At 64.2% G+C, this 53581-nt stretch carries 63 protein-coding genes, 1 pseudogene and 2 riboswitches (2 of these 66 cut by a window edge); of the genes and pseudogenes, 46 read left to right on the top strand and 18 right to left on the bottom strand.

The genetic code is table 11. The annotated features are described in order from the left end of the window. The 23 genes from CHB99_RS05225 to CHB99_RS05120 form a co-directional block, all read left to right on the top strand. Positions 1 to 106 carry the final stretch of a hypothetical protein gene (locus CHB99_RS05225; RefSeq protein ID WP_042124987.1) on the top strand. The gene continues 167 nt to the left of window position 1, outside the view, so only the last 106 of its 273 coding nucleotides appear in the window; its start codon lies beyond the left edge, outside the window; it ends in the stop codon at positions 104 to 106. A gap of 329 nt (positions 107 to 435) precedes the next feature. Further along, positions 436 to 1284 carry a ParB/RepB/Spo0J family partition protein gene (locus CHB99_RS05220; RefSeq protein ID WP_042124985.1) on the top strand — a complete coding sequence of 283 codons (849 nt, stop codon included), beginning with the start codon at positions 436 to 438 and terminating at the stop codon, positions 1282 to 1284. Positions 1285 to 1796: 512 nt separating this feature from the next. Continuing rightward, positions 1797 to 2207 (top strand): hypothetical protein, encoded by a 411-nt coding sequence (locus tag CHB99_RS05215; protein ID WP_052419434.1) that lies wholly within the window; start codon positions 1797 to 1799, stop codon positions 2205 to 2207. A 2-nt stretch (positions 2208 to 2209) separates the two neighbouring features. Then, a complete protein-coding gene (locus tag CHB99_RS05210) occupies positions 2210 to 2401 on the top strand; it encodes a hypothetical protein (RefSeq protein WP_042124982.1) in 192 nt (63 codons plus the stop codon). After that, the gene (locus tag CHB99_RS05205) at positions 2398 to 2619 is read left to right on the top strand and encodes a hypothetical protein (protein WP_042124980.1); all 222 of its coding nucleotides are present in this window, start codon (positions 2398 to 2400) and stop codon (positions 2617 to 2619) included. Before CHB99_RS05210 ends, CHB99_RS05205 begins: the two co-directional genes overlap by 4 nt. Continuing rightward, positions 2616 to 2972 (top strand): hypothetical protein, encoded by a 357-nt coding sequence (locus tag CHB99_RS30045; protein WP_245655606.1) that lies wholly within the window; start codon positions 2616 to 2618, stop codon positions 2970 to 2972. The genes CHB99_RS05205 and CHB99_RS30045 overlap by 4 nt, the downstream gene beginning before the upstream one ends. Positions 2973 to 3268: 296 nt before the next feature. Next, positions 3269 to 4369, top strand: coding sequence for a coiled-coil domain-containing protein (locus CHB99_RS05195; RefSeq protein WP_042124978.1), 1101 nt, complete (start codon positions 3269 to 3271; stop codon positions 4367 to 4369). A 10-nt stretch (positions 4370 to 4379) separates the two neighbouring features. Further along, entirely contained in the window at positions 4380 to 5138 is a 759-nt protein-coding gene (locus tag CHB99_RS05190; RefSeq protein ID WP_042124976.1) for an ERF family protein, read from the top strand. Continuing rightward, positions 5135 to 5902, top strand: coding sequence for a lambda exonuclease family protein (locus tag CHB99_RS05185; protein WP_042124974.1), 768 nt, complete (start codon positions 5135 to 5137; stop codon positions 5900 to 5902). Before CHB99_RS05190 ends, CHB99_RS05185 begins: the two co-directional genes overlap by 4 nt. Continuing rightward, positions 5899 to 6129 (top strand): hypothetical protein, encoded by a 231-nt coding sequence (locus CHB99_RS05180; RefSeq protein WP_042124972.1) that lies wholly within the window; start codon positions 5899 to 5901, stop codon positions 6127 to 6129. Before CHB99_RS05185 ends, CHB99_RS05180 begins: the two co-directional genes overlap by 4 nt. Continuing rightward, a complete protein-coding gene (locus tag CHB99_RS05175) occupies positions 6126 to 6587 on the top strand; it encodes a hypothetical protein (protein ID WP_042124970.1) in 462 nt (153 codons plus the stop codon). The genes CHB99_RS05180 and CHB99_RS05175 overlap by 4 nt, the downstream gene beginning before the upstream one ends. 80 nt (positions 6588 to 6667) lie before the next feature. Continuing rightward, positions 6668 to 7144, top strand: coding sequence for a hypothetical protein (locus CHB99_RS05170; protein ID WP_042124968.1), 477 nt, complete (start codon positions 6668 to 6670; stop codon positions 7142 to 7144). Positions 7145 to 7265: 121 nt separating this feature from the next. Next, positions 7266 to 7853: a hypothetical protein gene (locus tag CHB99_RS05165; protein ID WP_042124966.1), complete on the top strand. Its 588-nt coding sequence runs from the start codon at positions 7266 to 7268 to the stop codon at positions 7851 to 7853. A 57-nt stretch (positions 7854 to 7910) separates the two neighbouring features. Further along, complete coding sequence (locus CHB99_RS05160) at positions 7911 to 8264, top strand: four helix bundle protein (protein WP_042125177.1); 354 nt, start codon at positions 7911 to 7913, stop codon at positions 8262 to 8264. 294 nt (positions 8265 to 8558) lie between these two features. Next, positions 8559 to 9620: an RNA-directed DNA polymerase gene (locus tag CHB99_RS05155; RefSeq protein ID WP_452620710.1), complete on the top strand. Its 1062-nt coding sequence runs from the start codon at positions 8559 to 8561 to the stop codon at positions 9618 to 9620. A 13-nt stretch (positions 9621 to 9633) separates the two neighbouring features. Continuing rightward, positions 9634 to 10557 carry a DNA cytosine methyltransferase gene (locus tag CHB99_RS05150; RefSeq protein WP_042124963.1) on the top strand — a complete coding sequence of 308 codons (924 nt, stop codon included), beginning with the start codon at positions 9634 to 9636 and terminating at the stop codon, positions 10555 to 10557. A 162-nt stretch (positions 10558 to 10719) separates the two neighbouring features. Next, a complete protein-coding gene (locus tag CHB99_RS05145) occupies positions 10720 to 11619 on the top strand; it encodes a hypothetical protein (RefSeq protein ID WP_089266434.1) in 900 nt (299 codons plus the stop codon). A gap of 81 nt (positions 11620 to 11700) precedes the next feature. After that, on the top strand, positions 11701 to 12015 hold the full coding sequence (locus tag CHB99_RS05140; protein WP_042124961.1) for a hypothetical protein: 315 nt from the start codon (positions 11701 to 11703) through the stop codon (positions 12013 to 12015). A 3-nt stretch (positions 12016 to 12018) separates the two neighbouring features. After that, positions 12019 to 12312, top strand: a complete 294-nt coding sequence (locus CHB99_RS05135; RefSeq protein WP_089266432.1) for a hypothetical protein — start codon at positions 12019 to 12021, stop codon at positions 12310 to 12312. Continuing rightward, positions 12309 to 12668 (top strand): hypothetical protein, encoded by a 360-nt coding sequence (locus CHB99_RS05130; RefSeq protein ID WP_042124959.1) that lies wholly within the window; start codon positions 12309 to 12311, stop codon positions 12666 to 12668. Before CHB99_RS05135 ends, CHB99_RS05130 begins: the two co-directional genes overlap by 4 nt. Further along, positions 12665 to 12805 carry a hypothetical protein gene (locus CHB99_RS29740; protein WP_156994711.1) on the top strand — a complete coding sequence of 47 codons (141 nt, stop codon included), beginning with the start codon at positions 12665 to 12667 and terminating at the stop codon, positions 12803 to 12805. The genes CHB99_RS05130 and CHB99_RS29740 overlap by 4 nt, the downstream gene beginning before the upstream one ends. Then, on the top strand, positions 12802 to 13173 hold the full coding sequence (locus CHB99_RS05125) for a hypothetical protein (protein WP_141137242.1): 372 nt from the start codon (positions 12802 to 12804) through the stop codon (positions 13171 to 13173). Before CHB99_RS29740 ends, CHB99_RS05125 begins: the two co-directional genes overlap by 4 nt. Before the next feature lie 46 nt (positions 13174 to 13219). Then, complete coding sequence (locus CHB99_RS05120; RefSeq protein ID WP_042124955.1) at positions 13220 to 14014, top strand: DNA-methyltransferase; 795 nt, start codon at positions 13220 to 13222, stop codon at positions 14012 to 14014. 16 nt (positions 14015 to 14030) lie between these two features. On the opposite strand, the gene CHB99_RS05115 is transcribed toward CHB99_RS05120, so the two are convergent. Next, entirely contained in the window at positions 14031 to 14216 is a 186-nt protein-coding gene (locus CHB99_RS05115; RefSeq protein WP_042124954.1) for a hypothetical protein, read from the bottom strand. A gap of 61 nt (positions 14217 to 14277) precedes the next feature. Beyond that, positions 14278 to 14781 carry a hypothetical protein gene (locus CHB99_RS05110; protein ID WP_052419432.1) on the bottom strand — a complete coding sequence of 168 codons (504 nt, stop codon included), beginning with the start codon at positions 14779 to 14781 and terminating at the stop codon, positions 14278 to 14280. 271 nt (positions 14782 to 15052) lie between these two features. On the opposite strand from CHB99_RS05110, the gene CHB99_RS05100 reads away from it, so the two are divergent. The 3 genes from CHB99_RS05100 to CHB99_RS05090 all read left to right on the top strand — a co-directional run bounded on the left by CHB99_RS05100 (position 15053) and on the right by CHB99_RS05090 (position 19180). Beyond that, positions 15053 to 16246, top strand: a complete 1194-nt coding sequence (locus CHB99_RS05100) for a tyrosine-type recombinase/integrase (protein WP_042124950.1) — start codon at positions 15053 to 15055, stop codon at positions 16244 to 16246. Between the two features lie 20 nt (positions 16247 to 16266). Continuing rightward, positions 16267 to 17853, top strand: a complete 1587-nt coding sequence (locus tag CHB99_RS05095) for an ABC-F family ATPase (RefSeq protein ID WP_042124948.1) — start codon at positions 16267 to 16269, stop codon at positions 17851 to 17853. Between the two features lie 136 nt (positions 17854 to 17989). Next, entirely contained in the window at positions 17990 to 19180 is a 1191-nt protein-coding gene (locus CHB99_RS05090) for an MFS transporter (protein ID WP_042124946.1), read from the top strand. Here the strand turns inward: CHB99_RS05090 and CHB99_RS05085 are convergent. Both CHB99_RS05085 and CHB99_RS05080 read right to left on the bottom strand, forming a co-directional pair. Then, a complete protein-coding gene (locus CHB99_RS05085) occupies positions 19174 to 20205 on the bottom strand; it encodes an alpha/beta hydrolase family protein (RefSeq protein ID WP_042124944.1) in 1032 nt (343 codons plus the stop codon). The genes CHB99_RS05090 and CHB99_RS05085 overlap by 7 nt on opposite strands. A gap of 103 nt (positions 20206 to 20308) precedes the next feature. Next, positions 20309 to 20920, bottom strand: a complete 612-nt coding sequence (locus CHB99_RS05080; RefSeq protein WP_042124941.1) for an FMN-dependent NADH-azoreductase — start codon at positions 20918 to 20920, stop codon at positions 20309 to 20311. A gap of 121 nt (positions 20921 to 21041) precedes the next feature. Between CHB99_RS05080 and CHB99_RS05075 the strand changes: the two genes are divergently transcribed. After that, entirely contained in the window at positions 21042 to 21950 is a 909-nt protein-coding gene (locus tag CHB99_RS05075) for a LysR substrate-binding domain-containing protein (protein WP_042124939.1), read from the top strand. Beyond that, a complete protein-coding gene (locus tag CHB99_RS05070; RefSeq protein WP_042124937.1) occupies positions 21943 to 22305 on the top strand; it encodes an MmcQ/YjbR family DNA-binding protein in 363 nt (120 codons plus the stop codon). Before CHB99_RS05075 ends, CHB99_RS05070 begins: the two co-directional genes overlap by 8 nt. Positions 22306 to 22409: 104 nt before the next feature. On the opposite strand, the gene CHB99_RS05065 is transcribed toward CHB99_RS05070, so the two are convergent. Together CHB99_RS05065 and CHB99_RS05060 are read right to left on the bottom strand one after the other, a co-directional pair. Further along, positions 22410 to 22784, bottom strand: a complete 375-nt coding sequence (locus tag CHB99_RS05065; protein ID WP_042124935.1) for a DUF1294 domain-containing protein — start codon at positions 22782 to 22784, stop codon at positions 22410 to 22412. Further along, positions 22784 to 23614, bottom strand: coding sequence for an undecaprenyl-diphosphate phosphatase (locus tag CHB99_RS05060; RefSeq protein ID WP_042124933.1), 831 nt, complete (start codon positions 23612 to 23614; stop codon positions 22784 to 22786). The genes CHB99_RS05065 and CHB99_RS05060 overlap by 1 nt, the downstream gene beginning before the upstream one ends. 278 nt (positions 23615 to 23892) lie before the next feature. Between CHB99_RS05060 and CHB99_RS30505 the strand changes: the two are divergent. Continuing rightward, positions 23893 to 24672: pseudogene (locus CHB99_RS30505) on the top strand (cache domain-containing protein); the annotation flags it as partial. A 120-nt stretch (positions 24673 to 24792) separates the two neighbouring features. After that, on the top strand, positions 24793 to 25527 hold the full coding sequence (locus CHB99_RS30500) for a methyl-accepting chemotaxis protein (protein ID WP_377697375.1): 735 nt from the start codon (positions 24793 to 24795) through the stop codon (positions 25525 to 25527). Positions 25528 to 25581: 54 nt separating this feature from the next. Here CHB99_RS30500 and CHB99_RS05050 read toward each other — a convergent pair whose 3' ends face one another. Together CHB99_RS05050 and CHB99_RS30040 are read right to left on the bottom strand one after the other, a co-directional pair. Then, entirely contained in the window at positions 25582 to 27339 is a 1758-nt protein-coding gene (locus CHB99_RS05050) for a DUF2599 domain-containing protein (RefSeq protein WP_084702715.1), read from the bottom strand. 224 nt (positions 27340 to 27563) lie between these two features. Continuing rightward, the gene (locus CHB99_RS30040) at positions 27564 to 29237 is read right to left on the bottom strand and encodes a DUF2599 domain-containing protein (protein ID WP_052419431.1); all 1674 of its coding nucleotides are present in this window, start codon (positions 29235 to 29237) and stop codon (positions 27564 to 27566) included. A 270-nt stretch (positions 29238 to 29507) separates the two neighbouring features. On the opposite strand from CHB99_RS30040, the gene pnuC reads away from it, so the two are divergent. From pnuC to CHB99_RS05005, 8 genes are all read left to right on the top strand, one after another. Then, positions 29508 to 30074, top strand: coding sequence for a nicotinamide riboside transporter PnuC (gene pnuC / locus CHB99_RS05040; RefSeq protein WP_042124927.1), 567 nt, complete (start codon positions 29508 to 29510; stop codon positions 30072 to 30074). Then, positions 30071 to 30622 (top strand): AAA family ATPase, encoded by a 552-nt coding sequence (locus tag CHB99_RS05035; protein WP_042124926.1) that lies wholly within the window; start codon positions 30071 to 30073, stop codon positions 30620 to 30622. The genes pnuC and CHB99_RS05035 overlap by 4 nt, the downstream gene beginning before the upstream one ends. A gap of 297 nt (positions 30623 to 30919) precedes the next feature. Continuing rightward, complete coding sequence (locus tag CHB99_RS05030; RefSeq protein ID WP_089266430.1) at positions 30920 to 31390, top strand: hypothetical protein; 471 nt, start codon at positions 30920 to 30922, stop codon at positions 31388 to 31390. A 1-nt stretch (position 31391) separates the two neighbouring features. Further along, entirely contained in the window at positions 31392 to 31961 is a 570-nt protein-coding gene (locus CHB99_RS05025; protein WP_042124921.1) for a hypothetical protein, read from the top strand. Between the two features lie 53 nt (positions 31962 to 32014). Continuing rightward, entirely contained in the window at positions 32015 to 33019 is a 1005-nt protein-coding gene (locus tag CHB99_RS05020) for a hypothetical protein (RefSeq protein WP_042124918.1), read from the top strand. Positions 33020 to 33079: 60 nt separating this feature from the next. Next, entirely contained in the window at positions 33080 to 33769 is a 690-nt protein-coding gene (locus CHB99_RS05015; protein ID WP_042124916.1) for a C39 family peptidase, read from the top strand. A gap of 40 nt (positions 33770 to 33809) precedes the next feature. Next, the gene (locus CHB99_RS05010; protein ID WP_042124913.1) at positions 33810 to 34550 is read left to right on the top strand and encodes a hypothetical protein; all 741 of its coding nucleotides are present in this window, start codon (positions 33810 to 33812) and stop codon (positions 34548 to 34550) included. Between the two features lie 49 nt (positions 34551 to 34599). Next, positions 34600 to 35898 carry a coiled-coil domain-containing protein gene (locus CHB99_RS05005; RefSeq protein ID WP_042124911.1) on the top strand — a complete coding sequence of 433 codons (1299 nt, stop codon included), beginning with the start codon at positions 34600 to 34602 and terminating at the stop codon, positions 35896 to 35898. Positions 35899 to 36480: 582 nt separating this feature from the next. Here CHB99_RS05005 and CHB99_RS05000 read toward each other — a convergent pair. Further along, a complete protein-coding gene (locus CHB99_RS05000) occupies positions 36481 to 37806 on the bottom strand; it encodes a sigma-54 dependent transcriptional regulator (RefSeq protein WP_042130010.1) in 1326 nt (441 codons plus the stop codon). 324 nt (positions 37807 to 38130) lie between these two features. Here CHB99_RS05000 and CHB99_RS04995 point away from each other — a divergent pair, with 324 nt between their 5' ends. After that, positions 38131 to 38397 (top strand): hypothetical protein, encoded by a 267-nt coding sequence (locus tag CHB99_RS04995; RefSeq protein ID WP_042130007.1) that lies wholly within the window; start codon positions 38131 to 38133, stop codon positions 38395 to 38397. 100 nt (positions 38398 to 38497) lie between these two features. Here CHB99_RS04995 and CHB99_RS04990 read toward each other — a convergent pair whose 3' ends face one another. Genes CHB99_RS04990 through cobW form a run of 4 tightly spaced genes read right to left on the bottom strand, consistent with a single transcriptional unit; the run spans position 38498 to position 45001 of the window. Further along, on the bottom strand, positions 38498 to 39232 hold the full coding sequence (locus CHB99_RS04990; RefSeq protein ID WP_084703002.1) for a vWA domain-containing protein: 735 nt from the start codon (positions 39230 to 39232) through the stop codon (positions 38498 to 38500). Next, positions 39157 to 40164 carry a magnesium chelatase ATPase subunit I gene (locus tag CHB99_RS04985; RefSeq protein ID WP_042130006.1) on the bottom strand — a complete coding sequence of 336 codons (1008 nt, stop codon included), beginning with the start codon at positions 40162 to 40164 and terminating at the stop codon, positions 39157 to 39159. Before CHB99_RS04985 ends, CHB99_RS04990 begins: the two co-directional genes overlap by 76 nt. Position 40165: 1 nt before the next feature. Then, on the bottom strand, positions 40166 to 43927 hold the full coding sequence (gene cobN, locus CHB99_RS04980) for a cobaltochelatase subunit CobN (RefSeq protein ID WP_042130004.1): 3762 nt from the start codon (positions 43925 to 43927) through the stop codon (positions 40166 to 40168). A gap of 3 nt (positions 43928 to 43930) precedes the next feature. Then, complete coding sequence (gene cobW, locus CHB99_RS04975; protein ID WP_042130002.1) at positions 43931 to 45001, bottom strand: cobalamin biosynthesis protein CobW; 1071 nt, start codon at positions 44999 to 45001, stop codon at positions 43931 to 43933. A gap of 95 nt (positions 45002 to 45096) precedes the next feature. Beyond that, positions 45097 to 45321, bottom strand: a riboswitch (cobalamin riboswitch). Between the two features lie 56 nt (positions 45322 to 45377). Continuing rightward, positions 45378 to 45605, top strand: a riboswitch (cobalamin riboswitch). A 97-nt stretch (positions 45606 to 45702) separates the two neighbouring features. Here cobW and CHB99_RS04970 point away from each other — a divergent pair. From CHB99_RS04970 to CHB99_RS04950, 5 genes are all read left to right on the top strand, one after another. Next, positions 45703 to 45891, top strand: coding sequence for a CbtB domain-containing protein (locus tag CHB99_RS04970; RefSeq protein WP_042130000.1), 189 nt, complete (start codon positions 45703 to 45705; stop codon positions 45889 to 45891). An 11-nt stretch (positions 45892 to 45902) separates the two neighbouring features. Then, positions 45903 to 46601 carry a CbtA family protein gene (locus CHB99_RS04965; RefSeq protein ID WP_042129999.1) on the top strand — a complete coding sequence of 233 codons (699 nt, stop codon included), beginning with the start codon at positions 45903 to 45905 and terminating at the stop codon, positions 46599 to 46601. Further along, positions 46601 to 47026 carry a cobalamin biosynthesis protein gene (locus tag CHB99_RS04960; protein WP_042129996.1) on the top strand — a complete coding sequence of 142 codons (426 nt, stop codon included), beginning with the start codon at positions 46601 to 46603 and terminating at the stop codon, positions 47024 to 47026. Before CHB99_RS04965 ends, CHB99_RS04960 begins: the two co-directional genes overlap by 1 nt. Positions 47027 to 47055: 29 nt before the next feature. Next, positions 47056 to 47802, top strand: a complete 747-nt coding sequence (gene cobM / locus CHB99_RS04955) for a precorrin-4 C(11)-methyltransferase (protein WP_042129994.1) — start codon at positions 47056 to 47058, stop codon at positions 47800 to 47802. Positions 47803 to 47871: 69 nt separating this feature from the next. After that, entirely contained in the window at positions 47872 to 48117 is a 246-nt protein-coding gene (locus CHB99_RS04950; RefSeq protein WP_042129992.1) for a DUF1272 domain-containing protein, read from the top strand. 41 nt (positions 48118 to 48158) lie between these two features. Here the strand turns inward: CHB99_RS04950 and CHB99_RS04945 are convergent, their stop codons facing one another. Together CHB99_RS04945 and hpaR are read right to left on the bottom strand one after the other, a co-directional pair. Continuing rightward, positions 48159 to 48455, bottom strand: a complete 297-nt coding sequence (locus CHB99_RS04945; RefSeq protein ID WP_042129988.1) for a hypothetical protein — start codon at positions 48453 to 48455, stop codon at positions 48159 to 48161. Between the two features lie 171 nt (positions 48456 to 48626). Continuing rightward, entirely contained in the window at positions 48627 to 49049 is a 423-nt protein-coding gene (gene hpaR / locus CHB99_RS04940; protein WP_042129985.1) for a homoprotocatechuate degradation operon regulator HpaR, read from the bottom strand. Positions 49050 to 49413: 364 nt separating this feature from the next. On the opposite strand from hpaR, the gene CHB99_RS04935 reads away from it, so the two are divergent. Next, positions 49414 to 50226 carry a gamma-glutamyl-gamma-aminobutyrate hydrolase family protein gene (locus CHB99_RS04935; RefSeq protein WP_042129984.1) on the top strand — a complete coding sequence of 271 codons (813 nt, stop codon included), beginning with the start codon at positions 49414 to 49416 and terminating at the stop codon, positions 50224 to 50226. A 159-nt stretch (positions 50227 to 50385) separates the two neighbouring features. On the opposite strand, the gene CHB99_RS04930 is transcribed toward CHB99_RS04935, so the two are convergent. Together CHB99_RS04930 and thpR are read right to left on the bottom strand one after the other, a co-directional pair. After that, entirely contained in the window at positions 50386 to 51393 is a 1008-nt protein-coding gene (locus CHB99_RS04930; protein ID WP_377697318.1) for a hypothetical protein, read from the bottom strand. A gap of 94 nt (positions 51394 to 51487) precedes the next feature. Then, entirely contained in the window at positions 51488 to 52042 is a 555-nt protein-coding gene (gene thpR / locus CHB99_RS04925; RefSeq protein ID WP_042129980.1) for an RNA 2',3'-cyclic phosphodiesterase, read from the bottom strand. A 118-nt stretch (positions 52043 to 52160) separates the two neighbouring features. Between thpR and CHB99_RS04920 the strand changes: the two genes are divergently transcribed. Then, a complete protein-coding gene (locus CHB99_RS04920; protein WP_042129979.1) occupies positions 52161 to 52601 on the top strand; it encodes a GNAT family N-acetyltransferase in 441 nt (146 codons plus the stop codon). Positions 52602 to 52930: 329 nt separating this feature from the next. On the opposite strand, the gene CHB99_RS04915 is transcribed toward CHB99_RS04920, so the two are convergent. Continuing rightward, positions 52931 to 53581, bottom strand: partial view of a methyl-accepting chemotaxis protein gene (locus CHB99_RS04915; protein WP_377697372.1) — the 3' portion only. The gene runs 408 nt beyond the window's last position; 651 of the gene's 1059 nt are visible here — the last part of the coding sequence; its start codon lies beyond the right edge, outside the window; its stop codon occupies positions 52931 to 52933.

The following is a 53581-nucleotide window of genomic DNA, read 5'->3' as shown; positions in this document are numbered from 1 at the left end:
CTATCTGATCCTGAACATCGACCTGGAAACGGGGCAGATCAAAAACTGGAAAAAACCGAACCCGGCAGACATCGAGAAGATGCTAGTCCAGGAAAAGGACGACTGAACAACCAGCGCCGCGACAGCCTGTCGTTAACTGCCGGCGAAGCATGGCCAGCTTGCAGAAATTGGCCCGCGTCGTGATTTGCCAAACCGTCCAGTTCGACCGTGGCGCAAGCCCCATAGAGCGCTGGAGCCGGACAGCGTAACCGGCGCCTATCCCTTGACTGCCAGGAACAGACTGGCCCGATCTCCTGGCTCCTATCGCCAGGCTGCATCGGTGTGTGACCCAGTCAGGCCGCTTGATCAGCGGCGAGGGCTACACCGGTTGACGCGGTTCGACTCCGCGAACTGGGTCACACAACCAATGCAGCCACTTCAACGGAAAACAATTGCATGGCCAAATCGTTCAAGCAAATGATCAAGGATGGCGAGGTCCGGCGCGCGGACGCCATGAAAGTCCAGCTCGAAGACCTTCATGAAGAGCCGGGCTTCAACCTGCGCACCGAAGGTCCCGCACTCAAGCAGAGCATCGCGTTGCTGGCTGAGTTCATCGCCGGCGGCGGCCAGATTCCCCCGCTGGAGGTTCGCCCGCGGGCGGAGGGCGGCGTATGGGTAGTCGACGGTCACCGCCGGCGCCGCGCACTGATCAAGCTGGACAAGGCCGGTCGCCTCCCGCGCACGCCGAACAAGGACAACCCAGACATCCTGGAGGCCTGGATTCCGGTTGTCGCATTCGAAGGCAGCGATGCCGATCGAGTGGCCCGGATCATCTCCAGCCAGGAGAACGAAAAGCTCTCCCCGCTTGAACTGGCCGAGGGCTACAAGCGCCTCAAAGCCTTCGGCTGGACTGTCGACCAGATCGCCAAGAAAGTCGGCAAGACCCGACAGCACGTCGAGCAGGTGGTCACCGTCGGTAATGCGAACACCGACGTGCAGAGCTTGGTCGCAGCAGGGCAGGTCTCCGCGACGACAGCTGCCCAGGTTGTGCGCGCTCACGGTGAAGACGCCGGCAAGGTGCTCGGCGCCGAACTGGAGAGGGCCCAAGCCAAAGGCAAGACGAAGGTCACCGCCGGCACGATGCGCGGGCCGTCAATCTCGCGACCCAAACTGGAAGCTGTGCATACAGCGGCGAGCGCCCTGCTTGACGCGATTCCGCATGAGCTCGTTGGCGAGCTCCCCGCCAGCCAGTTGCAGGCCCTCAGGGATGCGATCGCTGCAGCTGGATCGCAACCTCGCAATTGAATTGCACCTTACTCCGTCACGCAGGCGAATCCGGAGCCCATAAGGGCTAGGCCAGATACATCCCGGGTGGTGCCGGGCGCCTGCAACTTTGACACTCGGGCCCAAGGTTTTCGGGCCTTCTGTTACGGGGATATCACCGGGCCAATTTCGATGCTCCGGCTCCCGCATTTGCAGATCGGGACATGGGCTTGGGATCGGCCGCGATGATACTCGTAGTCATTGGCGGGCACGGTGTCAAAGCCATCCCATCTGTCTTCGGATCTTCCCCAATCGTCCGAGCGGGCGATCTGGACTCCCTGATGCCCGCATTGAGCGCAAGTTGCTTTGCGCCTGCTCTCATCCCAGCTCATTTGGATCTCCTTATCGATGATCGACTCACTGGAATATAGCAGCGGGCATTCCCCCCCTTCACTCGACCGCATTGGCAGGCGCCAGGCCACCTTTCACGGTGGGTTTGGTCACCCGCGCCTGGCTCCTGACCAATGCGGCCACTCAACCAACTGGAGGACGCCATGAGCGCACTTCAAGCAGCACAATGGCGCTACGACAACGCCGAGCCGGATGATGATTCTGCCCACGGCAACGCTGTTCAGGCGTGGATCGAGCATGCCTCCGACCGACTGCTGGCGGGTGGCGATGTCACGGTCAAGCGCAGCGGCAAGCCTGCAAGGCAGGTCACTTTCGAGCAGTTTGCCGAGCAGCTCGATGAGCTTGCGATGAGTTGCCTTGAGGGTTTCGGGGCATCGCCCTCAGCTCTGGGCCAGCTTGTATGGTCCGCCCTCTGCAGTCCGCGCGACGGGAGAGAAGTTGCCGAGAACCTCCTCGGGCGCCCTTCTGCTATCGAAGCTCTGCGCGAGATTGCAGACCGTCTCGTTGAGCCTCTGGCAGAGGATGGGGTGATCGCTGACTCGGAGGATATCTGATCATGAGTGCTCATATCCTGATCGACCAACAGCTCGAAGCGCTCAGCCATCCCCAGACGCCGCCTGAGTTCGAAGCCACCATCCAGCGCCAACTGGTGGAAATGATGAAGGACGGGCGGATCACAATCGACGAATTCGACCACCACTGCGGGCGCCTCAACAAGACCGTCAGCGCCCGCCAGGAGGCAGCATGACTACACCAGTTGTGAAGTCGCTCATCGACGAGCAAGTAGCAGAATTGTCCGAAGCGCATGCCATGCCCGCAGGTCGCGCTCTGCTGCTGTTCAAGGGAGCAACTTTCGCCGCCGCGATTCAGCAGGCCGAACTGGCCAGCATCGAGAACCCGCAAGCCTGGAAATGCCGAGCCTGCATCTGCGGCGAGTGGACAGTCGGGTATGAGGTGAGGGCATGAGCTTCTTCGAGGACAGCATCGCCGACGGCAGCCACTGCGCCATGTGCTGCGAGTACATAGGCGAGGATGTTGGCTACACCAGGACCTGCCGCACCTGCGGTGGCGGTGATTCGGTCGACAAGAAGGCCCGCAAGCTGGAGAACATGGCCCGGTTCGAAACTTGGCTGAGCAATACCGGTGTTCAGCACTCGAAGCACAATGACGGCTACCACGTTGTGCTGAAGCTTCCCGGCAACAAGGTCATCGATTGCTGGCCAAGCACTCGAAAATGGCAGTTGCGCGGCCAACGCATAAGTCGTGACGGCAAGGCTTTGCACGAGCTTGTGCGCAAGCATCTGAGGCCCTCGCCATGACCAACCGCCAGCGTGCCCGCCGATTCGCCACCTGGCGCGGCTCATTCATCGCTCTGACCTTCTGCACCGGCTGGCTACTCCTGAGCGCCCTGGCCGGCAACATCACTTCCTGAATACACACCCGAGCACGGCGGGCGCTTCGGCGATAACCGTACCCTGAGTGGAGCGTAGGCCGGCAAGAGCGCGCAAATATCACCGGCAGCCAGGGCTGCCCGCCTGACTTCACGGGCGTGACTTGGCATTCCCCAATCCCCACTTCCCCAACTGAAGGCGCCGCCCTGGCGCGAGGCACTCCAATGTCTGCACAAACCCAACTCGTCGAGGTGCCGCCGAAAGAAACGGCCCTCCAGGTATTCCAGGCTGCCAATGGCCTGGACCCGTTCCTTCAAAAGATTCGCGCCGAACTCGACGCCTTCGTGCCAGACGTCAGCACCCGCAAGGGGCGCGAGGCCATCGCCTCGATCGCTTACAGCGTGGCTCGTTCCAAGACGGCGCTGGACAACGTCGGCAAGGAACTGGTCGCCGACCTCAAGGAAATCCCGAAGAAGATCGACGCCGAACGCAAGCGGATGCGCGATACGCTGGATGCCTGGCAAGAAGAGGTACGCCGGCCGCTGAACGAGTGGCAGGCCGCTGAGGACGCCAGGATCGACAAGCACAACGAGCGCCTGACCTGGTTGAAGTCACTGGCGGACGACCTCAGTGAACTGGGCTCCCTGCACATCAAAGGGCTGATCGCAGAAGCAGAAGGTATGGAGATCGGCGAGCACTGGGAGGAATTCGAGTCGGAGGCAGCGCGCGAGAAGGACAAGGTCCTGACCGCCCTCCGCTCAGCTCTGGCCAAGCGTGAGCAGTACGAAGCCGAGCAGGCAGAACTGGCCCGCCTGCGCGCCGAGGCTGAAGCCCGCGAGAAGAAAGACCGCGAAGAGCGTATTGCTCGCGAGGCCGCAGAAAAAGCTCGCCTTGAGGCTGAGCAGAAAGCCCAGGCCGAACGGGAGGCCGTTCAGCGCCGGGAACAGGAAGCGAAGGCCGCCGCTGACCGCCGCGAGCTGGAACTGAAACTGCAGGCTGAGCAAGCGGAGCGCGCCGCGGCACAGGCGGAAATCGACCGTCAAGCCGCCCTCCGTCAAGCCGAGGAAGAACGTGTAGCTGCCGCCCGGCGAGCTGAGCAGGCCGCCGAACAGGCCCGCCAGGACGAACGGCGTCGTGCTGATGCCGCTGCCGCAGTGATCCTGAGCCAGCAAGAAGCCCGTGAGCGCGATGAAGAGCACCGCCGCGCCATCAATCGCACCGCCCTGGAAGCCTTCATCGAGGGCGGCATGCCAGAGGCCTGCGCGAAGCAAGCGGTCACCCTGATCGCTCAGCGCAAAATCCCCAACGTCACCATCCAGTATTGAGGCCGTCACCATGACCAGCCCCATCATCCTGCCGGAACAACGCCGGCCAGCGGTCGCTCCGCCACCAGCTGACACCAGCATCCTGGCTGTCATCAGCCGCGCGGCAGCCGACCCAACCTGCGACATCGAGAAAATGGAGCGCCTGCTGGCGATGCACGAGCGGATGCAGGCCAAGGCCGCAGAGGCCGCGTTCAACGCCGCCATGGCGGAAATGCAGTGCGAAATCCCTACGGTGGGGCATGGCGCGCTGAACGAGCACACCGAAAAGACTTACGCCACGCTCGACGACATCAACACCACGCTCAAGCCGATCATGCAAACCCACGGGTTCGCGATCAGTTTCAAGGTCGAGCACACGGGCGCTGGGGTCAGCATCACCGGAATCCTCATGCACCGTGACGGACACCGCGAACAGACAACGATGCTGCTGCCCGTCGATATCGGCAAAGGCCGCAATGCAGTCCAGGCGGTTGGATCATCCACGACCTACGGCAAACGGTACGTGATGTGCGCCTTGCTCAACATCACCACCAGCGAGATGCGGGATGACGACGGCCAAGGCGCCGGGGAGATCAACACCGACGCCGCCCAGCAGCTACTGGTTCCCGACATCCTCGACCGCGTTGCCAGCGCCCCGAACCCGGAGGCCCTGACGGAAGTCTGGAAAGTAGCGGTTGTCGAGCTGCGCAGCGCCAACGACAAGCAGGGTTACGAACAGGTCAAGGCCGCTGTGGTGGCCAAAGGAAAACAACTGGAGGCAGCCGCATGATCGTCATCAACTGTGTACAAGGGTCTCAGGAATGGCTTGAGGGCCGCGCCGGGACCATCACCGCGAGCATGTTCAGTACCGCACGCTCCAAAGTGAACGGCCTGACCACCCAGCAGCGGACCTATGTCGAAGCCCTCCTCGCCGGCCGCACTGAAGCCAGGGCGCGTGAACTGGCCGGCTACAAAGCCGCCCCGAAAGCCGAGGTTGTCCAGCGCGCCCTGGATGGCGAGAAGGTTGGCGAGCCATCCAACGCCGCCCTCACCTACGCCTTCGAGCTGGCGGTAGAGCGGATCGGTGGCAAGCCTTTGGATGGAGGCTTCGAAACCTGGCAGATGCGCCGCGGCCATGAGCTCGAACCGGAAGCCAGGATGGAGCACGAAATCCAGACAGGCCTGGTCGTGACGCAGGTCGGACTGGTGAAGACCGATGACGGGGCGTTCGGTGCCAGCGCTGACGGCTTCATCAACGACGATGGCGGCAGCGAGTACAAATGCTTCCTCGCCCCGGACAAACTCCGGGCCTTCCACATCGACAACGATGCCAGCGACGTGATCGACCAGGTCCAGGGCTGCATGTGGATCACCGGCAGGAAGTGGTGGCACATCGGGATGTATTGCCCGCTTCTCAAGCCTGTGGGCCGCCAGCTCTGGCTTCGCGAGTTCAAGCGTGACGATGACTACATCGAGGCGCTGGAACAGGACCTATGGGAATTCAAACTGCTCGTCGACGACTACGAGGCGAAGCTGAGGAGCAAGGCAGCATGACCAACAACTACATCCTCGCCGGCGCTGAGCGTCAGGCACAACTGGAGGCAGCGAAAGCTGCCTTCTTCGCATCTGGCCGGCAGATGATCCAGCTGGGTGACTGCCCTGCTCTCCCGCTCCCGGTGCGGAGCGACAAGATCGACCCGGAGACGGTCCTGGTCCGCAAGCGTCAACGTCCTACCGCCGCCGAGCGGGCGAGGCTGCGGAAAATGGCGGACGACTTATGAGCAAGCGCAAGCCTCACAACTTCCGTGCTCGCATCGAACGTGCCTGCCGTGCCCTCCTCTCCAGCAACCACGTCGCCGTCGTCAACATCGACCCCAGCGGCAAGCAGGGCCTGGTCAACTGGAGGAACTGCAAGAACGTCAGCAGCCGCCGGATCGTCGACGCTATGTGCGAAATCCCGCACCGCTGGACGATCTACATCGCCGGCCTGTGCATCGGCCAGGATGGCGAGGAGTACACGAAGTCGCTGGAGTTCAGTCCCGAAGGCGTCCACCTGGCCGAGAAGCTCACCGACCTCATCCAGCACTTCTACAAACAGGTCAGCGACGAGTGCAATCCGAACCATCGGATCGGCATGGCCTGGCTGGCGATTCCCAGCATCGTGACCGTGGACGAGGCTCAGGCCGCTGCGGTCTTCGAGGCTGTCGGCGCATGGCACCAGGAGAAAGCTGCGGCATGAGGCGGATCCACAAAATAACGCAGTGCCGTCGCAGGCAGCTGCATGCCTACCTGCCGCCAAGCGGCATCAAGGAGCACCACATGACCCAAGCAAATCAGCAAGTCATCGCCGCATCCGACCTCCCCGCCCTGGGCCAGCCACTGCTTGGCGGCGTCTTCGCTGCGCGCTACTGGCTCAATGGCCAGGAGCGCGCCCTGATCCTTCCCACCGACGAATTCGAGGGTGTCTGGGGTGAGTATGGCGTCGAGATCCCCGGCGCCAGCAGCTACAGCGACGGCTACGCGAATAGCGTCGCAATGGCCGAGGGCGGCAGCGAGATCGCCAAGAAAGCGCTGGAGCTGGATGCCTACATCCCTTCTTGCCTGGAAGGGCAGCTGCTGATGGCGGCCAAGGCCGAAGGGCTGGTGACCCTGCGCGAGGATCGTTGGCACTACCTGAGTACGCAGTACTCAGCCAACGGCGCCTACTACATGGGCTTTGAGTATGGCTGGCTCTTCAGCTTCGGCAAGGACGTCGAGCGTCTCGTGCGCCCCGTCCGCAGCCGCATTATCCAGTAATTCACCCCTTCATTTCTTTCTCTCGCAGGCGATTCCGGGTTCGTCAGGATGGCGATCAGACCAGAAGCACGCCGGGAAGCGCCGGCCGCCTGCACCCTTATCTCGCTCACAGGAGCTCTCCATGCAAGCGAATCAACTGACCACCTACACCAGTGGCGACTTGACGATCAGCAGTCCGGACAAGGGTGTAGTGCTGAAGCTGGCAACCCTAGCCATCGCCGCGGCGCCAGCCATCGAGGCAAACAGCGTTCCCGCCGTTGGCGAGCCATGGCCCGGTGAGGGTGGCGTGAATGGCGGGCTGTTCCAAGGCGGCGACAGGCCGTACTACCTGATCATCCCAACCGGCGCCGACGCCGAGGCGAGGCTGGAGTTCGGCAGCTACGGCGAAGAGTTTACTGGCGCAATGAGCCCGCACGACGGCATGACGAACACTGCCGACCTGGTCGAAACAGACAACACCTACCCGGCCGCCCAGTTCTGCGCAAAGTTCGAGCGGGATGGGCACAAGGACTTCTACCTGATGGCGCGGCGCGAGGCGTCGTTCCTGGAAGGCACAGTTCCGGAGACTTTCTCCAAGGGCATCCACTGGACCAGTTCGCAGTACTCAGCCGGCACCGCCTACTACTTGGGCTTTGAGGATGGCTGGCTCCTCAGCAGCGGCAAGCTCTACGAGCGTCTCGTGCGCCCCGTCCGCAGAAAATACTTCTGATACTTCACTTCTTCATTCATGGGCGCAGAGGCGCCCTCGCTTTTCGAGGATGCCAGGATGGCGCTGCACACGGATTTGGAAATCCACAAGGTTGCTGAAGAACTGCTCGGGCTTGCACTTGACCTGGTACGAAACATCCCGAGAGACCTGAAGCAGGTCGTTGGCTCGAAGATTCGTGACGAATGCCTTCAGGTGCTCGTGCTGATCGGTCGGGCAAACATGAGCCGGGATCGTCTCGCCCACCTCAACCAACTGCTCGAAAGCGTGTGGATGCTGAACTACCTGCTGCGCGCCCTCACAACCCGGGGGTTCATCAGCAAGGGGCAGCACGCCACTGCAATGAAGCTCACGGCCTCCGTCGGCCGCCAGGCGAACGCCTGGAAGAAATCCGCAACCGCGCCCGCTGCTTGAGGGTTACGGCCCTCCCGCCTGAGCGCTGAATCTGGTCGTGCCGCTGTCCTGTGGACACCGCCATGCGCACCGCAGAAACCGCCGACGTATGCCGGTAGGTCTGGCGCAGTTCCCGGGCTGAGCAATCGTCCCGGCGACGTAGATAGCACGACAGGTCGCAGTACTCAGCCAACAACGCCTACAACATGGACTTTGAGAATGGCTGGCTCAACAACAACGACAAGAACAACGAGCGTCTCGTGCGCCCCGTCCGCAGATTCACCCGTTGCGAGCTTCACATTCGAGGAGCTGGTCATTGCCTACTACGACTGCCGGCGACACAAACGGAACACTGCGAGTGCCCGCCGCTTCGAAGTCGACATGGAGGCCAATCTCCTCGACCTATTCGACGAGCTCCAGGCCGGGACCTATCGACCTGGTCGCTCGATCTGTTTCGTGGTCACGAGGCCAAAGGCCAGAGAGGTGTGGGCCGCCGACTTCCGCGACCGCATCGTTCACCACCTGCTCTACAACCGCATTGGCCCCGCGATCGAGCGCAGCTTCATAGCGGACAGCTGCGCTTGTATCCCCGGACGAGGCACGCTGTATGCCGCCACGCGGCTTGAGTCGAAAATTCGAAGCCAGACCCAGAACTGGTCGCGACCGGGCTTCTACCTCAAGTGCGACCTCGCGAACTTCTTCGTGTCGATCGACAAGCGCGTGCTCGCCGCCCAGTTGCAGAAGCGGATCGCCGAACCATGGTGGCTGCAGCTCGCCCTGCAGGTGCTGTGGCACGACCCACGCGAAGACTACGAGATACGCAGCCCGCGCCATCTATTCAATCGCGTGCCGCAGCACAAGCAGCTCACGACGCAGCCTGCGCACCTGGGGTTACCGATCGGCAATCTGTCCTCGCAGTTCTTCGCGAACGTCTACCTCGACGCCCTGGATCAGTTCTGCAAGCACGAGTTGAAGGTCAGGCACTACATCCGCTACGTCGACGACTTCGTCCTGCTGCATGAGTCGCCGCAGCAGTTGAACGAGTGGCTCTGGCGGATCGAGCAGTTCCTGCCGGGCCTGGGAGTCAGGCTCAACCCGTCGAAGACGATCCTGCAGCCGATTGATCGCGGCGTCGACTTCGTCGGGCACGTGATCAAGCCGTGGCGAAGAACGACGCGGAAGCGATCAGCTGCTCAGGCGCTGAAGCGAACGGCAGCGGTGCCGGCGGACAACCTGCGCGAGACGGCCAACAGCTACTTTGGCCTCCTAAGCCAAGCCAGCCACAGCCGGAAGGACCGCGCCGCACTGGCAAACCTCATCCTGCGCCGCGGACATGTCGTCAACGGCGACTTCACCAAGACCTATCCGAAACGCTGACTCGGAGCACCCAATGACCACAGCAATCGACCTGTTCGCCGGCCTCGGCGGATGGAGCACCGGCGCGCGCGATGCCGGTGTCAAAGTCCTCTGGGCAGCAAACCACTGGCCAGAGGCCGTGAAGTGGCATGCAGCCAATCACCCTGACACACATCACGTATGCCAGGACCTACACCAAGCGCGCTGGGAAGAGGTTCCAGCCCACGACTTACTGCTGGCCTCACCGTGCTGCCAGGGCCATTCGAGAGCGCGCGGCAAGGCATCTGGCAACCCGCGGCACGACGCATCGCGCTCGACGGCCTGGGCGGTGGTATCAGCCCTTGAATTCCACCGCCCCGAAGCGGGGCTAGTCGAGAACGTCGAAGAGTTCATTGCCTGGGCGCTCTACCCGGCCTGGCTTGCTGCCGTACAGGCACTGGGGTATCAGGTCGCCCCGCATGTCGTTGACTGCGCCGACCTCGGGATTCCGCAACACCGCGTTCGACTGGTCCTTGTCATCACGCGCAGTCGGGCACCGCTAATGCTGCAGTTCCAGCGTGAGCAGCACGTTCCGGCCAGCAGCTTCCTCGACTTCGAGGCGGGGCGCTGGTCAGAAATCGAGAAGCCTGGTCGCGCCCAGGCCACCCTCGACAGGGTTCGCAATGGCCGCCAGCGGTTCGGCGATCGATTCATTATGCCGTACTACGGCAAGGGGTCCGGGCTCACTGGGCGTGACATCAATCGCCCGATCGGAACGATTACAACCCTCGACCGGTGGGCTCTGGTAAACGGCGGCCGCATGCGCATGCTCAGCGCCGATGAGGCGCTGGCTGCCCAGACATTCCCGACGGACACAAAGCGCCCAGCAAGCCATCGCCTGACCATGCACATGACCGGAAACGCTGTGCCTCCGAAGCTGGGCCAGCGGTTTGTCGAGGCTCTCAAGGCAGCGGCCTGAAGTGGTCGAACAGGCGGATGAGTTCGTTCGCCAGCCTGGCGACAAGAAGGAAGATTTTGAGGATTTGGAGGAAGTACATGGTTACTCACCGAGGGGCTTGTGGTGAGTCCATGGTACTGAGCCATATTTTTTCAGCATTTGCAATGACCGCGAGATATCCCCATGCCCACAGAAAACCGATCCACAACTTCCAGCATCCCGCCCGTGATCGGCGAGACGCCCCTGGGCGGCAGCTACTATGCCGTCGAATGCACTCGCTGCGGCTGGGTCGGTAGCTCGGAAGAGCTCACCGATGATTGCCAGTGCACACAGCCGGACGGCGAACACGTCTGCCTTGGCCATACCGACGAGATCGGCCCCGAGCGGCTGCTGGGCATCGTGCAGGCCATGGCTAAACAAGCCGGGCAGAACCAGGGATATGCAGTCGCCTGGCTCGTTGGCTCGGCGATCTGGTGGGACAGGGCTCAGGCCGAGCAAGACGCACAGCTTATCGGCGAGTCGGTTGTGGCTCTCGGCCCCATGGCTCCCCCTGGTGAGGCCGGGGAACTGCGTGCCGAAGTGAAACGCTTGGACCTCATGGTCGCTGAGGGCGACTACGCTTCCGACAGCCTGAGCGCTCGACTGGCCGAACAAGGTGCGCTCCTGCGCAAGTTGGGCGATGAATTCCGAAAAGCGTCCGACTGGATCTGCCGCGAGGTTGCGGTTGGCACCAAGTCCGCGACTTACTGGGCAGCCCGCCTCGGGCGTAATGCCACTGAAGCAACCGCCCAGCTGACCGACAGCGCAGAGCCGAACGCGCCAGTCGGCTATCCGGATCGCCTGTGCCATATCGACTACACCGCCCACCCATACCGGTGCGGTTGCCTGAAGAGTGACGAAGAATCGCAAAGGATCTACGACGAGCATCGCCGTAATGCCAGCGCAGAACCAGCCGCGCCGGACGACCCACATGGTTGCAACGCCTGCACTCACCCCTGCTGCGCCAAATACCAAGGGCCGACGAAAGTCGAATGTCGGGTGATGGCCGAGAACGCCTGCGCCCGTCCAGGCGCCGAACACTGACAGGAGTACATCCGTACTCTTTCTACTGTAACCCCTCTCCCCTCTATTCAACTGCCGCGAGTGAGCGGCCAAGGAATCGTCATGCCTGAAGAAATCACACCTCCGCCATTTGAGCTCGATGGTAGCCAGCCAGTTCGGCCAGCCCTCGCTTGCTATCAGGTTGGCGACTGCGACTGGGTGGCGGCAACCAGCGAAGACGAGGCTCGCCGCATCCTCGCTGAAATGAATGGCGATGACCCGTCCGAGTACGCCGACTGGGACGTTGAGCTCACGAGCGAAAGCATGCTTGATCGCCAATGGGTGGATGAGGTTCCCCCGCATGCGGAATGCGGCTGTCTTCGCCAATGGCTGGCAGAAACCACTGAGCCGTCCTATCTGGCGGGAACGGAGGGCTGACCGGTGACCACAAATCAATATCCGCTCGATGTGCGTAGCGTTGGTGAAGACACCTATATCGTCATGAGTAAGGGTCATCACGACTTGGAGCAGTTCATGGCCGCGGCGATCGAGCAGCATCCCGGCTGGGCGCTTGGCGGCCCCGAGCATGTATGGGTCAAGACAACCCCAGGGCATGGCACCTATGACCGCATGTACAACCTGGTTCCCGAGGGCACGCGGGGATGCTGGCCGGCGACCTACTGCTGGGAGTATGGCGAGGGATACGAGCGTTACAACGCTGAGGTGCAGTCATGAAGGCGCGCATCGAGAAGAAGAGCAGCAAGCGCCTGCTGGAAATAGCACCGTCGCAGTTCCACGGCGCATGGATCGACAAGGGCGAACCGACCGAACTGGCTTACGAGCAAGGCACGCGGGTCAGCAATATCTGGAGCGTGGGAGGTGGAGTGAATTACTGGGGTGAAGGCTGCGATGCCTACACCGTTTGGGAAGACTGGAAAATGAACTGGTGCTGGCACGGTCCGTTTGAACCCTATCCGGCCGGCCATCGCTTTGAGGGTTACCCAAACACCGATGGGTTCAGCCCCACCACGATCAACCTGATGAAGCTCGCCGCGGACTGCGAGCGTTCCAATGGGGAGCATAGCCGATGACCCGCCTCGCCCTCTGCCTCCTCCTGCTGGCCACCGGCTCCAGCGCAGAACCACAGCCCCAGGCGAACGTCATCGACGTGCAGCACGACAGCCGCCGCGGTGTGACGTGCTGGAATGAAGAGAGGTATTCGCTGTGAGCAATGTTCATTGGAATGGCGAAGGGCTGCCACCGCCCGGAACCGAATGCATGGTGACGCCACACAACACGATCTGGGGCTTCGACAATCTCGACACCCGCCGCGTCAAGGTTATTGCCCGCAAGGCCGAGCACGAATGGCTGATGGAGTTGCATAGCGACGGATCCGAATCGCTTTCGTTCATCACCACGCGTACGGACAAGGTGGACTACACGCCATGCCGCACGCCCGAGCAAATTGCGACGGATGAAAGAGCTGCTGCGATCGAGGAGATGTGGGCGACCTACTGGAGGCCTGGCGTGCAGACTGCTTTCGAGGGGCTTGGGCTGCTCTACGACGCAGGCTACCGCAAGCAGGTGGCGCCATGATCCTGCCCCTGATGTACATGGCCTACCTGATCTACAGGGGGCCGCGATGAACGAAGTCAGCCTCTACCGCGGCGACTGCCTAGAGGTGATGAGGTCGCTCCCCAGCGCCAGCGTCGATCTGGTGCTGGCTGACTTGCCCTACGGCACGACGAAGTGCGCCTGGGACGTGGTGATCCCCTTCGAGCCACTGTGGGAGCAGTACCTGCGCATTACCAAGCCGAATGCAGCAATCGTGCTCTGCGCGGCCCAACCGTTCAGCTCGCTGGTGGTGGCCAGCAACCCGCGTGACTATCGCTACGAGTGGATCTGGGAGAAAGGTAACGCCACGGGCTTCCTCAATGCCAAAAAGCAGCCGCTTCGGGCACACGAATCAGCCCAGGTCTTCTACCGGCGCCAGCCGGTTTACAACCCGCAGATGACCGATGGCCACCAGCGCCGCACGGCGAAGCGGAAAACGGTCAACTCTGAGTGCTACGGCAAGGCGTTGTCTCTCACCGAGTACGACTCGACCGAGCGGTACCCGCGGTCGGTGCAGTTCTTCTCGAGCGACAAGCAGACGGCAAACTTCCATCCAACCCAGAAGCCTGTGGCGTGGATGCGATTCCTGATCGCAACCTACACCAACCCCGGCCAGGTTGTGCTCGACAACACTATGGGCAGCGGAACAACCGGTGTTGCTTGCATTCAACTGGGCCGACGTTTCATCGGCATCGAGAAAGACACCGACGAACGTGGCAACCCGCTTGGGTACATCGACATTGCGCAGCAGCGCATCGCCGAGGCAATCAGCATCCGCGACACCCAGGCCGCGCAGATCGAATTATTCGAAGCTCGCGCCTAACCCCTCCCCCTACAACTCAAGCCCGCCGACGTCCCGCCCAGAAATGCGTGGCGGCCAGCAACACACCCGGTATGGCCATGCCAAGGCCGTTGTAGATGAAGGCCGGCTGGTCTGTCATCAGCCCACTGAAAGCGAACCCGATGCCAGTTGGCATCAGGGTGACTGCTGCATAGCCCCACGGCTTTCTAGTTTCCTTGGCCATATCGATCCTCCTATCAATCCCCGATTAAACCATACGAGCCCGCCGACATGCGCGGGCAAGATCAAGGCCTGGCCGAGGCTTTCAGGTAAATCAGGGCATCACTGAATCGCTGCGCCCGCTCCAGGCTGCCGGTCCGAATTGACCCAAGCTCTCGGCCATCCGCTCCGCGAATGACCACAGTGAAACGACTAGATCTGCCACGCTTTTGATAAATGGAGATGTCGTCAATAGAGCTCAAATAGATGCGCCTGCTGGCGTCCTTAGTCACGCTCCTGCTGCTGCCAGCAGCAATGGCGCCAGCGCCAATAGGGACTGCAGAGGCAAACCCTGTGGCCTCAGAAATAACTCCGTCGGACAAGATGATGACCTTGTCGGTGATCAACACTGACTGCGGCCGGAATTTCTTTCCATAGTCCTCAAAGAACGACTGCTCGACAAAATCAGCAGCCTGCTGACGATCACTGAAATGCGCAGCAGACGGTGCATAGCTCAAGCGTTGGCTAGCGCAGCCGGCCATTAGAAGGCTCAGCAGGAAAAGTGCCCCCCACTTGATTCCATTCGACATGCGAACCCCTGGCTCTGGAAAAAGAAAGCCGGAGATTACCCGCGGGATTATGAATTATCCATAACCCTAACCGCCGCCGACGGCATGGAGACCATCCCATGGAAACAGAAACCACCGGTGACATCGACAAAGTCACCGAACAGCGAATGGCCGACCTGCTCGGCTGCACCAAGCGCGCCCTGGAAGGCCGGCGTCTCCGCGGGGCAATCCCCGAAGGCGTCTGGATGAAACACGGCGGTCGGATCATTTACAGCAAACGGAGATACGACGAATGGCTGGAAAGCCAATGGATTTACCCCCTGGCATCGACGTCCACTATGGCTCGCTCCGGCTCAGGTTCATGTGGGAAGGTACTCGCCGAAGTGAGACCCTTCCCTACCCCCCGACACAAAAAGGGATCAAGGCTGCATCCCAGCTTCGCGATAAAGTAAACGGCCTCATCAAGCTGGGCCTGCTTGACCATGACAAGTACGCGGAGTTGTTCCCAGGCTCCGCAGGCGTGGTAGGCGGTATCCCGGCTTTTGGGGAATACGCTCAGTTGTGGCTTGATAGCCGGGAGATCGCGGAAGGCACCAGGCTGAACTACAAGAGCACGCTGAACATATATTGGATGCCACACCTCGCCCTGGTGCGCATTGACTTAATCACCTCCACCCTGCTCCGGCGAATCATCGCATCGATCGATTGGACCTCCCCTTCCGTAAAGCGCAACGCAATGGTCAAGCTGTCGACCATTCTGCGCTCCGCCGTGTTGGACGGGCTTATCACAAGGAATCCAGCGGAGGCTATCCAACTGCCGGCACGCTCCAGGAAAGAGGTCGACCCTTTCACCCTGGAAGAGGCCAACGCCATCATCTCCGAGCTCTACAAACATAAGCACTGGCCGAGCCACATCTATGCTGCCTTCTTCGAGTTCATGTTCTTCACGGGCCTGCGGCTGTCCGAAGGACTGGCGCTGCGCTGGGATACGGTCGACTTGACCAGGAAGACCGTTCACGTTCGGCGAACGATCGCATTAGGCGTGGTTGAGGAAAGGACGAAGACCGGGAGGGATAGATTCGTGCTGCTCAACGACAGAGCGCTTCACGCTTTGGAGTTCGCTAAGCAGTATGCGGAGCGCCGCAGGCAGGGCAAAGGGCAATTCAAGGAGTCGCCGTTTGTTTTCCCGCCAGGGAAGAATGGGGAACACGTCAAGCAGACCTCGGACCTGCACCACCAGTGGCGCCCGATCCTCAAAGGTTTGGGGATCAGGTATCGCCCCCCATACAACTGCCGCCACACCTATGCGACAATATGCTTAATGTCTGGTCTCAACCCCGCATTTATCGCCCAACAGCTCGGGCATAGCGTGCAGATGCTCTTATCGACTTATGCGCGCTGGATTAACTCGTCCAACGACTGGCAGGAGCTGGAAAAGCTCCAGATTGGTCCGAAATTGGTCCGCAGCTGCGAAGAAGTCACGTAAGTTATTGATAGGTAAACTCCTTGATCTCCACCGCTAACATCACCATGCAGTTTGGTGCCAAACCGCTGTTCGAGAACGTCTCGGTCAAGTTCAACAACGGCAACCGCTACGGCCTGATCGGCGCCAACGGCTGCGGCAAGTCCACGTTCATGAAGATCCTCGGCGGCGATCTGGAGCCGAGCGCCGGCCAGGTCATGCTCGAGCCCAACACCCGTCTCGGCAAGCTGCGCCAGGACCAGTTCGCCTACGAGCAATTCACCGTGATCGACACGGTGATCATGGGCCACGAGGAGCTGTGGAAGGTCAAGGCCGAGCGCGATCGCATCTACTCGCTGCCGGAAATGACCGAGGACGACGGCATGGCCGTCGCCGAGCTGGAAACCGAGTTCGCCGAGATGGACGGCTACACCGCCGAATCCCGCGCCGGCGAGCTGCTGCTCGGCCTTGGTATCCCGCTGGAACAGCACTTCGGCCCGATGAGCGAAGTGGCACCCGGCTGGAAACTCCGCGTGCTGCTGGCCCAGGCGCTGTTCTCCGATCCTGAAGTGCTGCTCCTCGACGAGCCGACCAACCACCTGGACATCAACACCATCCGCTGGCTGGAAAACATTCTCACGGCGCGTAACAGCACCATGATCATCATTTCCCACGACCGGCACTTCCTGAACTCGGTGTGCACGCACATGGCCGACCTGGACTACGGCGAGCTGCGCCTGTTCCCAGGCAACTACGACGAGTACATGACCGCGGCGACCCAGTCCCGCGAGCAACTGCTGGCCGACAACGCCAAGAAGAAGGCACAGATCGCCGAGCTGCAGACCTTCGTCAGCCGTTTCTCGGCCAACGCCTCGAAAGCCAAGCAGGCCACCTCCCGTGCCAAGCAGATCGACAAGATCCAGCTGGCCGAGGTCAAGCCGTCGAGCCGGGTCAGCCCGTTCATCCGCTTCGAGCAGACCAAGAAGCTGCACCGCCAGGCGGTGACCGTGGAGAAAGTCTCCAAGGGCTTCGAAGACAAGCAGCTGTTCAAGAACTTCAGCTTCACCGTCGAAGCCGGCGAGCGTGTCGCGGTGATCGGCCCCAACGGTATCGGCAAGACCACCCTGCTGCGCCTGCTGGTCGGCGAGATGGCGGTGGACGCTGGCAGCGTGAAGTGGACCGAGAGCGCGGAAGTGGGCTACTACGCCCAGGACCACGCCCACGATTTCGAGGACGATGTCAGCCTGTTCGACTGGATGGGCCAGTGGACCCAGGGCGAGCAGGTGATCCGTGGCACCCTCGGCCGCATGCTGTTCTCCAACGACGAGATCCTCAAGTCGGTCAAGGTGATTTCCGGTGGTGAACAGGGCCGCATGCTGTTCGGCAAGCTGATCCTGCAGAAGCCCAACGTGCTGGTGATGGACGAACCGACCAACCACCTGGACATGGAATCCATCGAGGCCCTCAACCTGGCGCTGGAGAACTACCCGGGCACGCTGATCTTCGTCAGCCACGACCGCGAGTTCGTCTCGTCCCTGGCTACCCGCATCATCGAGCTGAGCCCGGATGGCGTGGTGGACTTCAGCGGCACCTACGACGATTACCTGCGCAGCCAGGGCGTAGTGGTCTGATCCCCTGCGTACGGGCCGTCCCACGGAGTGGGCACGGTCCGTGCGCTGTTCCGAATAATTCGTTAGCCTGCTTTCTTTTCTCCCCGCGCGCAGCCATGATGTGAGCCGTCAACCGCTTGCCTGCGAACGAAACCCCATGTCTGCCGCACCCTCCGCCCCCCCTTCATCGTTCTCCGTCACCCTGCGGATCCTGTCGATCGTCTTCTATACCTTCATCGCCTTCCTCTGCATCGGCCTGCCGATCGCGGTACTGCCCAGCCATGTCCACGACATGCTCGGCTACAGCGCGGTGGTGGCCGGTCTGGTGATCGGTATCCAGTACCTTGCCACCCTGCTCAGCCGGCCCATGGCCGGGCGCCTGGCGGACAGCCTCGGCACGCGCCGCAGCATCGCCTACGGCCTGGTCGGCATCGCTGTCGCCGGGGTGCTGACCTGGGCCTCGGCGCTGGTCGTCGATATGCCGCTGCCGAGCCTGCTGCTGTTGCTCGCCGGACGGATATTGCTGGGCATCGCCCAGGGCCTGATCGGCGTCGGCACCCTGAGCTGGGGCATCGGCCAGGTAGGCGCCGAGCACACCGCGCGGGTGATCAGCTGGAACGGTATCGCGTCCTACGGCGCCATCGCCATCGGCGCGCCACTGGGGGTGATCCTGGCTGGCGAGAGCGGCTTCTGGAGCATCGGCCCGGCCCTGACCGCGCTGGCCGTGCTCGCCCTGCTGGTGATCCGCAGCCAGCCCTCGCTGCCGGTGGTACGCGGCGAACGCCTGCCGTTCTGGGCCGCCTTCGCTCGCGTGGCGCCCTGCGGCCTGGCGCTGACCCTGGGGTCGATCGGCTACGGCACCCTGACCACCTTCGTCACCCTCTTCTATCTGGAACGCGGCTGGACCGGCGCGGCCTGGTGCCTCAGCGCTTTCGGGATCTGCTTCATCGTCTCGCGCCTGCTGTTCGTCAACGCGGTCAACCAGTGGGGCGGCTATCGCGTGGCCATCGCCTGCATGGCCGTGGAAACCCTGGGCCTGGCCCTGCTCTGGCTGGCACCCTCGCCGGTACTGGCACTGGTCGGCGCCGGGCTGACCGGTTTCGGTCTGTCGCTGGTCTATCCGGCGCTGGGGGTGGAGGCGATCAAGCAGGTACCGCCCACCAGCCGCGGCGCGGGTCTGGGGGCCTATGCGGTGTTCTTCGATCTGGCCCTGGCGATCGCCGGGCCGGTGATGGGGTTCGTCGCCGCCCAGCTCGGCTATGCCTGGATCTTCTGTGCCGCCGCCCTGCTCTCGTTGCTCGGCGTCGGTCTGGTACTGACCCTGCTGCGCCGTTCCAGCGCTCACTGATCGGCGGTGTGCAGGCCCGCGCGGCTGGAAACGCCCAGGGCCCGATTGAAGAAGCGCGTGGCCTCGGACTGCAACGACAGATGAATGCCGACCCGGTCGACGCCATCGGGATCGTTGCACAGCGCCGGCATCCGCGCGCGCTGGTTGTTGTCGCAGGGCGACATGAAGACGAAATGTCCCGCGCCTTCCAGGCGCCGGTAATTGGGGGTCACCGGCAGTTTGCGCGCCAGGGCCTCGGCATTCTTGTCCACCGCCAGCAACTGGTCGTGGTCGCCGCTGTAGATCAATGACGGCACCCGCACCTGCGCCAGCGCCTGGCGCCCGAAACTCAGGCTCAGGGGCGCCATCAGCAGCATGGCGCGTACCCGCGGGTCGGCCTCGGGCAAGAGGTCATCGCGGTCGGCGATCAGCTCGCCATGACGGGTGCAGGCATCGGCATCCAGTGGCCGTTCCGCGCAGTAACGCCGCAGGCGCTGCAGGTCGGGGCGCGCGCCAGACAGGATCAACGCGGTTTCCGCCCCCGCCGAGTAGCCGATCATGCCCACCTGGTCACCACTGACGTAAGGCGCCAGCAACGGATCGCCGAGGGCGGCGCTGATCGCCGCGCTGATCTGCAGCGGGCGGCCGTAGAGGTTGCTCAGGGTGCCAAGGCGGCTGTGGTCCTTGTTGTTGTCGCCGGGGTGCACCGCGGCGACCACCACGAAACCACGCCGGGCCAGGGCGCTGGCCAGGTCGTGCAGAGCCATTGGCGTGCCGGTGTTACCGTGGGACAGCGCCAGCAGCGGGAAACGCCCCATCACCACGGGAGCTTCGGCGGCGACATAGAGACGGTAGCCGTCGATCCGACGGACATGGGGCTGGCCGCTGGAGGGGTAGAAGGCCAGCACCTGCATCGGCTGGCCGTCCAGCGGGTCGGGAATGCTCATGCGGTGCAGACCGACGTTCCAGTGCTGCGCCGGTTCCGCCTGCACCAGCAGGCTGCAGCCCAGCGCGCACAGCAACAGAAACGCTCGTACATGAGACATTTTGTTTCAACCTCACCCAAACGGCGATGACCCGCCCCATGCCAAGCATAGAGCGGGCCAGATCGGCACGTATGAAAGCTGGATGAAACTGCTGACAGCGGGATCAGGCGGCGGCGAACAGCTCGTTGGCGATCTGCGCCTGGGCCGCCTGCAAGGCGTTGCTGCGGGGTTCTTCGCCATAGGCCAGGCCATGGGCACGGACGAATTCGACGTCGGTGATACCGATGAAGCCAAGGAACACCTTGAGGAAGTCTTCATGACCGACACCGGTCGGCTGGCCGACGTGCAGGCCACCGGCGGTGGACACCACGATCACCTTCTTGTCGCCGCACAGGCCTTCAGGACCGGCTTCGGTGTAGCGGAAGGTCTTGCCGGCCACCGCGATACGGTCGATCCAGGCCTTGAGCTGGCTGGCGATGCTGAAGTTGTACATCGGTGCGCCGATGACCACCGCGTCGGCGTCGAGGAACTCCTGCAGGGTTTGCGCGCTGAGGCTGGCTTCGTGGGCCAGAGCGGCGTCGCGCAGTTCCTGCGGGGTGCCGGCGGCCAGCAGGGTCGCCGAGGAGAAGTGGCTGATGGCGTCGGCGGCCAGGTCACGGTAAACCACCTCGACCGACGAATCGGCGGCCTTCCAGGCCTGGACCACACTCTGGCTCAGCTGGCGCGAGGCCGAGTTGTCGCCGAGGATGCTGGAATCGATGTGCAACAGTTTCATGGGTGCTCTCCTTGAATGAGGACCGCTGGTCGGCGATCACGATGGGGAGAATCCTAACGGCATCACCAATAGCTGATAAGATCGCAAAATTGCGTTAGTTCGTCCTACTGATGGAACAATCATGCAAGACCTCAATGACCTGTTCTACTTCGCCCGCGTCGTCGAGGCCGGCGGGTTCGCCGCCGCCGGGCGCCAGCTGGGCATTCCCAAGTCGCGCCTGTCGCGGCGTGTCGCCGAACTGGAAGAACGCCTCGGCACTCGCCTGTTGCAGCGCACCACCCGGCAACTGAAGCTGACGGCCGTGGGTGAGCGCTACCTGCGCCACTGCCAGGCCATGTTGCTGGAGGCGGAGATGGCCGACGAGGCGGTGGCCAGCATGACCAGCGAACCGCGCGGACGCCTGCGCGTCTCCAGTCCGGTGGGGCTGGCCCATGCCTTTCTGCCGCTGGTGATCACGCGCTTTCTGGAGCTGTACCCGCAGGTGCAACTGGAGATGGTCCTGGTCAATCGGCGGGTCGACCTGATCACCGAGGGCATCGACGTCGCCCTGCGCGTGCGCGATCTCGGCGACGAGGATCCGGCCATGGTCACCCGTCGTCTCAACCCCGCGCAGATGCAACTGGTGGCGTCACCCGACTTCGCTCGCCAGCACCCGCTGCAGCACCCATCCGGGCTGGCCGGGTTACCGGTACTGGGCGCGGTGGAAGCGGACCGCCTGGTGCATCTGCGCCTGTCCAATGCCGCGGGCGAACGCGAGGACATCGCCCTGGAGGCGCGCCTGGGCATCGACGATTTCGTCGTGCGCAAGGCCGCCGCCCTCGCCGGCCTGGGCTTCACCGCCCTGCCCCTGCTGCACTGCGAGGCGGAACTGGCCAGCGGCGAACTGGTGCGCCTGCTGCCGGAGTGGTCGATGCCCAGCGGCTTTCTGCAAGCGGTCTACCCGCACCGACGCGGCGTACTGCCGGCGGTACGGGCGTGGATCGATCATCTGGTGGCTTCGTTCGAGCAATGTGGAGAGCGGTATGTCTGAGAAAGGTTTGTCTGAAGAACAGGTCGCAGCCTTCTGCCTGGGCCTGCCGGGCGCGCGGGAAGACTACAAGTGGGGTGGCGTGCGGGTGTTTTCCGTGGCTGGCAACAAGATGTTCGCGGTGATGGACCTGGCCGGGGCGGGCTTGTCGTTCAAGGTCGACAAGGAGCTGTTTCTGGGCTACGTGGACATCCCGGGCGTGCGGCCGGCGCCGTATCTGGCGCGGGCGCATTGGGTCAGCGTGGCGAGGCCGTATGCGTTGGGTCGCGAGGCACTGGAAGATCTGCTGAAGCGGTCGCATCAGCTGGTGGTAGGGAAATTGCCCAAGCGGGTGCAGGTGGGATTGCTGCTCGACTGAAGGCCTCATCGCGGGCAACGCCCGCTCCTACAGGTTTCGCGGTGCACGCGATCCTTGTGGGAGCGGGCGTTGCCCGCGATAAGGCCCGAAAGAACCCAGCAGCATCAGAAGATATGCCGCCATTGCCCCAGGAACAGCCAGTCCAGCCACACCACCTGGTGCACCAGGACGATCAGCCAGAACAGCAACTGATAGGACAGCTTGCGTGTCTTGTGACGCCACAGTTGCTGCGCCAGCAACGCGCCCGGCCAGCCGCCGAGCAGCTCGGCGAGGTGCAGCAGGCGTTCCGGGATGCGGCGCCCGACCTGCACGGCCTGACGCTTGTCGTGCCGGTAGAGCCCGGCACAGACCAGGCTCATCACCGCGTAGGCCAGCGCCGGCAGCCAGAACTGCGCGGCGAGCCCGGCGTTCAGTGCCCCACCCAGCGGCAGCAGGCAGAGCGCCCCGAACGCCAGCAGCTTGAGGCGCGGGTAACGCATCAGCCGTGCGCCACCGACCAGTCGACCGCACCGGACAGCCAGGTAGCGAGGATGATCAGGCCGAAGCCGATGCGGTACCAGGCGAACACCGCATAGCTGTGGCTGGCGATGAACTTGAGCAGGCCACGCACGGCGATCATGGCGAAGATGAACGACACCACGAAGCCGATGGCGAAGACCATGAAGTCTTCAGGCTGGAACAGGTCGCGGTACTTGTAGCCCGAGTACACCGCGGCACCGACCATGGTCGGCATGGCCAGGAAGAACGAGAACTCGGTGGCCGCCTTGCGCGACAGGCCGAACAGCAGGCCGCCGATGATGGTCGAACCGGAGCGCGAGGTCCCCGGAATCATCGCCAGGCACTGGGCGAGGCCGATCTTCAGGGCATCGCTCCAGCGCATGTCGTCCACTTCCTCGACGCGGATCACGTGCTCGCGGCGCTCGGCCCAGAGCATGATCACCCCGCCCACCACCAGGGCCGCGGCCACGGTGATCGGGTTGAACAGGTATTCGTGGATCAGATCGGCGAACGCCACACCCAGCACCACGGCGGGGAAGAAGGCGATCATCAGGTTGACCGTGAAGCGCTGTGCCTGACGCTGGCGAGGCAGCCCCAGCACCACGTCGAAGATCTTGCGCCGAAACTCCCACACCACCGCCAGGATCGCGCCCAGCTGGATGATGATGTTGAAGGCCATGGCCCGCTCACCGCCGAAGTTGATCAGGTCGGCCACGACGATCTGGTGGCCGGTACTGGAAATCGGCAAAAACTCTGTCAAACCCTCGACAATGCCGAGAATCACTGCCTGCATGGCGGTCCAAAAGTCCATCATTCCCCCGTGAAGCGATGCGCGTGGCATGCCCCGTTGTAGTTTTCATTACGTGATTGCAAAGCCCAGGCAAGTTGCGCGCAAACGAGAAAAAAACCGACGCGCCCTTCAGGTTTGGCCCGGGAAGGCCGAAATCCTATCAGACCCGTCAGTAAAACGCTGCCCGGTCGCGCGCAACGGACTTGCCGAATCAACGACTTAGCCATTGGTCGAGTAGGTTGGCGCGGCGAAGCATGCTTGGATGCTCGTGACAATAACAAGAACTCGAGAAGACCTTCATGAAGACTTTACGCAGTATGTCGATCAGCCGGCGCCTGTGGCTCATCCTGGTGCTGGCGGTAGCGATGCTGGTGACCCTCGGGTTGCTCATGCTCAATCAGGTCCACAACGATCTGTACAAGGCCAAGGCCGAGAAAACCCGCCATGTGGTCGAAACCGCCGCCGGCGTGCTGGCGTACTACCAGGGCCTGGAAGCCGCCGGCAGCCTGAGCCGCGAAGCCGCCCAGCAGCAGGCCATCGCCGCGGTGCGCGGCCTGCGCTACGCCAGCAACGATTACTTCTGGATCAACGACCTGGGTCCGAAGATGATCATGCACCCGGTCAACGCCAAGCTCGAAGGCCAGGACCTCTCGGCGATCCGCGATCCCGATGGCTTCGCCCTGTTCAACGAAATGGTCGCGCTGGCCAAGGCCAAGGGGGCCGGCAGCATCGACTACCGCTGGCCCAAGCCCGGCGCCAGCGAGCCGGTGGAAAAAACCTCGTATATCCAGCTGTTCCAGCCCTGGGGCTGGATCATCGGCTCGGGCATCTACATCGATGACATGCAGGCCGAGTTCTACCGCCAACTGCGCGATGCTTCGCTGATCGGCACCGCCATCGCCGTGATCCTCGCCCTGCTGGTGATCATGATCGCGCGCAGCATCCTCCTGCCGCTGCGCGAAGCGGAGGAAGCCATGGCCACCATCGCCAGTGGCGAAGCCGACCTGACCCGGCGCCTGGACACCCACGGCAACGACGAGATCACCCGCCTCGGCCAGCACTTCAACCGCTTCACCGGGCAGTTGCAGGAGGTGATCCTGCGCCTGCGCGATGCCGCCCGCGAACTGGACGGCTCCGCCGCCAGCGTCGGCAGCAGCGCCGAGCAGGCACAGCAGCGCAGCGAGCAGCAGTCGCTGCAGATGGAACAGGTGGCCACGGCGATCAACGAGGTGTCCTACGCCGTGCAGGACGTGGCGAAGAACGCCGAACAGGCCTCCAGCGAAATGAGCGAAGCCCAGGGCTGTGCCCGTCAGGGCCAGCAGAGCATCCATGGCAGCCTGCGCAAGATCGGTGAGCTGTCGACCACCATCGACGAGGCGGTCCAGGTGATCCAGGCCCTGGCCAGCCAGAGCACACGGATCGGCAGCGTCCTCGAAGTGATCCGCTCGATCGCCGAACAGACCAACCTGCTCGCCCTCAATGCCGCCATCGAGGCGGCCCGGGCCGGGGAACAGGGACGCGGTTTCGCCGTGGTCGCCGACGAGGTGCGCCTGCTGGCGCAACGTACCCAGCAGTCCACCGCCGAGATCCAGGCGATGATCGAGCACCTGCAGGGCCAGTCGGAAGCCGCGGTCAAGGCCATCGACGCCAGCAGCCAGGCATCCCGCGAGACCGTCGAGCAGGCCAGCGAAGCCGGGGCCAGCCTGGATGCCATCAGCCAGGTACTGCACAACCTGACCTCGCTCAATGCCTCCATCGCCAGCGCGACGTTGCAACAGTCCCATGTGGTCGAGGAAATCAACCGCAACGTCACCGACACCGCCGACCTGTCGCGCCAGACCGCCCTCGCCGCCCAGCATTCGAGCGAATCGGGGCGTGCCCTGAATCGCCTGAGCGCGCACCTGGAGCAGGTGCTGAAGCAGTTCCACGCCTGAAAGAAAAACTGCCGATATCCGCGCGGATATCGGCAGTTCAAGGGCTTCAGCCAATCACTTGAAGTTGCACTGCGCCGCCTCGGCCTGCGCGGCGCTGACGCCGTTCGAGCGGATCGACTCGAGGTTCCATTCCGGCTTGTCCCGGTGCAGCTTCATCAGGCAGACCGTCTGCCGACGCATCGAATCATCCTTGGCCCCCCAGTACTCCGCCCCTCGCGGATCCGCCGCCAGCGCCTTGCGCTTGATCTCGGCCATCATCTTCTCGGTCTGGTCCGGACCGATATTGCGACCGCACTCGGTGGGGATCACTTCGAGCGACATGATGGTCTGGTTGCCGTACTCGGCGAACTTGCGCGGCACCCAGCGAACCGAACTGACGTACTGCGTGCATTGCGCGGAACCATTGGCGCCCCAACCGCCCACGGTCTGGTCGTCGGTCAGTGGCGTATTGCACTTGTCCTCGAGGGATTGCTCGTGGGACACGTACTTCCTGATCGGCTCCAGGTTGAACTCTTCCTTGTACTTGACCGGCAGCGGATTGCCATTGGCGTCCTTCTCCACCAGGACCAGGTGGCAGACGAACTGGCGACGCAGCGTGGCATCCCTTTCGTTCCATTTCAGTACCCCGCCCGGCAAGGCCCTGGCCTTGGCCTTCATCTCGGCGAACGCGGCATCGGTCTGATCCGCGCCGATTTCCCGACCGCACGCCGACGGCCGTGCCGAAACCGAGTCGACATGACGTTGCAGGTAGTGGTCCCAGCGGGTCAGCCAGACGACCGAGTCGAAGTAGCGCGAGCACTGCTTCGGATCGCTTCCCGTGCCCCAACCGCCCGCGGCCAGGTCGGCGGCGCTGGTATCGGGAACAGGTTCGGGGACCGGCTCCGGAGCCGGGGTCGCGTCGCAGGAGAAAGTCGCGACGCCGTCCTTGTCCTTCGGATAGGTGATCTTGACGACCGGCACTTGCTTGCCTGTGTCCGTCAGGTATTCGGCCTGGTTCTTCAGCGCATCCTCCCGACCTTCGTCGTCCGTGTGGAAGAACGCCAGGATCGGTGGCTGGTTGTTGGGCGTATTGGTGTAGCGCACCTCGGTGTAGGAGTTGAACGCGACGTCCTGATTCGGCAGGTCCTGGAACGCCTTGCGGGCATCGAGGAAGCCCTTGAAGGCGGCCGTGCTCTTGGCGGCATCCAGGGTGCGCATATCGTAGGTGCAGGAATTGCCGCCTATCATCTCCGTGTCCTTGTACAGGTTCGGCACGGCGTACTGGTTCGCCCAGTCAGCCCCCGTGACACCAAGCTCCAGGCAGGATTTCTCGACCGCGGCGGTCTTGCGGTTGTCACCGCAGCCCTGGTCGTCGCGCTCGTCCGCCCAGAGGTCCACCGGGGCCGCGCAGGCCAGGTAAGCCGCCGGCTCGCCTGCGGGAACGAGCTCTGGTGGCGTGACCAGGAAGCCGTTGTTGTAGTTGCGCCAGCCATCCTTGTAGACCTTGACGTCCCTGTACTTGATGTCGCTGCGCAGGTAAGTGGCAGCGACCGTCCCTGCCGCCTGCGCGCTGGGGCTCGCCTGCCACACCCGATAGTCGCCGGCCTGGCCGCCCCCGCGCTCGGGGCGCTGCGTGCCGCGGGCAATCAGCCCGGAACAGTCCACGGCAGGAACTGCCTGGCCTTCCGGCCCCGTGCAGCTGTCCACGGTGTTGTTGTACAACCGCTCGATCACCGGCAGCGTTTCCTCGCAGGTCGCTGCACCCGCGAGCGTCGCCTGTGTCACCAATGGCAAGGCCATCAGCAGTGACCATTTATCGATACGTCTGCTCATCGTTTATCTCCCGCAATCGCCGAGATAGTTTCTGGTTCGACGTGACACCGACTGGACAGCCACTACTCGACGTCGCAGCAACAATCTGCGCGTAAACCGCACACGACGAAACTGACAAAAATGACAGTTCCGACACTTTATCCGACTGGAGGTAACCTCCATTTCGCCTGACGCCAGGCAGCCGAAAACCTGCCGGCGGCAACGCCGCCGGCAGGCCATTGCCTTCACTTGCGCGCGGGTGGGTTGCACGCGGACGGCAGGCTCAGCGAGGTGTTGTGGTCGACGTACTGGCGTACCGGCTCCAGGTTCCACTCCGGCTTGTCCCTGACCAGGGCCAGGTGGCAGACCAGTTGCCGGCGCATCGAACCGTAGTTCTTCGCGTACTCGGTCCATTGCGGGTCCTTGCCGAACTTGTTGTAGAGCTCGGCATACATCTGGTCGGTCTGGTCCGGACCGATCCGCCGGCCGCAGGCCGTCGGCACGACCGACAGCGACCAGGTCGGGCCGATGCCAGGCTCATCACGCTGTATCCACTTGGCACTTTCGACGTACCGGCTGCATTGACCTGCCGAGGCCTGTGCCGCCTGAGCCGCAGCAGCGGCCTGGGCGGCCTGGCCCTGGGCCAGTTGCGCAGCCTGCGCCGCCTGGGCGGCCTGAGCCCCTTGCCCGGACTGGGCCGCTGCCTGCGCCGCCTGAGCCGCCTGGGCAGCGCTTGCCGCGGCGGCCTGTGCAGCCTGCGCGGCCTGGGCCGCCTGGGCGATCTGCGCCGCCTGGTAGGACGGCGCCGGGCTGCCCGCGGGTGCCTGGCCGGCCTGCGCCGCCTGCAGCGCCTGGGCTGCCTGGGCTGCCGCCTGAGCGGCCTGGGCTGCCTGGGCGGCGGCCTGGGCGGTTTGCGCGGCCTGGGCGGCCTGCTGCGCCGGATTGGTGATCGGGCTGGAACCGAACCCCGGGCTGGATGCCCTGCCCGCAGTGCAGAAACCGGCCGTCGATACCGTGGCGGGCGGCTTCATCTGATTGGGCGGGCAGGAAAACTGCGCGACATCACCCGGATACCGCGGCAACTTGACCTCGATCACCGGCCGGTACTGCCCGGTCTTCCTGAAGTAATCCAGCTGGTTGGCGACGGACTGCGAGCGACCGTTGGCACCCGTGTCGAAAAATGCCAGGACCGGCATCGAGCCCGGTGGATTGGGGTTGGACAGGCGCACTTCGTTGTACATCAGGAATTCCCGGTCACCGCTCTTGCGTCGCGCGTCGAGGAAGGTCGCGAAAGCGCTGGCGCGCCCCGCCTTGCCGCGGCCCTTGGCCAGGTCGAAGGCGCACTGCTTCTTGTAGGGATCGGCGACCAGCGCGGGATTGTTCGAGTGGTTGCTGTTGAACTGGGCCAGCCACGCTGCCCCGGTGTTGATCCCGGAGTCCTGGCAGTAGCGCTCCACCTGGGGGGTCTGGGTGTTGTCGCCACACCCCCGGTCCCCGCGAAACCAGGACCAGCCGTCGCTGACGAACGCGCATTGCAGGTACACGCCGCTCTGGTTCGCGCACAGGTGATCCATCGGCGTAATGAAGAAGCCATTGCTGGTCTTCATTGGCGAGTCGTCGAAGCCGATGTCCTTGCGCAGGTACGACGCGGCGAACGCACCCGATTCCAGCGAGCTCGGACTGGGCGTCCAGACATCGAAATTCTCGCCTTTCGCCGGATCGGCGCGATTCGTGCCCCGCAGCGTGATACCGGAACAGTTCGAGGCGAGTTCGCCATCAGGACAGACGTCCACGGTCTTGTTGTACAACTGCTGGACCAGTGCCAGCGTCGCCTCGCAGGTTTCCGCCCGGGCCTGCGACCAGGGCAGCAGCATGGACAGGGTGAGCAGGGTCAGGGTGCTCGAGGTAGTCGTTCGCATGACTGGCGTCTCCGTAACGTTTCGAGTTACCGCTCGTGGCGTAAGGACGACTGCGTGCTGGCCAACACCGTGAAAGGCAAGCCTGACAGAAAGGAGCGAACGAAATAACTGACAGAAATGCCAGGTTCCCGCGATGCCCCGAAGCTATCCGGATGAATGCGTCGGCTGCCGTCGCAGCCACTCTTCCGGGATGCGATCGGGACGTGGCAGAAACGCACCGGGCAGGTACAATCCGCCACCCCTCGCTCTCTCGCTCAAGGAAAAGCGCCGATGTCCGGCCTCGAATGGCTCGCTGTCCTGCTCAGCGCCCTCTCCGTCTGGCTCACCGTCAAGCAGAAGATCTGGTGCTGGCCGGTCGGCCTGGTCGGCGTGCTCCTGCTCGGCTGGGTATTTCGCGATGCGCACCTGTATTCGCAGATGGCCCTGCAAGGGGTGTACGCCGTGCTGCAGGTCTATGGCTGGTGGCAATGGACGCGTCCGGACGACACCCGCGCGGCACGCAAGGTCAGCCTGCTGAACCCGTCCCAGGTCAGCGCGGGCCTGCTCGCCGGCCTGCTGGTCAGTGTCGCCCTCGGTGCCGCCATGAGTACCTGGACCGACGGCGAGCAGCCCTGGCTGGATGCGGCGATCACCGGTTTCAGTCTGGTGGCGCAATGGTGGATGGCGCAGAAGCGCGTGCAGTGCTGGCCGCTGTGGATCGTCATCGACGTGGTCTGCGTCGGCCTGTTTCTCTGGCAGGGCCTGTACTTCACCGCAGGTCTCTATGCCCTCTTCACCCTGCTGGCGATCCAGGGCCTGCGCGAATGGCGGCGTGATCCCGCCTTGACCGGCTCATGAAGGTCCTGGTGCTGGCAGGTCCCGAATCCAGTGGCAAGAGCTGGCTCGGCGCGGAGATCCAGGCGCACTTCGGTGGCGAACTGGTGGGCGAATACGTGCGCGACTTCATCGACGAACAGCAGCGCGACACCTGCTACGCCGATATCCCGGCGATCGCCCGTGGCCAGTTGGCCCGCGAAGACGCCGCGCGCCTGCGGCGCCCGCCGCTGCTGATTCTCGACACTCACCTGCTGAGCAATATCCTCTGGAGCCGCACCCTGTTCGGCGCTTGCCCGGACTGGCTGGAGCCAGCGCTGCTGGCCCGCCACTACGACCTGCACCTGCTGCTCAGTCCCGAAAACGTCCCCTGGATCGGCGACGGCCAGCGCTGCCAGCCAGACCTCACGCAGCGCCAGGCCTTCTTCGGCGCCAGCCGCGACTGGCTGCAACGGCACGGCCAGCCGACCTGCATCATCGATGGTGACTGGGCCAGCCGCCGGGCCACGGTGCTGACGACGGTGCAGCGTCTGCTCGACGGCAAGGCGGCGGACTGCGCCACCGAGTGTTAACCCGCTGATACACCCCACCCCACGGCAACCCTCGATACAGAGCCTGCGGCACCACATGCCGCAGGACTGTTACAGCATTGATACAGCAGCGCCAGAAAGCCCATGGGCAAGCCTTTCGCCGCTGTTTCCCAGAGTGCCATCACTGCACTGTCTCAGCGCCTTTACAGTCAACGCGACGTATTCTCGTCACATTCGCGCAAACCATTGATTTCCAATAAGAAACAAAAAGCGGCACGGCTTCTGCTCTTTCTCTCGCAACGCTGAACGGGCCAGCGCTCAGAAGAAGGAACCGCCGCCGTGGGGATTCATAATAAAAACCTGATTCACCTCATGCTTGTCGGATGCACCCTCGGTGCTTCTCTCCTCGCCGCCCATGCCCAGGCCCAGTCCGAAGGCAATGGCGTGGTGGTCCTGACCCGCGACGTCAAGGTCCGGCCCGCCATTCGCAGCAACCATCCCGATCCGAATCCGCTGACCGTCAATACCAATGCCTCGACCCGCATCACCGCGCAGACCAGCAACGAACTGAGCGACGGCGACTTCGCCAGTGTCGCCAGCGGCGCCACGGTGAACCGGGTGCTGCTGCCGGATGCCAGCAACGGTGTGCGTGGGGTCAACGCCGTACCGACCACCCTGCCCGGCATGGGCAACATCGGTGGTGGCGGCACCGGAGGCGGCGCGGGCCCCGGCGCCGGCATCTCCAACCGGGTTGGTTCGGCCATCGGCGCCGGCCTCGCTCCGCTGCAGATCCTCACGGGAAGCAAATGAGATGAAAGCCAGCCTGCTGTTCCTCGCCATGTTCTGCAGTACCGCCACCCTCGCCGCTCCGGTGCAGGACAACGCCAACGTCGACAACAGCGCCCGGAACTACCAGGGCAACCTGTCGATCAACCAGGCCGCCGGCGACATGCAACAACAGAACAACAGCCGGGCCATCGCCATCGGCCACGAGGCCAGCGCCACCACGCACATCATCCAGCGCATCGACACCCCGGCCAGCCGCGCCGTCGATGCCAGCGCCAATATCGGCGGCAACGCATTCAGCAACGGCAGCGGCGTACTGGGCATCAACCAGTCCGCCGGTACCGGGACTCAACAGGCCAACGCGGTGCGCATCAGCATCAGCGCGGTACCGCAAAGCATCGATGACAGCGTCCTGCTCCAGCAGAACGTGGCGCTGTCCAACAGCTCCGATCCAACGGACAACCTCCCCGGCAGTCGCCAGGTCAACACGAGTGACCAGGCTTTCACCGGCAGCCGGGGTGTCGTCCAGTTGAATCAGAGCGCCGGGGTGGGCAACCGAATGGCCAACACCCTGAGCGTCCGGGTCGCTGACTGACCCGAAACAGCAACACAACACTTAACCTAAAAAAGATAATGCGGAGAAACACCATGAAACCACAAATGGCACTCAAGCCTCTGGTATTCGCACTCGCAGCGGTCATGGCAGTTGCTGCACAAGCGGGTGGTCGTGACGACAACCGCGGTGGCCATCACGGCGGCGGCCACCACAACAACGACAATACCAACTACCTCCTGAGCCTGCTGATCAACGCCGGCGCCGCGGCCACCGTGATCGACGTCCAGACCAACGCCGGCAACTTCGTGAAAAACGAAGCCACCCGCAACGATGCCAAAATGGAAAATTCGGCCAACGGCTCGCAGGGCAACCTGGGCGCCAACACCGCCGCCGGTGACGGCAACCAACAAGACAACGTGGCCGCCATCGCCACCGCCGATGAGAACTTCATCTTCGGTAGCGCCATGGCCGTGTCCAGCGCGACTCAGAACAACATCGCCAACACCGTCAAGAACTACTCCACCAAAAACACCGCTACCCTCAACAACTCGGGCAACGGCAGTGCCGGCAACATCGGCATCAACGTTACCGCCGGCGACTTCAACCAACAGAAAAACAACCTGGCCATCGCCGTATCCGGCGGTCGCGTAGCCGTGGCCTCGGCCGCAGCCAACCAGACCGTCACTGGCCTGAGAACCACCAACGAAGCCGACCGCACCTACGACACCAAAACCCTCCATTCCACCTTCTATGCCGCCGGCCGCTACGAGGGCAACGGTTGGGGCTACGTGGAAGACGAAAGCAACAACGGTGGCGGTCATGGTGGTGGTCATCATGACAACGATCGTGGCGGCCGCACTGACAAGGATCCGCTGAAGTTCCACGAAGAAGGCGACTTCGCGCTGTTCGGCTACGCCTCCTACCAAGTGCTGACCCCAAGCGGCTGGGTCAACCCTGTGACCAACACCGCTTCGCTGACCAACTCGCTGAACGGCGTGTCGGGCAACATCGGTGCCAACGTGTCCGCAGGCAGTGGCAACCAACAAAGCAACTCGCTGTCCATCGCCGCAGGTTGCAAAGCCTGCACCGGTCTGTAACAGCCTTGATCGGGGCCCTTCGGGGCCCCTTTCCTTGAATTCTTAAGGGTGGGGAAGCTCATGCGCGCATTGATGCTGACGCTGGCGGTAGTCCTGGGCATTCAGACCGGCGAAGCCGGTGCCGCGCAGATGGCGATCGCCGCCCTGCCCGGCGGCACAGTGATCTACAAACCGGTACAGAGCCTGCGCGAACGGCGCTTCGCCAACCTGGTGCAACAGAAGACCGACTTCAGTTGCGGCGCTGCCGCCCTCGGCACCATCCTCAAGCAGGCCTACTGGCTGGACGTGGACGAAGCCCACATCATCCAGGGCATGCTCGCCCAATCCGATCACGATCAGGTCCGCGTCCAGGGTTTCTCCATGCTCGACATGAAACGCTACGTGGAAAGCCTGGGCATGCGTGCCCGCGGCTACCGGATCCCGCCGGAAAGCCTGCAGAGCGTGAGCATCCCGGTAGTGGTTCTGATGGATATCCGCGGCTACAAGCACTTCGTCGTGCTGCAACGCACGGAAAAGGACTGGGTATACGTCGGCGACCCGGTGCTGGGTAACAAACGCTACAAGTTCGACGATTTCGTCAAAGGCTGGAACGGCATCATCTTCGCCGTCATCGGTCCCGGCTACGACAAGGCCAATGCCCTGCTCATGCCGCCGGAACCGCTGACCGCCAAGCACCAGCTCAACGGTTTCAAACCCATCGACGATGCCCAGTTGATGGAGTTCGGTTTCATCCAGAGCGACTTCTTCTAAATCCAAGAACAGGTGAGCAGGAAGCTCCAGGGAGCATGCGATGAAGACTTCAAGCTGGGTAGTTGCCCTCTGCGTGGCCGCCAGCCTTCCAGCCCAGGCACAGTTCAAGCCCATCGAAGTGCACGACCAGGAACTGTCTCAGTTGCGCGGTCGCTACGTGATGCCCGGCCGCATCATCAGCTTCGGCGTGGTCATGAGCAGCACCTGGCAGAACGCCAATGGCGACCGTATCGGCGCCACCGCGAGCCTGCAGGTGCAGCAGTCCACCTTCAAGCCGCAGTTCTATGTCTCCACCACCACGGAAAACGGCAGCGGCACCTCGACCGCCCAGGGCTACGGCAGCGTGAGCGGTGGCGCGGGCCTGGGCAGCGGCCAGGGCGTGACCCAGGTGACCCGGGCCGCCGGCGACTACAACAGCTCCTACAACAACGTGCAGATCAATGTGAGAGAGGCCGGCCAGGCGCCGCAGATGGATGCGCCACAGGGCCAGGCACTGGCCAGCGGCACCGTCATCAACGCCAGCAACAACGCCGGGGCGATCAGCATCGCCTCCACGGCCAACGGCATCCAGATGGGCATCCAGGCCGCCAATGGCCAGGGCGCCAGCCTGCAGCGCCTGGCCGACGGCGGCATATTGCAGTCCACCACCCTCCTCGGCGGCAACAACGCCGTCAACAACCTCACCCAGCTCAATGTCGTACTGCGCGACAACATGCCGACCGCAGGCGCCCTCAACTGCAATCTGGATCAACTCAAAGGCCTTCGCATTTCCGGATATTGATCTACGCTCTGTTTCAACTTATTGCGCAGTTGGAAGGGACGGCTAACCTATGCACCGCTCGTTGTCACTCAATGCAGTCGTTTGTCTGAGCACTCTAGTACCCTCGTCGCTGCTCTACGCAGCGCAGGATCCACAGGTCGATGCCCTCAAACAGGAGTTGCAGGCCCTCAAGCAACGTTACGAGCAGCAGCAACAGGCCCTGATGGTCCTGGAACAGCGGGTTCGCCAGGTCGAGGAACAACCCGCGGCACAGCAACCCAAGCGCCTGGTGCGTTCGCCAGCAAGCAAACCCAGCCAACCCCAGGGGTCGGGACAGACCGTCGCCGCGGCTGGCAGTTCCTACGGCGAGTCGCTCAAGGACGATTCGTCACCGGCACAGAGCGTTTCCAACCTGTATGACGAGGCCAGCGGCTTCTTCGGTGGCGGCAAGTTCAGTTTCGAGACCGGCCTCACCTATGCCCGCTACGACACCAAGCAATTGCTGCTCAACGGCTTCCTCGCGCTGGACTCGATCTTCCTCGGCAACATCAACCTCGACCGGATCCGCTCCGACACCTGGACCATGGACCTGACCGGGCGCTACAACCTGAACCAGCGCTGGCAGTTCGATATCAACGTTCCCGTGGTCTATCGCGAAACCAAGTTCCAGTCCGGCGGTGCCGGTGGTACGCCGGACGACGCCGGTGGTGCGGGCAACTCCCTGTCGGAAGAAAGCGTGACCCGCGATCCGACCATCGGCGACGTCAACATGGGTATCGCCTACAAGTTCATGGATGAGTCGGAATACGCCCCGGACGCGGTGTTCAGCCTGCGGGTCAAGGCGCCCACCGGCAAGGACCCGTTCGGCATCAAACTGCGCACCTCGCCGACCAACAGCAGCCTGAGCTACCCGGAAAGCCTGCCCACCGGCAACGGTGTCTGGTCGATCACCCCGGGCATCTCCCTGGTCAAGACCTTCGACCCGGCGGTGCTGTTCGGCAGCCTGTCGTACACCTACAACATGGAAGAATCGTTCAGCGACATCAGTTCCACCCCGAACCAGAAGGTCGGCGGCAAAGTCAAGCTGGGTGACAGCTTCCAGATCGGCGCCGGTATCGCCTTCGCCCTGAACGAGAAGATGAGTATGTCGTTCTCCTTCTCCGACCTGATCCAGCGTCGGTCGAAGATCAAGGAAGATGGCGCCGACTGGGCCTCGGTGGTCAACAGCGACGCCAATGCCGCCTACTTCAACGTCGGCATGACCCTGGCGGCGAGCGACAACCTGACCATCGTGCCCAACCTCTCCATCGGCCTGACCGACGATGCGCCGGACTTCACCTTCAGCCTGAAATTCCCGTACTACTTCTGATCCAGCACAAAAGGGGACCTTGCGAGGTCCCCTTTTGTTTGGTTCTTCGTTGCAGGCGGCGACGCCACTGGTCCCTTCCGCCTCTACGGCGGGTCCATTTTGTCTTGGTGGCAAAATGGACGAAAAACGCCCGCTCCCGCCGAAGGGTGCTACGCACCTGCCCCATCCAGCATGGGTATCTACACATCTTTGACGGCTTGACGAGGAACCGCATAAAGGCCGCCAGGCGCCTGTCTTGAGTCTTGCAGCGCTCTTGAGATCGAGCGCCGCCCGCGCGGCGCATCGCGGATGAATCCGCTCCCACATCTATTGCAACGTGCCATGGCCTGTGAAAGTTGAGTTGCCAGCCTTTGTCTTGCGGCGATGTATCGCGGGGAGGCTGTCGGGTTCGGCTCGGTATCGCGTCGTGCCGACAAGGCGAACAACTATGGCCTGTCAGGCATAGGTACGTTGCAACAAATGTAGGAGCGAGCGCGCTCGCGATGCGCCGCGCGGGCGGCGCTCGATCTGGAGGGCGCTGCAAGACTCAAGACAGGCACCTGGCGGCCTTGAGGCGGAAGGGGCCGGTGGCGTCACCGCCCTTCAGCGAATCTGATGCTTGTGCAACAGCCGGTAGAAAGTCGGCCGCGACACCCCCAGGACCTTCGCCGCGATGCTCAGGTTGTCGCTGTGCCGGTTGAGCACGTCGCACAGTGCCTGACGCTCGGCCTGGTGCTTGTAATCTTCCAGGGTGCCCATGGGCGCCACCTGATTGTGCTGGTCATGCAGCCCCAGGTCCTGCGCCTCGATCTGCCGTCCTTCGGCCAGCACCAGGCCGCGCCGTACCCGGTTGGCCAACTCGCGCACATTGCCCGGCCAGTCATGCCGGCCCATGGCACTGAGGGCTTCCTCGCTGAAGGTGCGTGGCCGACGCCCGGTCTCCAGGCTGTAGAAGCGGGAAAAATGACTGGCGAGCATCGACAGGTCGCCATGCCGGTCGCGCAGCGGCGCGGTCACCACCTGCAGGACATTGAGCCGGTAATACAGGTCCTCGCGGAAGCGCCCAGTGAGAATGGCACTTTCCAGGTCGACGTGGGTGGCCGCCAGGACCCGCACGTCCACCGCGATCGGCTGGCTGCCACCGACCCGCTCGATATGCTTCTCCTGAAGAAAACGCAGGAGATTGGCCTGCAACTCCAAGGGAAGATCGCCGATCTCGTCGAGAAACAGCGTGCCGCCATTGGCCGCTTCGATGCGCCCCACCTTGCGCTGGTGGGCGCCGGTGAACGCGCCCTTCTCGTGGCCGAACAGTTCGGACTGGATCAGGTGCTCGGGAATCGCCCCGCAATTGATCGCTACGAACGGCTTGTCGTGGCGCGATGACTGGCGATGCAGGGTGCGCGCCACCAGTTCCTTGCCGGTCCCGCTCTCGCCACGGATCAGCACCGGCGACTCGGTCGGCGCCAGTTTGCTCAACAACTTGCGCAACTCGCGGATCGGCCGGCTCTCGCCGAGCAGTTCGTGCTCCGGCTCCTCGGCCTGGGTCGCGCCCTTGCCGCGCAGGCGCGCCATGCCAAAGGCACGACCGAGGGTGACCTGCACCCGCGATACGTCGAACGGCAAGGTATGGAAGTCGAAAAACCACTCGCAGACGAAATCGCCTACCTTCTGCGAGCGCAGTTCCTGCGGGCTGAGCACGACAATCCACTCGGCGCCGCTGCGGCTGATCAGGTCCTTCACCGCCTCCGGACGCTGCAGGTGCGCCGCCTGCAATCGCAGCAGACCGACATCGCAGGCATGCTCCAGGGCACCGGCCAGGGTACAGCTGTGCACATCCCAGCCGACGCTGCGCAAACCGGGGAGGAGGCGATGACAGTCGTCACAGGGATCGACGACCAGCAAGCGGCGGTTCGGAGCGGGCTCGAGCATGATCTTTCCTTGACGTCAATTAATGGAAAATCGAGTGGAAACAGCATGTTGCCAGACCTTTTCGTAACAGTAGCAACGAACGCCAATAGCCCAAGTACCGTCTGTCCGCCGAAAAATTTCATTACATTTCCTTCATGGAATTTTCCTGTTAATTCAACGTCACAAGCGCCAGGAAAAAGAGAATGTTCGACGCCCGCATAAAAAATTTTCCGACCGGTGTGACTTCTCCGGTTACTTCGGACATCAGTACAAATAACCTGCCGCCGCGTTTGACGCCCCGGCAACTTTCTTTCGCTGTTTGGGACCACTAGAGAGACCGCCCCCATGAACGCTCCGCTGCGTGTCAACGAAGCCCTGCTGATTGCCGACCATGCCTTCGAACCCTTCCAGTGCGTCGCCTGGGATGCACCGAACGGCACTGGCGAGCTGAGCCTGGCAGTGATCGACCGGACCAGCACCCGCATTGGCAGCAAGCAAGTATCGAGCAGCACTTATTCCGACCCGGCGCAATGGGCCCATCTGATCGAGGAAGTCCGCGCCGAACTGCGGCAGAAAGGCTACGACCTGCAACCCTGGTCCATGCCCCGCTAACTTCCAGCGCTGCGCGCGCAATTGAAAAGTGCACCCTCGGGTGCACTTTTTTATTAGTCGCAATGTTGTATTCAATTGTCGCTGCGACACTTCACCGCACTTATTCCAGCGGCAACTCGTCGATATGTCGATAATCCGCCCGTAGTTCCTCGGCGAGCTGGCGGGCGCGGCCCAGACGAATCGGCGCACGCTCCATATCGATCAGCAAGGTGTCACAGGGCAAGGCTTGCAATGCCCCGTCCAGACGCAGTCGTCCGTCGGTGAACAGCAGGCAGCGCTGGCGCTCACCGGGCATTTGCCGCTGCCGCCGCAACAGCCACGCTCGCGCCTGCTGCAGTGCCGCCAGCAACGGCGTGCCGCCCCCCGCCCCCAACTGCGCCAGCCACGGCTGCAAGGCCGCCGAGGCCTTCAGGCCATGGCGCTGCCAGTGCGGTGTCTCGCCACTGGCGGTGAGCAGCGCCAGGCGGGCGCGGGCGCGATAGGCCTGGTCGAAGAGCGTCGCCAATACCCCCTTGGCCCGGCTCAAGGCCTGATGCCGGCGGGTCGAGGCCGAGGCGTCGACGATCACCAGCCACAGTTCGGGGGACTCGGCGCTGCGCTGTTTCCAGCGCAGATCGCCACGCAGGCGCGGGCGCCCGCCGAGCAGGGTCGCCGGCCAGTCGACCTTGCCCTGCGCCGCCGCGCGCCCACGACCGCGCGGGCCTCGAACCAGCCCACCGGCCTTGGGTCTGGCATCCGCGCTGGCGCGGGCGCGGATGCTCAGGGCTTTTTTGGCCAGGCCGGCACCTCGCGCCGGGCCCCCGTCGCCACCGTCTGCGCCGGCATCTCGCCCCATTGTCCGGCTTGCGTCTGGCGGGTTTCGGCCTGCCCGCCAACGGGCGGCGCAACGGGCGCTGGCGGTGTGACGGCGGGATCACGCGCCTGACGCCGGTGGCGCAGCGCGAATTCCGCCACCGCCTCGATATCCACGTCTTCGATCGCCACACCGCCGCGCCAGGCCGCATGGGCCCGGGCGCCACGCCACCAGACCAGGTCGGCGCGCAGGCCATCGACCCCCGCGTCGAAACAGCGCGCGGTGATCAGGTCCAGCGAGCGGTCGTCCAGCTCGATCGCCGCCAGGCGCTGCCGCGCCTCCTGGCAACGCAGGCGCAATTGCCCCTGCGCTGTCGCCCATTCGGCGCAGAACGCCGCCGGATCGCTGTCGAAGGCCAGGCGTCGGCGCAGGATCTGTCCACGCGCCCGCGGCTCGGGCTGACCGTGCAGGGCGACATTGAAACCGAAGCGATCGAGCAGTTGCGGACGCAGTTCGCCCTCTTCCGGGTTCATCGTGCCGATCAGCACGAAGCGCGCGCTGTGCCGGTGCGACAGGCCATCGCGCTCGATACGGTTGGTGCCGCTGGCGGCGACATCCAGCAGCAGGTCGACCAGGTGGTCCGGCAGCAGGTTGACTTCATCGACATAGAGCACACCGCCGTCGGCCTTGGCCAGCACGCCGGGGGAAAACTGCGCGCGGCCCTGACCCAGCGCGGCGTCCAGGTCGAGGGTACCGACCAGGCGCTCTTCGGTGGCACCCAGCGGCAGGGTCACGAACGGCCCCTCGCCGAGCAGGTCGGCCAGGCCCCGGGCCAGGGTGCTCTTGGCCATGCCTCGCGGGCCCTCGATCAGCACACCGCCGATCTTCGGATCGATGGCGGTCAGGCACAGGGCCAGCTTCAGGTCCTCGGCGCCGACCACCGCGGCCAGGGGAAAATGCACGGGTTCAGTCATTTCAGCTGTCTTCCTCGCCGTCCAGCAACTGTTCTTCGAGGGCCTCGCGGTACTCGCCAGGCTCCTGCCAGAGGCCGCGCTGCTGGGCCTCGAGCAGGCGCTCGGTGATATCCCGCAGCGCCTCGGGGTTGTGCTGGCGGATGAATTCGCGGGTCGCGGCGTCGAGCACGTAGGCATCGGCCAGCGCCTGGTAGTGATAGTCGTCGATCAGGTGCGTGGTGGCGTCGAAGGCGAACAGGTTGTCGACCGTCGCCGCCAGCTCGAAGGCGCCCTTGTAGCCATGGCGCTTGACCCCGTCGATCCACTTGGGGTTGAGCGCGCGGGCGCGGATCACCCGGTTCAGCTCTTCCTTCAGGGTGCGGATGCGCGGGCGCTCCGGCTGGCTGTGGTCGCCGTGGTAGCTGGCCACCGTGCCGCCGCCGAGGCTCTCCACGGCGGCGAGCATGCCGCCCTGGAACTGGTAGTAGTCGTTGGAATCGAGCAGGTCGTGCTCGTGGTTGTCCTGATTCTGCAGAACCGCCTGGACCTGGCTCAGGCGCCGGGCGAAATGGCCCCGCGCCTCGGTGCCGTCGTCGGCGCCGCCGTAGGCGTAGCCGCCATGGTTCAGATAGACCTCGGCGAGATCCGCGCGGCTGTGCCAGAGCCGCCCGTCGATGGCGTTCTGCACCCCGGCGCCGTAAGCCCCGGGCTTGGCGCCGAAGACCCGCCAGCCGGCCTGACGCCGCGCCTGCTCCGCGTCCAGCCCGCTGGCCAGCAACTCGGCGCGCTCGCTGCGCACCCGCGCGGCCAGCGGGTTCAGCTCGTCCGGTTCGTCCAGCGCCGCCACCGCCTGCACGGCGGCGTCGAACAGCTTGATCAGGTTGCCGAAGGCGTCACGGAAGAAGCCGGAGACGCGCAGGGTCACGTCCACCCGCGGCCGGTCCAGCAGGCTCAGGGGCAGGATCTCGAAATCGTCGACCCGGTGACTGCCCGCCGCCCATACCGGGCGCACGCCCATCAGCGCCATGGCCTGGGCGATGTCGTCGCCGCCGGTGCGCATGGTCGCCGTGCCCCAGACCGACAGGCCGAGCTGGCGCAGGTGGTCGCCGTGGTCCTGCAGGTGGCGTTCGAGAATCAGGTTGGCCGAGGCGAAACCCAGGCGCCAGGCGGTGGCCGTGGGCAGGTTGCGCACATCGACGGTATAGAAGTTGCGCCCGGTGGGCAGGACGTCCAGGCGCCCGCGACTCGGCGCGCCGCTGGGACCGGCGGGCACGAAACGGCCGTCGAGGGCGGCGAGCACGCCATGCATTTCCGCGGCGCCGCAGCCGTCCAGTTGCGGCGCAACCCGCTCGCGCAGGGCATCGAGCACGGCATGCACCTCAGCCCACTGCCCGTCCCCAGGCAGGTCCGGGCTGCCCGTCAGGGTCTGCTCGATCAGTTGCGCCGCGAGGATTTCCAGGCGTTCACGGGTATCACCGGCGGTGCGCCAGGGGCCGCAGTCGAGGTCCGCCAGGCGTTGCGGACGCGGCCCCTGCCACGCTTCGCCCAATTCGCAGTCGAGCGGATCGAAGCCCAGCGCCAGGGCCCGGGCCAGCGCGCGCGGCAGACTGGCGTTGGCGCCCCGGCCATCCCCCCTGGCAACCCGCAGCAAGGCAGCCAGGGTGTCGATGCGCAGGCGTCCGCCCGGCGACTCGCCGAACACATGCAGGCCGTCGCGGATCTGCGACTCCTTGAGGTCGCATAGGTAGGTATCCAGCCGCGGCAGCCAGATCCCCGCATCGTCCAGCGCACCCTCCAGCTGCAGTTCGCGGTCGATATGGTTGTCGCGCACCAGTTGCAAAATCTCCTTCTGCAACTCCACGGCGCGCCGCGGGTCGAGCAGTTGCGCTTCGTAGTACTCGTCGGCCAGACGCTCCAGGTTGCGCAGCGGGCCATAGGTTTCGGCGCGGGTCAGCGGCGGCATCAGGTGGTCGATGATCACCGCCTGGGTGCGGCGCTTGGCCTGGGCGCCCTCGCCCGGGTCGTTGACGATGAACGGGTAGATGTTCGGCAGCGGCCCGATCAGCGCATCAGGCCAGCACTGCGCCGAAAGGCCGACGCCCTTGCCCGGCAGCCATTCGAGGTTGCCGTGCTTGCCGACATGAATCAGCGCGTCGGCCGCCAGGCCATGGCGCAGCCAGAAATAGAAGGCCAGGTAGCCGTGGGGCGGAACCAGGTCGGGATCGTGGTACACCGCGCTCTGATCCAGCTGGTAACCCCGCGCCGGCTGGATGCCGACGAACGTCAGGCCCAGGCGCAGGCCGGCGACCATCATCCGCCCGCCGCGGAACATCGGGTCCTGCTGCGGCTCGCCCCAGCGCTCGCGCACCGCCCGCTGGTTGGCTTCGGGCAGGCGCGCGAAGGCCGCCAGGTAGTCGTCCAGCGCCATGCTCTGGGCACAGGGGCGCTGGTCGAGACTGTCGAGATCGTTGCTGACACCACCGAGCAGTTGCCGGATCAGTTGCGTGCCGCTGTCCGGCAGCCCGGCCACCGGATAGCCCTGCTCGCCCAGGGCCCGGAGGATGTTCAGCGCCGCCGCCGGGGTGTCGAGGCCGACGCCATTGCCGATCCGCCCATCGCGGGTCGGGTAGTTGGCCAGCACCAGCGCCACGCGCTTCTGCGCATTGGGCAGGCGCGCCAGTTCGCACCAGCGCCGCGCCAACTCGGCGACGAAGTCCATGCGCTCCACCTGCGGCCGGTAGCAGACCACGTCGGACTGGCTGCGCTCGCTGCGCCAGGCCAGGTCCTTGAAGCTGATCGGCCGGGTGATGATGCGCCCGTCCAGTTCCGGCAGGGCGATGTGCATGGCCAGGTCGCGGACCCCGAGGCCCTGCTCGCTGGCCTGCCAGGCGGGCTCGTTGTCCTGCGCGCAGATCGCCTGCAGCACCGGAATGTCGCGGCGAAACGGACGCAGATGGGGTTGCTCGGGGCTGGACTGGGCGAAGCCGGTGGTGTTGATGATCAGCGCCGCGTCGGTCTCGTCCAGCCAGTCCTCGACCTGGGCCAGGCAGCCGGCCTCCTTGAGGCTGGCGACGGCGATCGGCAACGGATTGAGCCCGGCGCCGGCCAGGCGCTCGCAGAACACATCGATGAAAGCGGTATTGGCCGCCTGCAGGTGCGAGCGGTAGAACAGCACCGGCACCACCGCTTGCCCGGGCTGCCAGTCGGCGCGCCAGTGGGCCAGTTCGGCCTCGGCCTGGCGCGGGTGATACAGGCTGGTACGCGGCAGTTGCCGTGGCTCGTCCCAGGGATAGTCGCGCCCCAGCCAGAGGCTGGCCAGGCAGTTGAACAGGTTCAGGGCATTGGCCTTGCCACCCTGGCGCAGGAAGTGCCAGAGACGCTCGGCCGTCGCCCCCGTGACGCTGCCCAGGCGGGTCAGTTCCGGGTCCGGGCGATCGTCGCCCGGGACCAGGATCAGTTGCACGCCACGGGCCGCCAGCTCCACCAGTTGCTCGACGCCATAGCGCCAGTAACCGATGCCGCCGTGCAGCGACACCAGGATCACCTTGGCATGGCGCAGCACTTCATCGACATACAGGTCCACCGACGCATGGTTCTGCACCTGCATCGGGTTGGCCAGGCGCAGGCTGGGGTAGTCGTGCGGCAGGTCGCGGGCGGTTTCCGCCAGCAGCGCCAGGTGCGAGTCGCCGCTGCAGAGGATCACCAGCTCGGCCGGGGTCTGGCCGAGGTCGGCGATGCTGTCGTCCGGCACGAAGCCGCCGGGCTGGGTCCGCAGCAGGTGCATGGATCAGGCGCCCAGAGCCGCGCGCAGACGGGCTTCCAGCGCCGCGGCATCGAGTTCCTGGCCGATCAGCACCAGACGGGTGATGCGCGCTTCGTCACTGCGCCAGGCGCGATCGAAGTGCTTGTCGAAACGGCTGCCCACGCCCTGGATCAACAGGCGCATCGGCTTGCCGGGGATCGCCGCGAAGCCCTTGATGCGCAGGATGCCGGTGTCGGCCACCAGTTGGGTCAGGGCATCGAGCAGCAGACTTTCGTCGGCCTCGGGCAGGTCGAGGGAGATGGAATCGAAGGCGTCGTGATCGTGGTCGTCGTGATCGTCGTCGCCGTCATGGTGCGAATCGTGGTGGGTGCGCCGGCCATCGATATGCGCTTCCGACTCGGCGCCGAGGCCCAGCAGCACTTCCAGCGGCAGCACGCCCTTGCTCGCCTCGATCACCTTCACCGCCGGCGGCAGTTCTTCCTGCACTTCGGCGCGCACCGCGGCCAGGGCTTCAGGGGCGATCAGGTCGGCCTTGTTGAGGACCACCAGGTCGGCACTGGCCAACTGGTCGGCGAACAGCTCGTGCAGTGGCGATTCATGGTCCAGGTTCGGGTCCAGCTTGCGCTGGGCGTCCACCTGCTCGGGGAAGGCGGCGAAGGTGCCGGCGGCCACGGCCGGACTGTCGACCACGGTAATCACCGCATCGACGGTGCAGGCATTGCGGATTTCCGGCCACTGGAAGGCCTGGACCAGCGGTTTCGGCAAGGCCAGGCCGCTGGTTTCGATGAGGATCTGGTCGAGGTCGCCACGGCGCGCCACCAGCTCGCGCATCACCGGGAAGAACTCTTCCTGCACGGTGCAGCACAGGCAGCCATTGGCCAGTTCGTAGACGCGGCCGTTGGCCTCTTCCTCGCTGCAGCCGATGCTGCACTGCTTGAGGATCTCGCCGTCGATGCCCAGCTCGCCGAATTCGTTGACGATCACCGCGATGCGCCGGCCATTGGCGTTGTCCAGCATGTGCCGCAGCAGCGTGGTTTTACCCGAGCCGAGAAAGCCGGTGACGATGGTGACGGGGAGTTTGGCCAGTGTTTTCATGTCGGATGCCCTTGGCAGGATGGCGGGCATGCGGGACGGGAGCCGGGTGCCTGACACCCGGGCGCGTTCGCCACCGGATCACCCCGCCCGGTTGTATGTGGAAACTGTCCGAGGCAGGTCTCCTGGCTCGCGCTGTGCCCTGGGCTTTAAACCCTGAAGGCGGCCTCGACGCCTTCCCGCCTCGGTGGTCGGCAGTGGCAATGGTCGATGGACAGCGCTTACAGTTGCGGGGGCAGCCGCGGAATGGCCTTTGGCAAAGCGCACCGCGTTCCCGTCTTAGCTCCGGCCAGCGCCGGAGAACCTCGAAGCGGCAAGGCTACGCAGTGCTCCGGAGCCGGTCAACCGCTGTATTGACGGATGTCAACGCGCGTGATTTCCTAACGCGATTCGTTTGGGTGCCTTTTTTATTACAAGGTGAAACGGGAAACCGGTGCGTCGCCAGCCTCCAGGGGCGTCGACAAGGCCGGTGCTGCCCCCGCAACGGTAAGCGAGGAAAGCGTCTTTACCACTGTGCCAGCCGTACGGCATGGGAAGGTGACGCCCCCGGCTGAAGTCCGCTTCCGCCCTCGCCAGCCCGGAGACCGGCCCGACGCAGACTTTGACACAACCCGCGGTGGGCGGGCGCTGTTGCACCCCTGGGCGACTCCGCGCAGGGGTTTCGCGCGCTTGCCTGTTGCCGACAACACCCAGAGGAAAGCGCCATGCCCGTCTCCACCACCGCCCGTCACGCCATCGTCACGCCCACCACCCTCAGCCAGCGCATCGTCGCCGCCGTCAGCGCCTCGGTACTGGGCCTGTGCCTGGTCTACTTCGCCGGGTTCTCGCACATCGAGGCGGTCCACAATGCCGCCCACGATACCCGCCACAGCGCCGCTTTCCCTTGCCACTGAGGCCCGACCGCATGTTCACTCGCATCGCCCGCACCGCCGGTTTCGCCGGCCTGCTCGCCGCCCTGCTGCTGACCCTGCTGCAGAGCTTCTGGGTCTCGCCGCTGATTCTCCAGGCGGAAACCTACGAGACCGCGGCGCCGGCCGCCACCCATGAACACCAGCACGCCGATGCCGCCGCGGCCGCCGACGGCCATCACCATGACGAAGAAGCCTGGTCGCCGGAAGACGGCTGGCAGCGCGTGCTGTCCACCACCGGCGGCAACCTGGTGGTCGCGGTAGGCTTCGCCCTGCTGCTGGCCGCCATGTACACCCTGCGCACCCCCGCCAGCCTCGGCGCCGGCGCACTCTGGGGCCTGGGCGGCTTCGCCGTGTTCTGCCTGGCGCCGAACCTCGGCCTGCCACCGGAGCTGCCGGGCACCGCCGCCGCCGACCTGGCCCAGCGCCAGTTCTGGTGGGTCGGCACCGCCGCGGCCACCGCGGTGGGCCTGGCACTGATCGCCTTCGCCGGCAACTGGGTACTGAAAGCCGCCGGCCTGGTGCTGCTGGTGATCCCCCACGTGATCGGCGCACCGCAGCCGGACGTCCACGAAAGCCTGGCGCCGGAAGCCCTGGAAACGCAGTTCATCATCGCCTCGCTGCTGACCAACGCCGGCTTCTGGCTGGCCCTGGGCCTGCTCAGCGCCTGGCTGTACCGGCGTCAGGCGGCCTGATGCCCTTCCCGCCCGGCGTAACCCTGCTGTACGCCGGGCTGGGCTGCCGCCGCGGCATCCCGGCCAGTGACCTGGCCGGTCTGGTGCATGACGTGCTGCAGGCCCATGACCTGTCGCTCGCCGCGCTGGCCGGACTGGCCAGCATCGATCTCAAGCGCGGGGAGCCCGGCTTGCTGCAGTTGGCCGAAGACCTTGTCCTGCCCCTGCACTTCTACAGCGCCGCGCACCTCGCCGCCTTCACCCCGCGCCTGAGCCATCGTTCGGCCACGGCCTTTCGCCACAGCGGTTGCTATGGCGTCGCGGAAAGTTCCGCCCTGGCCCTGGCCGAGCAACTGGGCGGCGCCCCGGCACAACTGCGTGTCGAACGCCACGTGCGGGACGACATGACCCTGGCATTGGCCTGGATACCCGCTTCTGGCGGATAATCCGCCGCCTTCCGTTCAGAGACTGTGCAATGACCGTCTATTTCATCGGTGCCGGCCCCGGCGATCCGGAGCTGATCACCGTCAAGGGCCAGCGCCTGATCCGCCAGTGCCCGGTGATCATCTACGCGGGCTCCCTGGTACCCGCCGCGGTACTCGAAGGGCACACCGCCGACAGCGTGATCAACAGCGCCGAACTGCACCTGGAGCAGATCATCGAGGCGATCCGCGCGGCCCACGCGCAAGGCCACGATGTGGCCCGGGTGCACAGCGGCGACCCGAGCCTGTATGGCGCCATCGGCGAGCAGATCCGCCACCTGCGCGAGCTGGGCATTCCCTACGAGATCGTCCCCGGGGTCACCGCCACCGCCGCCAGCGCCGCCCTGCTGGGCTGCGAACTGACCCTGCCGGACATCGCCCAGAGCCTGATCCTCACCCGCTTCGCCGACACCTCGCCGATGCCGGAAGGTGAAGCCCTGGCCAGCCTGGCCAGTCACAAGACCACCCTGGCGATTCACCTCGGGGTGCGCCACCTGGCCAGGATCGTCGAGGAGCTGCGCCCGCACTACGGCGGCGACTGTCCGATCGCCGTGGTTCACCGCGCCACCTGGCCGGACCAGGACTGGGTGCTGGGCACGCTGGACGATATCGTCGACCTGACCGCGGCCAAGGGTTTCCGGCGTACCGCGCTGATCCTGGTGGGACGGGTGCTGGCCAGTGACACGTTCAGCGAGTCGGCGCTCTATCGCGCGGGACATGCGCACCTGTACCGCCCCTGAAACCTGTTGCATTGCCCCCGGGGCGCCTGCACATTAGCGCGACGACCACCCCTCGAAAGGACCGCCCCGATGCTGGAACTGCGCCCCTGTTGCGAATGCTGTGCCACGCCACTGCCCGGCGACAGCCGCGACGCGATGATCTGTTCGTTCGAATGCACCTACTGCCGCGCCTGCGCCGAACACACCCTCAAGGGCCAATGCCCGAACTGCGGCGGTGAACTGCAGCCACGCCCGGCGCGGGTGGGCGAGAAGCTGGCGAAGAATCCGGCAACGACCCAGCGCACGGTGAAGGCCGAGGGGTGTCCGGCCCATTGAGTAACCTTCGGGCCTGCCGCGCAGGCCCGAAGGCGAACCGGTCAAGGCGTCTGCAGCTTGCTCTTGATGAACCCCACCACCCAGGTCAGCACCGCACCGCCGGCGCCACCGCCGATCACGCTGCTGATGATGGCTGGAATATCCAGGGAACCTTCGGCCCCGGCCTGGGCCAGGGACTGATCGCCGGTGACAGTGGCCAGGATCTGCCCCACCACCACACCCCCTACCCCGCCAAGAACGGAATTGAGCAGCGGCCCGAGGCCGTGCTTGGTCATACCTGCCGCATTACCGCCTACCACACCGCTGATGACCTGCACGGCCAGACTGATGATATCCATCGCAAATGCCCTCTGTAGCGCCTGAAATGACGACTCGCCTGCGGGCTACTACGGATACGGCACTGCCACCGGGCATAAGAGACGTCGTGGTCCGACCAACGACGGCAAGCTGTTGCGGATATCCGACAGTATATGTAGGACTTTTCAGTTACGCGAATGACGTGCCACGGCTCAGGGCCTGACGTTCTTCAGCTCGTTGAGCAACCCCAGCAGCGCCTGCAGCTTCTCGTCGCCGAACTGTTCGAGGATGCGCTGGTAGTTGCGCTCCATGTCCTCGCTCATGTCGACGAAGCACTGCTGGCCCTGCTCGGTGAGACCGACGAAGACCCGCCGCTGGTCCTGCGAGGACTTCTTGCGGCGCACCAGGCCATCGCGCTCCAGGCGGCTGAGCACGCCGGTCATGCTGGGCTTGAGGATGCAGGCCTGCTCGGCGAGCTGATGACTTTCCAGCTCGCCCTGCTGACGCAGGATACGAATCACCCGCCACTGCTGTTCGGTCAGGCCGTGTTCGTTGAGAGAGGGACGGAAGAAGGCCATGGTGGCCTCGCGGGCTTGCAGCAGGGTCAGGGTCAGGGAAGGTCTTGGAATGGGCATGATCAGGCTGTTGTCGACGGTGATTGCGCAGCTTAAGAGCCGGGCTTTCGTGTCGCAAGGGCCATCATGGGCAGCACTTCCAGATCGTCAAATATATTGAACTGAAGCGTCAGGTAAAAATCACATTTCCACCTGATCAATCAACCAGTTAAACGATAAATCCAAGGTTTCACGTTAAAAAATATGGACACAAATAGCTTATTCCGCTTGATATATTTAACGGCTCTGGCAAGCTATGGGCAGGTTTCGACCGGGAATCGACGTCAGCGTGCAACCCGGCAGTGCTCGAAACCTCAGGCAGTACCAGGTCCGCACCGGTGCGCCTGCACAACAATGACAGGCCGCGCCTGTCCCAAGGTGACATATGCCCAACAGCAACATTGGCAATAAGAATCAGAAATCCCGCAAACCCGTGGTCCTGATGACCATGGGCGCTCAAGAGCGCAAGGGTCACGACTATCAGGTGATGACCCACAAGTACATCGTGCCGCTGGTGGAACACGCCGGCTGCGTCCCGGTCCTGGTGCCGACCTGCTGTGGCATCGAAGACCTCGAACAGTACCTGGACATGGCTGACGGCGTTTACCTCACCGGTGCCGGGAGCAATATCGACCCGGCCCTCTACGGCCAGGAAAACCAGACCCCCGGCAAAGCCCAGGACCGCGACCGCGACCTGTTCGACCTGCCCCTGGTGCAACTGGCGATCGCCCGTGGCCTGCCGATCTTCGGCATCTGCCGCGGCATGCAGGAAATCAACGTGGCACTGGGTGGCGACATCTACCAGAAGGTCTACGCCGAACCCGGCTTCAACGACCATCGGGAAAACCCGGACGATCCGGTGGACGTGCAGTACGCCCCTTCGCACAGCGTGCGCCTGAAACCGGGCAGTTGGCTGCGTGACCTGCTGCAGAGCGACGATATCCGCGTCAACTCGCTGCATGGCCAGGGCCTGAAAACCCTCGGCGACGGCGTCGAACCGCTGGCCCATGCCGAAGACGGCCTGGTCGAGGCGATCCACGCGCCGAGCCTGTCGCCCTTCCTTTTCGCCGTGCAATGGCACCCGGAGTGGCAGGCCGCGCAGAACCCGGATTCGGTGCGAATGTTCGAAGCCTTTGGCGAAGCCTGCCGCGCCCAGGCGGGCAAGAAGCAGCAAAGCAAGAGTCAAAGCATTGCTTGAGAAATCAACCGTAAGGCATTGATTTTCAATAATTAAACGGCCGTATCGAAGCAAGCTTCGATACGGCCGTTTTACTTCTTAAAATACTTTCAAGTTCACATATATCTGATTGATTTATAACGATAAAAATCAATCAAGAATTCACTTCAACATGGCCGTCTAGGGAATCGCATCCATCCGCGGTTCCATCTGCGTCGGCGCCATCAGATTCCCCTCGATCTGCCCCGACAACGACCAGACCCCGGCCATCACTCCGGTGGCATGGTTCTCCATCAGGTTCTGCCACTCCTCGTTCAGCGCCACGTTGAGGATCACCCGCAGTTGCTCGACCATCTCCGGCCGATCACTTTCGTGCATCATCGCGCCGATCCCGGCCGAGGCCAGCGAGATCGCCATCCCCGCCGCCTTGCCCACCGCCGCCGCCACCGCGCTGAGCGCGCCACGGGGGGCCAGGGTCGCCTCGAGACGGGTGCTGGCCTTGCTCGCCACCGAGGACAAGCCTTTGTCCGCTGCCGAAGCATTGACCGCGGCGGCCCGCCTGATGTTCTCGTCCAGGGCCAGCCATGCCGGCAGCTGTATCAACGGGCGCGCCGCCAGCAGTTGCCGCAGGCTGGCGTCCCGCGCGGCCGGCGGCCCCAGGGCGATGGCGGGAATGCGCTGCAGATGCAGGGCGAACTGATCAGGGGCCGGACGATAGCGCTGCTGTATCCCCGCCATCTGCTGGCCGAGTAGCTGCACATAGAGTTCGGTGGCGCGTTCGCGAATCAGGTCGGGGTTGATCTGCTCGGCCACCGGTTCCAGCACCCGCTCGCGGTAGGCCTCTTGCAGGTACAGGGCCAGGCGGTTGTCGCCTTGCGAATGCTCGCGGTCCTGGCTCATCTTGTACCAGGCCACCTTGAGGGTCAGCCATTGCTGGGTCCAGTAGCCGGTGAACCAGGGAATGAAATTCGCCTCGGTGTGCTTCTGCACCTCCTCGCGCCACACGCGCATGGAGCGCCGGGCATAGTCGCCGGCGGAACCGGCGGCGCCACGGGACGCCACGACGATCTCGCGATCCACCTGCTGCCACGCCGCGGGCGACAGCACCACCGGCGGAATTTCCGCCACGCGCGGGGACGAACCGCAGGCGGCCACCACCAGCAGTGCCAGCAACAACGCGAGATTCAACAGAGGCCGGACCACGACCGTACCCCGCCAGCAACGAGGGACCTTCCCCGAGTATAGGAACCGCCGCCCGGCGCTGATCTAACTTCTGGCGATATCAGCCGGCCCTGGCCAGCAGCGGCCATTGCCCCAGGGCCTGATAGCGCCCCTTGCAGGACTCGTAGAGCACGAACTCACCCACGTTCCAGTGAAACCCCGGCGCCTGCGCCGCTTCCGGCACAACCCCGCGAAAATCGCGCATCAGGGTCAGGTGCGGACGAAACTCCCGGGGATCGACCAGGAAACCCAGAGGCGACATCGCCTCCTGCAATCCGTAGACCCAGCGCAGCAACCCCGCCGGCGCATGTTCCGCGGTGAGCACCAGGGCCTGGCTGCGGCGCCACACCTCCAGGCGATCGAGCAGCAGCGGCTCCAGGTGCTCCAGCGGCCGCAGACGCGCGGCGGCTTCGAGGATCGCGGGCAACTGCGTCACGCCCGCCGTGCCAAGGAACATCAGGGTCAGGTGAAAATTCTCCGTCGCCACCGGCCGCCCGCCGCGCAGCCGCAACTCGCTGCGCCAGCGAGACAGTGCCCGGCCTTGTTGCGGCGCGCAGGGCAAGGCGAAGAACAGGCGTTTGAACGGTTCGTTCGGGCCTGGTTCGTTGCTGTTCATGGACATCCCCTCTTTCCGGTCATGTGCAAGCCTGCATTGACCTGTGACCTGAAACAAGACGTTGCGATCCGCGACGCTTATCCTCGTCCGTGTCCTCGCCTGAAGAAAGGAGTCCCTCATGAGCCTGGAACTACGTGCCGCCACCCCGGCGGATGTCGAAACCCTGTTCGCGATCCGCACCAGCGTCGTGCAGAACCATCTGTCCCGCGAGCAGATGGCCGAACTGGGCATCACCCCCGAAGCGCTGGTTTCGATTCTTGCAGCAGAGCCCTGCGCCTGGATTGCCGAGGTCGATGGCGTGGCCGCCGGCTTTGCCATGGTCGATAGCGAGATCGGCGAGGTATTCGCCCTGTTCATCCGCCCGGGGTTCGAGGGACTGGGCATTGGCCGTGCGTTGATGGCCCTGGCCGAGGCCTGCCTGTTCCAGCGCCATGAACTGATCTGGCTGGTCACCGACGGCGACCCGCGGGTGCGCGCCAACGGTTTCTACCAGCGTCTGGGCTGGCGGCGGGTAGCGCGGGTGGACGCGCGGGATGTGCGCTTCGAGAAGCACCGCTGAAGCACAGAATCGCCCAGGACTCCGCGGGCGCTTTCCCCGCGGAGTCACTGGACCTGATAGGTGCAGCGCGCCCTCACACCGGCGAAATCGTTCCCAGCGCGCCAATCACGATTGCCAGTGCCAGAAATCCGAACAGAAAAATCGCCATCTTGCCCATCACAGCCTCCACTTACCGATGACCACGGCCATCACCACCAGGTGATCAGCCGGTCAGACGGCCCGGACCGGGAGCGCCCGCTCCGTCCTGGGGCCGTCTGCATGGGGCCTATTGTCGATAAGCAGCTGTTTGCATAACAGCGTCAGAAAGCGCTGAAAAATACGGATCAGATTCAGAAGCGGAAGTGCCCCACCATCACATGCAGCTGGTTGCTCAGGTGGCTCAGCTCGGTACTGGCAGCGGAAATTTCCGCACTGGCGGTGGCCGACTCCTCGGCGGTCTCGCGCACCCGGGTCACGCTCTGGTTGATTTCCTCGGTCACCGCCGCCTGTTCTTCCGCGGCGGTGGCGATCAGTTCGCTCATCTGCTGGATATTCGAGACCTGGCGGGTGATGTGCTCCAGCGCCGTGCCGGTGTCGCGCACGCCATTGACCGAGGCATTGGTCTGCTCCAGGTTGGTCTGCATCATCCCGCTGCTTTCGTTGGCGATCTGTTGCAGCTTGATGATCAGTTGCTCGATCTCGCTGGACGACGCCTGGGTCCGCTGGGCCAGGTTGCGCACCTCGTCGGCGACCACGGCGAAGCCGCGCCCCGCCTCGCCGGCACGGGCGGCCTCGATGGCGGCATTGAGCGCCAGCAGATTGGTCTGCTCGGCCACCGCCTTGATCACGTCGAGAATCGCCCCGATGCGCCCGCACTCCTGCTGCAGACGGCCCAGGGACTCGGCGGAAATCCCCACGCCACTGGCCATCGCCTCGATCTGCCGGATCGCCTGCTGCGACAGCGCCAGCACGCTGGTCACTTCATGGTCGGCGCCCTTGGC

The organism is Pseudomonas japonica (assembly GCF_900188455.1).
Taxonomy (GTDB): domain Bacteria; phylum Pseudomonadota; class Gammaproteobacteria; order Pseudomonadales; family Pseudomonadaceae; genus Aquipseudomonas; species Aquipseudomonas japonica.
This window is presented reverse-complemented; position numbering and strand designations above follow the sequence as displayed.

Bases quoted from the DNA above. Each gene is read 5' to 3' on its own strand.
- CHB99_RS05005 (WP_042124911.1), top strand. From the start codon at position 34,600: ATGCACCGCTCGTTGTCACTCAATGCAGTCGTTTGTCTGAGCACTCTA.
- pnuC (WP_042124927.1), top strand. From the start codon at position 29,508: ATGTCCGGCCTCGAATGGCTCGCTGTCCTGCTCAGCGCCCTCTCCGTC.
- CHB99_RS05120 (WP_042124955.1), top strand. From the start codon at position 13,220: ATGAACGAAGTCAGCCTCTACCGCGGCGACTGCCTAGAGGTGATGAGG.
- CHB99_RS05035 (WP_042124926.1), top strand. From the start codon at position 30,071: ATGAAGGTCCTGGTGCTGGCAGGTCCCGAATCCAGTGGCAAGAGCTGG.
- CHB99_RS05000 (WP_042130010.1), bottom strand. From the start codon at position 37,806: ATGCTCGAGCCCGCTCCGAACCGCCGCTTGCTGGTCGTCGATCCCTGT.
- CHB99_RS05060 (WP_042124933.1), bottom strand. From the start codon at position 23,614: ATGGACTTTTGGACCGCCATGCAGGCAGTGATTCTCGGCATTGTCGAG.
- CHB99_RS05140 (WP_042124961.1), top strand. From the start codon at position 11,701: ATGCCTGAAGAAATCACACCTCCGCCATTTGAGCTCGATGGTAGCCAG.
- CHB99_RS05215 (WP_052419434.1), top strand. From the start codon at position 1,797: ATGAGCGCACTTCAAGCAGCACAATGGCGCTACGACAACGCCGAGCCG.
- CHB99_RS05175 (WP_042124970.1), top strand. From the start codon at position 6,126: ATGAGCAAGCGCAAGCCTCACAACTTCCGTGCTCGCATCGAACGTGCC.
- cobW (WP_042130002.1), bottom strand. From the start codon at position 45,001: ATGAAAACACTGGCCAAACTCCCCGTCACCATCGTCACCGGCTTTCTC.
- CHB99_RS05110 (WP_052419432.1), bottom strand. From the start codon at position 14,781: ATGTCGAATGGAATCAAGTGGGGGGCACTTTTCCTGCTGAGCCTTCTA.
- CHB99_RS04985 (WP_042130006.1), bottom strand. From the start codon at position 40,164: ATGACTGAACCCGTGCATTTTCCCCTGGCCGCGGTGGTCGGCGCCGAG.
- CHB99_RS05115 (WP_042124954.1), bottom strand. From the start codon at position 14,216: ATGGCCAAGGAAACTAGAAAGCCGTGGGGCTATGCAGCAGTCACCCTG.
- CHB99_RS05150 (WP_042124963.1), top strand. From the start codon at position 9,634: ATGACCACAGCAATCGACCTGTTCGCCGGCCTCGGCGGATGGAGCACC.
- CHB99_RS04945 (WP_042129988.1), bottom strand. From the start codon at position 48,455: ATGGATATCATCAGTCTGGCCGTGCAGGTCATCAGCGGTGTGGTAGGC.
- CHB99_RS30045 (WP_245655606.1), top strand. From the start codon at position 2,616: ATGAGCTTCTTCGAGGACAGCATCGCCGACGGCAGCCACTGCGCCATG.
- CHB99_RS05070 (WP_042124937.1), top strand. From the start codon at position 21,943: ATGTCTGAGAAAGGTTTGTCTGAAGAACAGGTCGCAGCCTTCTGCCTG.
- CHB99_RS05085 (WP_042124944.1), bottom strand. From the start codon at position 20,205: ATGTCTCATGTACGAGCGTTTCTGTTGCTGTGCGCGCTGGGCTGCAGC.
- CHB99_RS05015 (WP_042124916.1), top strand. From the start codon at position 33,080: ATGCGCGCATTGATGCTGACGCTGGCGGTAGTCCTGGGCATTCAGACC.
- CHB99_RS04970 (WP_042130000.1), top strand. From the start codon at position 45,703: ATGCCCGTCTCCACCACCGCCCGTCACGCCATCGTCACGCCCACCACC.
- CHB99_RS05170 (WP_042124968.1), top strand. From the start codon at position 6,668: ATGACCCAAGCAAATCAGCAAGTCATCGCCGCATCCGACCTCCCCGCC.
- CHB99_RS04990 (WP_084703002.1), bottom strand. From the start codon at position 39,232: ATGGGGCGAGATGCCGGCGCAGACGGTGGCGACGGGGGCCCGGCGCGA.
- CHB99_RS05220 (WP_042124985.1), top strand. From the start codon at position 436: ATGGCCAAATCGTTCAAGCAAATGATCAAGGATGGCGAGGTCCGGCGC.
- CHB99_RS05050 (WP_084702715.1), bottom strand. From the start codon at position 27,339: ATGAGCAGACGTATCGATAAATGGTCACTGCTGATGGCCTTGCCATTG.
- CHB99_RS05130 (WP_042124959.1), top strand. From the start codon at position 12,309: ATGAAGGCGCGCATCGAGAAGAAGAGCAGCAAGCGCCTGCTGGAAATA.
- CHB99_RS05075 (WP_042124939.1), top strand. From the start codon at position 21,042: ATGCAAGACCTCAATGACCTGTTCTACTTCGCCCGCGTCGTCGAGGCC.
- CHB99_RS05190 (WP_042124976.1), top strand. From the start codon at position 4,380: ATGACCAGCCCCATCATCCTGCCGGAACAACGCCGGCCAGCGGTCGCT.
- CHB99_RS30040 (WP_052419431.1), bottom strand. From the start codon at position 29,237: ATGCGAACGACTACCTCGAGCACCCTGACCCTGCTCACCCTGTCCATG.
- CHB99_RS05205 (WP_042124980.1), top strand. From the start codon at position 2,398: ATGACTACACCAGTTGTGAAGTCGCTCATCGACGAGCAAGTAGCAGAA.
- hpaR (WP_042129985.1), bottom strand. From the start codon at position 49,049: ATGCCCATTCCAAGACCTTCCCTGACCCTGACCCTGCTGCAAGCCCGC.
- CHB99_RS05160 (WP_042125177.1), top strand. From the start codon at position 7,911: ATGGCGCTGCACACGGATTTGGAAATCCACAAGGTTGCTGAAGAACTG.
- CHB99_RS05090 (WP_042124946.1), top strand. From the start codon at position 17,990: ATGTCTGCCGCACCCTCCGCCCCCCCTTCATCGTTCTCCGTCACCCTG.
- CHB99_RS05145 (WP_089266434.1), top strand. From the start codon at position 10,720: ATGCCCACAGAAAACCGATCCACAACTTCCAGCATCCCGCCCGTGATC.
- CHB99_RS05210 (WP_042124982.1), top strand. From the start codon at position 2,210: ATGAGTGCTCATATCCTGATCGACCAACAGCTCGAAGCGCTCAGCCAT.
- CHB99_RS04950 (WP_042129992.1), top strand. From the start codon at position 47,872: ATGCTGGAACTGCGCCCCTGTTGCGAATGCTGTGCCACGCCACTGCCC.
- CHB99_RS30500 (WP_377697375.1), top strand. From the start codon at position 24,793: ATGGAACAGGTGGCCACGGCGATCAACGAGGTGTCCTACGCCGTGCAG.
- CHB99_RS05065 (WP_042124935.1), bottom strand. From the start codon at position 22,784: ATGCGTTACCCGCGCCTCAAGCTGCTGGCGTTCGGGGCGCTCTGCCTG.
- CHB99_RS05185 (WP_042124974.1), top strand. From the start codon at position 5,135: ATGATCGTCATCAACTGTGTACAAGGGTCTCAGGAATGGCTTGAGGGC.
- CHB99_RS05100 (WP_042124950.1), top strand. From the start codon at position 15,053: ATGGCTGGAAAGCCAATGGATTTACCCCCTGGCATCGACGTCCACTAT.
- CHB99_RS05080 (WP_042124941.1), bottom strand. From the start codon at position 20,920: ATGAAACTGTTGCACATCGATTCCAGCATCCTCGGCGACAACTCGGCC.
- cobN (WP_042130004.1), bottom strand. From the start codon at position 43,927: ATGCACCTGCTGCGGACCCAGCCCGGCGGCTTCGTGCCGGACGACAGC.
- CHB99_RS04960 (WP_042129996.1), top strand. From the start codon at position 46,601: ATGCCCTTCCCGCCCGGCGTAACCCTGCTGTACGCCGGGCTGGGCTGC.
- CHB99_RS05020 (WP_042124918.1), top strand. From the start codon at position 32,015: ATGAAACCACAAATGGCACTCAAGCCTCTGGTATTCGCACTCGCAGCG.
- CHB99_RS04935 (WP_042129984.1), top strand. From the start codon at position 49,414: ATGCCCAACAGCAACATTGGCAATAAGAATCAGAAATCCCGCAAACCC.
- CHB99_RS05010 (WP_042124913.1), top strand. From the start codon at position 33,810: ATGAAGACTTCAAGCTGGGTAGTTGCCCTCTGCGTGGCCGCCAGCCTT.
- cobM (WP_042129994.1), top strand. From the start codon at position 47,056: ATGACCGTCTATTTCATCGGTGCCGGCCCCGGCGATCCGGAGCTGATC.
- CHB99_RS05180 (WP_042124972.1), top strand. From the start codon at position 5,899: ATGACCAACAACTACATCCTCGCCGGCGCTGAGCGTCAGGCACAACTG.
- CHB99_RS05025 (WP_042124921.1), top strand. From the start codon at position 31,392: ATGAAAGCCAGCCTGCTGTTCCTCGCCATGTTCTGCAGTACCGCCACC.
- CHB99_RS05195 (WP_042124978.1), top strand. From the start codon at position 3,269: ATGTCTGCACAAACCCAACTCGTCGAGGTGCCGCCGAAAGAAACGGCC.
- CHB99_RS04965 (WP_042129999.1), top strand. From the start codon at position 45,903: ATGTTCACTCGCATCGCCCGCACCGCCGGTTTCGCCGGCCTGCTCGCC.
- CHB99_RS05165 (WP_042124966.1), top strand. From the start codon at position 7,266: ATGCAAGCGAATCAACTGACCACCTACACCAGTGGCGACTTGACGATC.
- thpR (WP_042129980.1), bottom strand. From the start codon at position 52,042: ATGAACAGCAACGAACCAGGCCCGAACGAACCGTTCAAACGCCTGTTC.
- CHB99_RS04920 (WP_042129979.1), top strand. From the start codon at position 52,161: ATGAGCCTGGAACTACGTGCCGCCACCCCGGCGGATGTCGAAACCCTG.
- CHB99_RS04995 (WP_042130007.1), top strand. From the start codon at position 38,131: ATGAACGCTCCGCTGCGTGTCAACGAAGCCCTGCTGATTGCCGACCAT.
- CHB99_RS29740 (WP_156994711.1), top strand. From the start codon at position 12,665: ATGACCCGCCTCGCCCTCTGCCTCCTCCTGCTGGCCACCGGCTCCAGC.